This window comes from Desulfosarcina sp. BuS5, assembly GCF_028752835.1.
GTDB lineage: Bacteria > Desulfobacterota > Desulfobacteria > Desulfobacterales > BuS5 > BuS5.
This window is the reverse complement of record NZ_CP087952.1, coordinates 807,402-865,072: the sequence shown is the minus strand read 5'-3', so window position 1 is coordinate 865,072 and position 57,671 is coordinate 807,402. Positions and strand designations below refer to the sequence as shown.

At 40.7% G+C, this 57,671-nt stretch carries 58 protein-coding genes and 1 pseudogene (2 of these 59 cut by a window edge); 37 read left to right on the top strand and 22 right to left on the bottom strand.

Features of this window, described 5'->3' with window-relative positions:
• Nucleotides 1-291: the 5' portion of a recombinase family protein gene (locus tag BuS5_RS20345; protein WP_443112703.1), read on the bottom strand. It extends 45 nt beyond the left edge of the window; only the first 291 of its 336 coding nucleotides appear in the window; it begins with the start codon at nucleotides 289-291; the stop codon falls past the left edge of the window.
• A 160-nt stretch (nucleotides 292-451) separates the two neighbouring features.
• Here BuS5_RS20345 and BuS5_RS04145 point away from each other — a divergent pair, with 160 nt between their 5' ends.
• Nucleotides 452-1,006: a DUF4158 domain-containing protein gene (locus BuS5_RS04145; protein WP_274428016.1), complete on the top strand. Its 555-nt coding sequence runs from the start codon at nucleotides 452-454 to the stop codon at nucleotides 1,004-1,006.
• A 102-nt stretch (nucleotides 1,007-1,108) separates the two neighbouring features.
• Here BuS5_RS04145 and ltrA (BuS5_RS04140) read toward each other — a convergent pair whose 3' ends face one another.
• Nucleotides 1,109-2,482 (bottom strand): group II intron reverse transcriptase/maturase, encoded by a 1,374-nt coding sequence (ltrA, locus tag BuS5_RS04140; protein WP_036019348.1) that lies wholly within the window; start codon nucleotides 2,480-2,482, stop codon nucleotides 1,109-1,111.
• Between the two features lie 640 nt (nucleotides 2,483-3,122).
• On the opposite strand from ltrA (BuS5_RS04140), the gene BuS5_RS04135 reads away from it, so the two are divergent.
• The 5 genes from BuS5_RS04135 to BuS5_RS04115 are packed head-to-tail and all read left to right on the top strand — an operon-like array spanning nucleotide 3,123 to nucleotide 7,402.
• Nucleotides 3,123-5,327, top strand: a complete 2,205-nt coding sequence (locus BuS5_RS04135) for a Tn3 family transposase (RefSeq protein WP_274428015.1) — start codon at nucleotides 3,123-3,125, stop codon at nucleotides 5,325-5,327.
• A gap of 50 nt (nucleotides 5,328-5,377) precedes the next feature.
• The gene (locus BuS5_RS04130; protein ID WP_274427635.1) at nucleotides 5,378-5,764 is read left to right on the top strand and encodes a hypothetical protein; all 387 of its coding nucleotides are present in this window, start codon (nucleotides 5,378-5,380) and stop codon (nucleotides 5,762-5,764) included.
• Nucleotides 5,761-6,123, top strand: a complete 363-nt coding sequence (tnpB, locus tag BuS5_RS04125) for an IS66 family insertion sequence element accessory protein TnpB (RefSeq protein ID WP_274427634.1) — start codon at nucleotides 5,761-5,763, stop codon at nucleotides 6,121-6,123. The genes BuS5_RS04130 and tnpB (BuS5_RS04125) overlap by 4 nt, the downstream gene beginning before the upstream one ends.
• Before the next feature lie 53 nt (nucleotides 6,124-6,176).
• Nucleotides 6,177-7,049, top strand: a complete 873-nt coding sequence (locus BuS5_RS04120; protein WP_274428014.1) for a Druantia anti-phage system protein DruA — start codon at nucleotides 6,177-6,179, stop codon at nucleotides 7,047-7,049.
• Entirely contained in the window at nucleotides 7,046-7,402 is a 357-nt protein-coding gene (locus tag BuS5_RS04115; protein ID WP_274428013.1) for a hypothetical protein, read from the top strand. Before BuS5_RS04120 ends, BuS5_RS04115 begins: the two co-directional genes overlap by 4 nt.
• 129 nt (nucleotides 7,403-7,531) lie before the next feature.
• On the opposite strand, the gene BuS5_RS04110 is transcribed toward BuS5_RS04115, so the two are convergent.
• Nucleotides 7,532-8,902 (bottom strand): hypothetical protein, encoded by a 1,371-nt coding sequence (locus tag BuS5_RS04110; protein ID WP_274427705.1) that lies wholly within the window; start codon nucleotides 8,900-8,902, stop codon nucleotides 7,532-7,534.
• Between the two features lie 405 nt (nucleotides 8,903-9,307).
• Between BuS5_RS04110 and BuS5_RS04105 the strand changes: the two genes are divergently transcribed.
• From BuS5_RS04105 to BuS5_RS04090, 4 genes and pseudogenes are all read left to right on the top strand, one after another.
• A complete protein-coding gene (locus BuS5_RS04105) occupies nucleotides 9,308-9,613 on the top strand; it encodes a hypothetical protein (protein ID WP_274427721.1) in 306 nt (101 codons plus the stop codon).
• Nucleotides 9,614-9,702: 89 nt separating this feature from the next.
• Nucleotides 9,703-10,920, top strand: a pseudogene (gene tnpC / locus BuS5_RS04100) (IS66 family transposase); the annotation flags it as partial.
• Nucleotides 10,921-11,017: 97 nt separating this feature from the next.
• Nucleotides 11,018-11,521: a DUF4268 domain-containing protein gene (locus BuS5_RS04095; RefSeq protein ID WP_274428012.1), complete on the top strand. Its 504-nt coding sequence runs from the start codon at nucleotides 11,018-11,020 to the stop codon at nucleotides 11,519-11,521.
• Between the two features lie 155 nt (nucleotides 11,522-11,676).
• Nucleotides 11,677-12,093 carry a DUF262 domain-containing protein gene (locus BuS5_RS04090; protein WP_027355051.1) on the top strand — a complete coding sequence of 139 codons (417 nt, stop codon included), beginning with the start codon at nucleotides 11,677-11,679 and terminating at the stop codon, nucleotides 12,091-12,093.
• 84 nt (nucleotides 12,094-12,177) lie between these two features.
• Here BuS5_RS04090 and BuS5_RS04085 read toward each other — a convergent pair whose 3' ends face one another.
• Nucleotides 12,178-14,442 carry a Tn3 family transposase gene (locus BuS5_RS04085; protein ID WP_157487489.1) on the bottom strand — a complete coding sequence of 755 codons (2,265 nt, stop codon included), beginning with the start codon at nucleotides 14,440-14,442 and terminating at the stop codon, nucleotides 12,178-12,180.
• A 113-nt stretch (nucleotides 14,443-14,555) separates the two neighbouring features.
• Between BuS5_RS04085 and BuS5_RS04080 the strand changes: the two genes are divergently transcribed.
• The 5 genes from BuS5_RS04080 to BuS5_RS04060 all read left to right on the top strand — a co-directional run bounded on the left by BuS5_RS04080 (nucleotide 14,556) and on the right by BuS5_RS04060 (nucleotide 20,223).
• On the top strand, nucleotides 14,556-15,710 hold the full coding sequence (locus BuS5_RS04080; RefSeq protein WP_036019371.1) for an IS4 family transposase: 1,155 nt from the start codon (nucleotides 14,556-14,558) through the stop codon (nucleotides 15,708-15,710).
• Complete coding sequence (locus BuS5_RS04075; protein ID WP_051375179.1) at nucleotides 15,697-16,818, top strand: hypothetical protein; 1,122 nt, start codon at nucleotides 15,697-15,699, stop codon at nucleotides 16,816-16,818. The genes BuS5_RS04080 and BuS5_RS04075 overlap by 14 nt, the downstream gene beginning before the upstream one ends.
• A gap of 324 nt (nucleotides 16,819-17,142) precedes the next feature.
• Complete coding sequence (locus BuS5_RS04070) at nucleotides 17,143-18,234, top strand: toll/interleukin-1 receptor domain-containing protein (protein ID WP_027355011.1); 1,092 nt, start codon at nucleotides 17,143-17,145, stop codon at nucleotides 18,232-18,234.
• Between the two features lie 355 nt (nucleotides 18,235-18,589).
• Nucleotides 18,590-19,756, top strand: a complete 1,167-nt coding sequence (locus tag BuS5_RS04065; RefSeq protein ID WP_027355010.1) for a glycosyltransferase — start codon at nucleotides 18,590-18,592, stop codon at nucleotides 19,754-19,756.
• Between the two features lie 218 nt (nucleotides 19,757-19,974).
• On the top strand, nucleotides 19,975-20,223 hold the full coding sequence (locus BuS5_RS04060; RefSeq protein WP_027355009.1) for a hypothetical protein: 249 nt from the start codon (nucleotides 19,975-19,977) through the stop codon (nucleotides 20,221-20,223).
• Nucleotides 20,224-20,390: 167 nt separating this feature from the next.
• Here BuS5_RS04060 and BuS5_RS04055 read toward each other — a convergent pair whose 3' ends face one another.
• On the bottom strand, nucleotides 20,391-20,696 hold the full coding sequence (locus BuS5_RS04055; RefSeq protein ID WP_274427721.1) for a hypothetical protein: 306 nt from the start codon (nucleotides 20,694-20,696) through the stop codon (nucleotides 20,391-20,393).
• Nucleotides 20,697-21,101: 405 nt separating this feature from the next.
• Here BuS5_RS04055 and BuS5_RS04050 point away from each other — a divergent pair, with 405 nt between their 5' ends.
• Nucleotides 21,102-22,472: a hypothetical protein gene (locus tag BuS5_RS04050; protein WP_274427705.1), complete on the top strand. Its 1,371-nt coding sequence runs from the start codon at nucleotides 21,102-21,104 to the stop codon at nucleotides 22,470-22,472.
• 143 nt (nucleotides 22,473-22,615) lie between these two features.
• On the opposite strand, the gene BuS5_RS04045 is transcribed toward BuS5_RS04050, so the two are convergent.
• A complete protein-coding gene (locus BuS5_RS04045) occupies nucleotides 22,616-22,786 on the bottom strand; it encodes a hypothetical protein (RefSeq protein WP_274428011.1) in 171 nt (56 codons plus the stop codon).
• Between the two features lie 95 nt (nucleotides 22,787-22,881).
• Here BuS5_RS04045 and BuS5_RS04040 point away from each other — a divergent pair, with 95 nt between their 5' ends.
• The 4 genes from BuS5_RS04040 to BuS5_RS04025 all read left to right on the top strand — a co-directional run bounded on the left by BuS5_RS04040 (nucleotide 22,882) and on the right by BuS5_RS04025 (nucleotide 27,141).
• Nucleotides 22,882-23,235, top strand: coding sequence for a hypothetical protein (locus BuS5_RS04040; RefSeq protein WP_274428010.1), 354 nt, complete (start codon nucleotides 22,882-22,884; stop codon nucleotides 23,233-23,235).
• 146 nt (nucleotides 23,236-23,381) lie between these two features.
• A complete protein-coding gene (locus BuS5_RS04035; protein ID WP_274428009.1) occupies nucleotides 23,382-23,825 on the top strand; it encodes a hypothetical protein in 444 nt (147 codons plus the stop codon).
• Between the two features lie 727 nt (nucleotides 23,826-24,552).
• Nucleotides 24,553-25,926, top strand: a complete 1,374-nt coding sequence (gene ltrA, locus BuS5_RS04030) for a group II intron reverse transcriptase/maturase (RefSeq protein WP_036019348.1) — start codon at nucleotides 24,553-24,555, stop codon at nucleotides 25,924-25,926.
• A 411-nt stretch (nucleotides 25,927-26,337) separates the two neighbouring features.
• On the top strand, nucleotides 26,338-27,141 hold the full coding sequence (locus tag BuS5_RS04025) for a hypothetical protein (RefSeq protein ID WP_157487512.1): 804 nt from the start codon (nucleotides 26,338-26,340) through the stop codon (nucleotides 27,139-27,141).
• A 148-nt stretch (nucleotides 27,142-27,289) separates the two neighbouring features.
• Here the strand turns inward: BuS5_RS04025 and tnpC (BuS5_RS04020) are convergent, their stop codons facing one another.
• Complete coding sequence (gene tnpC / locus BuS5_RS04020; RefSeq protein WP_274427632.1) at nucleotides 27,290-28,849, bottom strand: IS66 family transposase; 1,560 nt, start codon at nucleotides 28,847-28,849, stop codon at nucleotides 27,290-27,292.
• 197 nt (nucleotides 28,850-29,046) lie between these two features.
• On the opposite strand from tnpC (BuS5_RS04020), the gene BuS5_RS04015 reads away from it, so the two are divergent.
• Nucleotides 29,047-30,201, top strand: a complete 1,155-nt coding sequence (locus BuS5_RS04015; RefSeq protein WP_036019371.1) for an IS4 family transposase — start codon at nucleotides 29,047-29,049, stop codon at nucleotides 30,199-30,201.
• 7 nt (nucleotides 30,202-30,208) lie between these two features.
• On the opposite strand, the gene BuS5_RS04010 is transcribed toward BuS5_RS04015, so the two are convergent.
• Nucleotides 30,209-31,036, bottom strand: a complete 828-nt coding sequence (locus tag BuS5_RS04010; RefSeq protein ID WP_274428008.1) for a Druantia anti-phage system protein DruA — start codon at nucleotides 31,034-31,036, stop codon at nucleotides 30,209-30,211.
• Nucleotides 31,037-31,241: 205 nt separating this feature from the next.
• Here BuS5_RS04010 and BuS5_RS04005 point away from each other — a divergent pair, with 205 nt between their 5' ends.
• The 4 genes from BuS5_RS04005 to tnpC (BuS5_RS03990) are packed head-to-tail and all read left to right on the top strand — an operon-like array spanning nucleotide 31,242 to nucleotide 34,469.
• A complete protein-coding gene (locus tag BuS5_RS04005) occupies nucleotides 31,242-31,628 on the top strand; it encodes a hypothetical protein (RefSeq protein WP_274427635.1) in 387 nt (128 codons plus the stop codon).
• Entirely contained in the window at nucleotides 31,625-31,987 is a 363-nt protein-coding gene (tnpB, locus tag BuS5_RS04000; protein ID WP_274427634.1) for an IS66 family insertion sequence element accessory protein TnpB, read from the top strand. Before BuS5_RS04005 ends, tnpB (BuS5_RS04000) begins: the two co-directional genes overlap by 4 nt.
• 53 nt (nucleotides 31,988-32,040) lie before the next feature.
• Entirely contained in the window at nucleotides 32,041-32,913 is an 873-nt protein-coding gene (locus BuS5_RS03995; RefSeq protein ID WP_274427633.1) for a DUF4338 domain-containing protein, read from the top strand.
• Nucleotides 32,910-34,469, top strand: a complete 1,560-nt coding sequence (tnpC, locus tag BuS5_RS03990; protein ID WP_274428007.1) for an IS66 family transposase — start codon at nucleotides 32,910-32,912, stop codon at nucleotides 34,467-34,469. Before BuS5_RS03995 ends, tnpC (BuS5_RS03990) begins: the two co-directional genes overlap by 4 nt.
• Before the next feature lie 102 nt (nucleotides 34,470-34,571).
• Here tnpC (BuS5_RS03990) and tnpB (BuS5_RS03985) read toward each other — a convergent pair whose 3' ends face one another.
• Together tnpB (BuS5_RS03985) and BuS5_RS03980 are read right to left on the bottom strand one after the other, a co-directional pair.
• A complete protein-coding gene (gene tnpB, locus BuS5_RS03985) occupies nucleotides 34,572-34,907 on the bottom strand; it encodes an IS66 family insertion sequence element accessory protein TnpB (RefSeq protein WP_274428006.1) in 336 nt (111 codons plus the stop codon).
• Entirely contained in the window at nucleotides 34,904-35,290 is a 387-nt protein-coding gene (locus BuS5_RS03980) for a hypothetical protein (protein WP_274427635.1), read from the bottom strand. The genes tnpB (BuS5_RS03985) and BuS5_RS03980 overlap by 4 nt, the downstream gene beginning before the upstream one ends.
• A 100-nt stretch (nucleotides 35,291-35,390) precedes the next feature.
• Between BuS5_RS03980 and BuS5_RS03975 the strand changes: the two genes are divergently transcribed.
• The 7 genes from BuS5_RS03975 (at nucleotide 35,391) to BuS5_RS03945 (ending at nucleotide 41,155) form a co-directional block, all read left to right on the top strand.
• Nucleotides 35,391-36,128, top strand: coding sequence for a hypothetical protein (locus BuS5_RS03975; protein WP_027355176.1), 738 nt, complete (start codon nucleotides 35,391-35,393; stop codon nucleotides 36,126-36,128).
• A 1,269-nt stretch (nucleotides 36,129-37,397) separates the two neighbouring features.
• Entirely contained in the window at nucleotides 37,398-37,814 is a 417-nt protein-coding gene (locus BuS5_RS03970) for a hypothetical protein (RefSeq protein ID WP_274428005.1), read from the top strand.
• A 45-nt stretch (nucleotides 37,815-37,859) separates the two neighbouring features.
• A complete protein-coding gene (locus BuS5_RS03965; protein ID WP_274427635.1) occupies nucleotides 37,860-38,246 on the top strand; it encodes a hypothetical protein in 387 nt (128 codons plus the stop codon).
• Nucleotides 38,243-38,605 (top strand): IS66 family insertion sequence element accessory protein TnpB, encoded by a 363-nt coding sequence (tnpB, locus tag BuS5_RS03960; protein WP_274427634.1) that lies wholly within the window; start codon nucleotides 38,243-38,245, stop codon nucleotides 38,603-38,605. The genes BuS5_RS03965 and tnpB (BuS5_RS03960) overlap by 4 nt, the downstream gene beginning before the upstream one ends.
• A gap of 53 nt (nucleotides 38,606-38,658) precedes the next feature.
• Nucleotides 38,659-39,558 carry a DUF4338 domain-containing protein gene (locus tag BuS5_RS03955; RefSeq protein WP_274428004.1) on the top strand — a complete coding sequence of 300 codons (900 nt, stop codon included), beginning with the start codon at nucleotides 38,659-38,661 and terminating at the stop codon, nucleotides 39,556-39,558.
• 45 nt (nucleotides 39,559-39,603) lie between these two features.
• Nucleotides 39,604-40,723 (top strand): IS3 family transposase gene (locus tag BuS5_RS03950; RefSeq protein WP_245266731.1). Its coding sequence is split into 2 segments (ribosomal slippage): nucleotides 39,604-39,876 and nucleotides 39,878-40,723, totalling 1,119 coding nucleotides; the frame shifts between segments, so codons are not numbered across the junction.
• Nucleotides 40,724-40,957: 234 nt separating this feature from the next.
• The gene (locus BuS5_RS03945) at nucleotides 40,958-41,155 is read left to right on the top strand and encodes a hypothetical protein (RefSeq protein ID WP_274427654.1); all 198 of its coding nucleotides are present in this window, start codon (nucleotides 40,958-40,960) and stop codon (nucleotides 41,153-41,155) included.
• Nucleotides 41,156-41,500: 345 nt separating this feature from the next.
• Here the strand turns inward: BuS5_RS03945 and BuS5_RS03940 are convergent, their stop codons facing one another.
• Nucleotides 41,501-42,862, bottom strand: coding sequence for a transposase (locus tag BuS5_RS03940; RefSeq protein ID WP_274427698.1), 1,362 nt, complete (start codon nucleotides 42,860-42,862; stop codon nucleotides 41,501-41,503).
• A gap of 174 nt (nucleotides 42,863-43,036) precedes the next feature.
• Here BuS5_RS03940 and tnpC (BuS5_RS03935) point away from each other — a divergent pair, with 174 nt between their 5' ends.
• Together tnpC (BuS5_RS03935) and ltrA (BuS5_RS03930) are read left to right on the top strand one after the other, a co-directional pair.
• Entirely contained in the window at nucleotides 43,037-44,419 is a 1,383-nt protein-coding gene (gene tnpC, locus BuS5_RS03935; RefSeq protein WP_274428003.1) for an IS66 family transposase, read from the top strand.
• A 111-nt stretch (nucleotides 44,420-44,530) separates the two neighbouring features.
• The gene (ltrA, locus tag BuS5_RS03930; RefSeq protein WP_274428002.1) at nucleotides 44,531-45,574 is read left to right on the top strand and encodes a group II intron reverse transcriptase/maturase; all 1,044 of its coding nucleotides are present in this window, start codon (nucleotides 44,531-44,533) and stop codon (nucleotides 45,572-45,574) included.
• A 224-nt stretch (nucleotides 45,575-45,798) separates the two neighbouring features.
• Here ltrA (BuS5_RS03930) and BuS5_RS03925 read toward each other — a convergent pair whose 3' ends face one another.
• Both BuS5_RS03925 and BuS5_RS03920 read right to left on the bottom strand, forming a co-directional pair.
• Nucleotides 45,799-47,157, bottom strand: coding sequence for a formyltransferase family protein (locus BuS5_RS03925; RefSeq protein WP_027355082.1), 1,359 nt, complete (start codon nucleotides 47,155-47,157; stop codon nucleotides 45,799-45,801).
• Entirely contained in the window at nucleotides 47,144-48,259 is a 1,116-nt protein-coding gene (locus BuS5_RS03920) for a hypothetical protein (protein ID WP_027355081.1), read from the bottom strand. Before BuS5_RS03920 ends, BuS5_RS03925 begins: the two co-directional genes overlap by 14 nt.
• 424 nt (nucleotides 48,260-48,683) lie before the next feature.
• Here BuS5_RS03920 and BuS5_RS03915 point away from each other — a divergent pair.
• From BuS5_RS03915 to BuS5_RS03905, 3 genes are all read left to right on the top strand, one after another.
• A protein-coding gene (locus tag BuS5_RS03915; protein WP_198028380.1) for an IS3 family transposase occupies nucleotides 48,684-49,803 on the top strand; the annotation gives its coding sequence in 2 pieces (ribosomal slippage) (nucleotides 48,684-48,958 and nucleotides 48,957-49,803; 1,122 coding nt in all).
• A gap of 234 nt (nucleotides 49,804-50,037) precedes the next feature.
• Entirely contained in the window at nucleotides 50,038-50,235 is a 198-nt protein-coding gene (locus tag BuS5_RS03910) for a hypothetical protein (RefSeq protein WP_274427654.1), read from the top strand.
• 363 nt (nucleotides 50,236-50,598) lie between these two features.
• On the top strand, nucleotides 50,599-51,525 hold the full coding sequence (locus BuS5_RS03905) for a hypothetical protein (protein ID WP_274428001.1): 927 nt from the start codon (nucleotides 50,599-50,601) through the stop codon (nucleotides 51,523-51,525).
• 424 nt (nucleotides 51,526-51,949) lie between these two features.
• Here BuS5_RS03905 and BuS5_RS03900 read toward each other — a convergent pair whose 3' ends face one another.
• The 9 genes from BuS5_RS03900 to BuS5_RS03860 form a co-directional block, all read right to left on the bottom strand.
• Complete coding sequence (locus BuS5_RS03900) at nucleotides 51,950-52,807, bottom strand: EamA family transporter (RefSeq protein ID WP_027354808.1); 858 nt, start codon at nucleotides 52,805-52,807, stop codon at nucleotides 51,950-51,952.
• Nucleotides 52,808-53,142: 335 nt separating this feature from the next.
• A complete protein-coding gene (locus tag BuS5_RS03895; RefSeq protein WP_157487458.1) occupies nucleotides 53,143-53,637 on the bottom strand; it encodes a hypothetical protein in 495 nt (164 codons plus the stop codon).
• A 209-nt stretch (nucleotides 53,638-53,846) separates the two neighbouring features.
• Nucleotides 53,847-54,803 carry an SDH family Clp fold serine proteinase gene (locus BuS5_RS03890; protein WP_051375108.1) on the bottom strand — a complete coding sequence of 319 codons (957 nt, stop codon included), beginning with the start codon at nucleotides 54,801-54,803 and terminating at the stop codon, nucleotides 53,847-53,849.
• Nucleotides 54,787-54,954 (bottom strand): hypothetical protein, encoded by a 168-nt coding sequence (locus tag BuS5_RS03885; protein ID WP_157487459.1) that lies wholly within the window; start codon nucleotides 54,952-54,954, stop codon nucleotides 54,787-54,789. Before BuS5_RS03885 ends, BuS5_RS03890 begins: the two co-directional genes overlap by 17 nt.
• An 805-nt stretch (nucleotides 54,955-55,759) precedes the next feature.
• Entirely contained in the window at nucleotides 55,760-56,077 is a 318-nt protein-coding gene (locus BuS5_RS03880; protein WP_035266278.1) for a helix-turn-helix domain-containing protein, read from the bottom strand.
• Nucleotides 56,074-56,433, bottom strand: a complete 360-nt coding sequence (locus BuS5_RS03875; RefSeq protein ID WP_232223113.1) for a type II toxin-antitoxin system RelE/ParE family toxin — start codon at nucleotides 56,431-56,433, stop codon at nucleotides 56,074-56,076. Before BuS5_RS03875 ends, BuS5_RS03880 begins: the two co-directional genes overlap by 4 nt.
• A 124-nt stretch (nucleotides 56,434-56,557) precedes the next feature.
• Entirely contained in the window at nucleotides 56,558-56,839 is a 282-nt protein-coding gene (locus BuS5_RS03870; RefSeq protein ID WP_198012311.1) for a hypothetical protein, read from the bottom strand.
• A gap of 507 nt (nucleotides 56,840-57,346) precedes the next feature.
• Nucleotides 57,347-57,664: a nucleotidyltransferase domain-containing protein gene (locus BuS5_RS03865; protein ID WP_051375111.1), complete on the bottom strand. Its 318-nt coding sequence runs from the start codon at nucleotides 57,662-57,664 to the stop codon at nucleotides 57,347-57,349.
• Nucleotides 57,643-57,671: the 3' portion of a HEPN domain-containing protein gene (locus BuS5_RS03860; protein ID WP_027354814.1), read on the bottom strand. Its footprint extends 358 nt past the window's final position; only the last 29 of its 387 coding nucleotides appear in the window; its start codon lies off the right edge, out of view; its stop codon occupies nucleotides 57,643-57,645. Before BuS5_RS03860 ends, BuS5_RS03865 begins: the two co-directional genes overlap by 22 nt.

Sequence of the window (57,671 nt, the reverse complement as noted above, 5' to 3'; positions counted from 1 at the left end):
CGCACTCATGATAGGGCCAAAAGTTGAGCAAAAAAAGTAGCCACAAAACTGAGTTTTTGGACACCCCACTATTAGTCCCTTTAAATTGCGCCCCAATCGATCAAGCTTCCAGATCACAAACGTATCGCTTGATCGCAGATGGGAAAGCGCATCGTCTAGCCCGGGTCTCATTTTGTGTATACCCGATAATTTGTCTGAAAACATTCTCGAACAGCCTGCTTTCTTTAAGGCATCAAATTGCAAATCCAGATTTTGATCTTCTGAAGAGACACGGGCATAACCTATCAACATGGAATTTTATCCTTTCTCAAAACTCGTTTTTATTATAGTAAATTGAGAAATATATTTCAAGAAACCTTTTTGAGAATAAAAATGGACATTTTGAAGGTGTTCTTGGCCAAAGATAAATCTTTTATCAAAAACGACCGTTTTTAAGAAAACAGGACCACCTATGGCTGATCCCGGGAAAAGGCTAAAAATACTCACCGATAGTGAGATTAAAGAGTTGTATGGCCTACCCGAATTTAATGTTGAGGAAAGGGCAAAGTATTTTGCACTCAGTCGGGCAGAAGAAAATGTATTAAGTTCTCTACGATCAATCCGGTCAAAAATTTACTTCATATTGCAGTTAGGGTATTTCAAGGCAAAGAAAATGTTTTTTGTTTTCTCTTACCGTGAGGTTGAAGAGGACATTGAGTATATCCCGCACAAATATTTCTATCGCCATGGTCATGAGTTAAGGGACATCGAAGTGTCAAAGCCCACTCGCTTGAGTCAACAGAGGCAAATTTTAGAACTGCATAGATATCGTGTTGCGACAGAAGAGACCAGAGAGAAATTGGAGGAGAAAGCCAATTTTTTTGTGTCCATTCACTCTAAACCTATCTATATTTTTCGTGAATTGCTTAGTTACTTGGAAACTCATCGTGTCGTCATTCCCGGCTACAGTGTTATTCCAGGTAGGAGCATCGGTTACCCGACGCCCCCCCTACAGACCCGTACGTGAAGATTTCCCTCATACGGTTCCTCGGTTCAAATCCTTTTTACCGGATTATCAACCAAACAGGCGACACCCCGTTTGGCGTATAACTTTGCAGCCCTTACGGCATCAAATATTATGGACTATTCTGGGTAATGGCAGTGGGTATGTTGTGCGCAAGTCCTCGAACATTACTTCGCCCTTGTGACTTCTTCGGCTTAACCATCGACGCCATGCTTTCTCAGTATATTCAAACACAACTTCCAGCACTTTGTAGTTACTTATTACTCCAAAGTACTGGTAAAAACCTCGCAGTTTACTGCAAAGAATCTCATACTGCTCGGCCATTGGCTTATGACGGTTATCCTTGCACCATATCCATATTCTCTTCATAAAACGGCTTGAACGCTTTCTTGCCGTCTTTTTCTTTATTACCATGTACCCTTTTAATGATTTTGACCAGTAAAATGTAAACCCTAAAAAATCAAACGTCCCGTTTCCCTTTCCGCTAATGCGTTTGGAAAATCGAATCAGTTTTGTCTTTTCCGGGTGAAGTGACAGCTCGAACTGTTCGAACCGCCTGGGTAATACATCCATGACACGCAATGCGTCTTTTTCATACTCGAACCCGAGGATGAAATCATCCGCCCAGCGTATGATGGAGCATCTCCCTTTCATCCGGGGGATCACTTCTTTCACGTACCAGTCATCTAAAACATAATGAAGAAAGATATTACTGAGCACAGGGGAAATTACTCCTCCCTGTGGAGTGCCCGTTTCAGAGTACGTCAGGTTGCCTTCCTCCATTACGCCTGCATTCAACCACTTCCCTATCAGGCGAATCATTCCGCCGTCACTTACTCTCCGACGTATCATGTCTTTAAGTAACTCGTGATTAATATTGTCAAATAGTCCTGTAATATCTGCGCTTACTATCCAGCTGATATTCTGCTTCAAGCATTGCTCACGTAAATCTTTGATTGCCATGTGTTGGCTCCGACCTTTTCTGAATGCATGGGAAAAATTGTAAAAATTCCTGTCAAATATGACATTCAATATGGCTGCTGCTGCTTTCTGGACAATTTTATCCTCAAGTACAGGTATGCCAATTGGACGCTTTTTCCCTCCTTCCTTGTCTATCCAGATACGCTTTACAGGAGACGCAACGTACTGTCCTCTCCGCAGTCGTTCATACAGATTATAGAGGTTTTGATCAAGATTTTCGGCATACTCCTTTGCCGTAACCTTGTCCACTCCTGCAGATTTGCTTTTCCGAATTTTACGAAAGGATTGTTTCAGTAAATCAAAGTCTATCCGATGGACTACTGATGTAAATACCAGTTCAGGATTACTTTGAGCAAGCAGCTCGATTTTGATAAGGGATGACCCACCTGTTAACACCGGTGGTTGTCCCCATTCTATCGGTCTGGAATTGCAAGCGACCGTTCTTGCAATTTCTCGGCTTTTTGTTGATATGGTTTGTGACATCTGTGTATCTCCCATAATTCCTGCCAAAAAAACGTTATACCCTGCTTCACCTTCCCTGCAGTGGGTCGCTTGGGCATCACTTCCCCACCTTTCCGATCAAGATAGTTCAATTCTTAATCATCGGTACTATGATCTGCTAAGACTTCCGAATGTTTATCTCAGGTTCGTTCGCTCTTCGCTATCCTCCCCTGATACCTTGTATCGCCCATCTTTTAATGTTTGTGTTTCTGCCAATGGCAGACTCGTTGCAAGGCGGGACATTCCTATGCAACGCCGGGATTTCGCTTGCGCTGGATTTCCTGTTACCGTTCTTTTTACCCAAGGAAACATCCGGGTCTCCCAAGTTCCCGAGCTACCCCTTTGAGTACATGCCCTGGTCTAAGACCCCGGTGGTGTCCTGAATACTTGCCTTAGCATATTCAGGACTGCTGCCTTCCGCTGTCTCCAAAGCGTCGGCTTTTTCCTGCAAGCAGGATTATCACAATGACCACAACCATACATTTTTCGGGGCTCAATACAGAGCCTGCAATCTTGCTCCGTCCAGCTCCAGACTCCCGTTACCGGGTTTACCTGTGGACTTCGCTACTGACCTGCTGGTTAGTCTTTAGTCAGGTGGGACTATCTTAACATCAATGCCAGAGCAAGCCCTGCAGAGATGAAGGAAACAAACCGTTTCCCGAGCACCCACTTGGTAACAATATCGAGTTTCAAAGACCTTGTGTCTTATCCCAACGATTCGGATTTATCTTGGCACGAGCAGAATATTGTTGGGAAAGCGCTTACGACCGAAATGACCCGCCTTGTAACGGCGATTTCTCAATATATTTCTGAAGAGAATTACGAAGCCTTTGAAAAAATTCTAAGTGCTGAGGAAGGTGGGCTTTATGAACTTACTCTATTGAAAAAAGAGCCGAAGGACTTCAGCTATAAAGAAATATCTCAAGAAATCAAGAAATTAGAAGTCCTCAAGTCTGTCTATAATCTAGCAGAAGAGTTTTTGCCTAATGTCAGGATCTCAAACGAAAACATCAAATATTATGCCTCATTGGTAGAGTATTATACCGTTCAAAAGATGAAGCGAATCAACAGGGAGACGGCTTACTTATATCTGCTCTGCTTCATATTTATCCGGTACCAGAAAATTAATGACAATTTGACCAAAACCTTCCTCTATTACGTGAGCCAATTTCTTGCCAACGCAAAGCAGATCGCCAAAAAAAAAGTATATGAATACACAGTTGAGGGGAACAAATATGTCAAAGAGGCAGGGCGGCTCATAGAATTATACATAAATGATAATATCCCGAAGGATACGACATTTGAAGACATACAGGAAATAGCCTTCTCCATTCTGGAAAAAGACAAAATACCTTTTCTTTCCAAATTCATCTCCAAAACAAAGATTGATGTCGCCGACTATGAATGGAATCATTATGTGGCCGAATCTTCGAAATTTAAGAAGAATATTAGACCACTCTTTCTAAATCTTGAATTTAAGAGCCAGATCGAAGAAGATCCACTTCTTGAAGCTGCAACTTTTCTCAAAGATTCATTTCTTAAGAAGAAAAGTTTAAGCCAGATCAAAAAGCAAAATTTTCCACAGGAGTTTATCCCCAAAAAAATAAAACGCTACATCTTCGAATCACGGGAAGTTAAAAGAAAAGGAAAGAAACGTAAGATAAAAGCGATAAATGGCGACAAGTATGAGTTTTTGGTTTATCGCCTCTTAAAAAATCGTCTTGATGCAGGAGAGATATTCATAAGGAACAGTCTGAATTTTAAGAGTTTTGAGGATGATCTCGTTGATAATGAATACTGGGAGAAGAACAAGGAACAATTGATTAAGGATCTCGATATTCCCTTTTTGCAGATGTCGATTGATGACATATTGGCTTCTTTTGAAGAAGAACTTGAGAGCTCCCTGGAAGCCGTCAACGTACGAATAAAGGAAGGGAAAAATAAGGACATCAAGATCACCGGGAAGGGGGATAATATCAAGTGGAGCCTTCCGTACAAAAAGGAAGAAGAGTCCGTAAACAATCTTATCTATGAGCAATTTCGCCAAATAGGAGTTAACGATTTGCTTTATTTTGTTGATGAGCACTGCGACTTTATATCTTCTTTCACTCATATCTTGGACAGATATGTTAAAAATGAGATCGAAGATCACAGGATTATTGCCGGCATTGTCGCCTTTGGTACCAATATTGGTCTTTCCAAAATGGCTGAAATTTCTGATATGAACTATCAAGAGATTGTGCCCACTGCTAACAACTTCATAAGGCTCGAAACTCTTAAAAAGGCCAATGACAAAATTAGTAATGTTATGGCCACGTTGCCAGTTTTTAAATATTTCAATATCAGAGAAGAAACCATTCATTCCAGCAGTGATGGACAAAAATATGAAACTCAATTTAACACCATCAACTCCCGGTACTCCCCCAAATACTTTGGCCTGAAGAAAGGAATATCAGCTTACACTATGGTAGCAAATCATATTCCCGTGAATGCCAAAATTATTGGGGCCAACGAACACGAAAGCCATTACGTTTTTGATCTACTCTTCAATAACTCATCAGAAATCATTTCCGACCGGCATTCAACAGATACCCATGGTACGAATCAAGTAAATTTTATCCTTCTCCATGTTTTCGGGCATATGTTCGCACCACGTTACGCCAAACTCGGTAGTAGGTCCAAAATGATATATGGCTTTAAGAATCCAAAGCAGTACGGAGATTATCTGCTCAAACCCATTCGTAAAATTAACGCCAAGCTCATCAAGGAAGAGTGGGAAAACATTTTGAAAATCTTTGTCGTGTCCTTTCGGCAAGCGTGCATGAAAAACAAATTCAAATAAGGTAGTATCGGTCATTCAAATCACGTAATATTATATAAGGAGGATGACCGATGAATCTTATGCAGCCTTCAGGCGAGTACAGTCTGGATGAAGTACGGGAAAAATTTAAACAATGGCGTAACAGCCGGGATAGAGGTAAAGCCATTCCGGAAGCATTATGGGAAGCCGCTGCCTCGTTATACCCTGCCTATTCTCTGCACCGTATATCAAAAGCCTTGAGCCTCAACCATACCAAGCTAAAGCATTACGTCCAGAATATATCACCAAATCCGTCCGTGCCGACGGCATCTTTCATCGAACTTGATGTAGCCCAAGCCCCTTTGCCTTTCAAGGGCATTATCGAGATGCAACATCAGAACGGTGCCAGGATGACAATGCAAATTGCGGACAGTTCTGACTTGATCAATATAACCCAACAGTTTTGGAGTCAGCCATGATTCAGATAACTCCGCAAATGCGTATCCTGCTGGCCATAGACCCGGTGGATTTCAGAAAAGGTATCGACGGTCTAAATGCTGTTTGTCGGCAGGTGCTGCGCTCCGATCCATTTTCAGGGTATGTTTTTATTTTTCGTAATAAAAAGGCAACTGCCATAAAGATCATTATGTATGATGGCCAAGGATTCTGGATGTGTCAGAAAAGGCTGTCTAAGGGACGTTTCAACTGGTGGCCAAACAAATCCGGTGAGGCGGTCAGGCCTCTGGCCGTTCATGAACTGCAGCTTCTGATCTGGAACGGTAATCCTGTAAAGGCTCATGTTGCACCATTGTGGCGGCCAATTCCTGTAAAAAAATAGAAAAAAATATTTAATGACTTGCGTTCCAGTAAAAAATGTGATATTTGATGCCCATGTTTACGTATAGAGGCAGAGTCGTTACTGACAAAGATATTATTTTTATCAAGGAGCTTATTGCTCAAAATCCGGATGCCAGCCGCCGGGCGCTTTCCAGAAAACTGTGCATAGCCTGGAATTGGGTCCAGGCCAATGGGGCATTGCGTGATATGGTCTGTCGGGGTATGATGTTAGAACTGCACCGTGCAGGATTCATACGTCTGCCGGACAAAAAATGTAATCCCCATAATCCATTTGTAGAACGTAGAAAACCTAAAAAAATTCAGATCAATCAAACTTTACTGGAAACAAAATTAGCCAAAATACGGCCGCTTGAATTTTGCCAGGTACGCAGAAGCCCGCATGAAAAAATGTTCAACAGCCTGATCGAGTATTACCATTATCTGGGTTACTGCCATCCAGTGGGCGAACAGATGAAATACATCGTTTATACTGATGGGCGGCCAATAGCATGTTTTGCCTGGTCTTCTGCAGCGAGGCATATAGGCTGCAGGAACAGGTTTATCGGCTGGGATGCGAAGACGCGTAAAAAAAATCTGCACCTTTTGGCGTATAACACACGATTTTTAATTCTACCATGGGTACGCGTACCACATCTGGCCTCTCATCTTCTTGGTCACATGATAAAAATTTTAGCCCTGGATTGGCGTAAAATCTACAATCATCCCATCTGGTACCTTGAAACTTTTGTGGACAAAACCCGTTTTGCCGGTACCTGTTACAAGGCTGCGAACTGGAAGTATCTTGGAGACACCACCGGCAGGGGTAAAAATGATCATACATTTAAACCGAACCGATCTATAAAGGCTGTTTGGGAATATCCATTAGCCAAAAATTTTCGCAGCCTTTTACGGGGGGACACACAGTGAAGACCCCGGAACGTATAGACCTGGACGTCAAGCAGTTAAATGCTCTTTTAAAGCGTGTTAAAGAACTGTTGCCACCTGAGGACTATGAACTCATCAAGGCTATGGCTGACCCTATTTACCTTTTAAGTCAGAGCGTGAACAATAAAGCCGCCTCCATACGACGGCTGTTGCGCATGCTGTTTGGTGCAACTACCGAAAAAACTGGAAAAACAAAGGCTCACCCAAAAAAGAAGAATTCTGTTAAAGCTAAAAAAGGTCATGGCCGCAAACCTGCTAAAGATTATACCGGGGCAAAAAAAGTCAGAGTCTTCCATGATACTCTTAAACTGGGGTGTCTAAATCCCCATAATTAGCTTGCTCAGGATTTGGCCCCCCCTTCAGAATATAAGTTATGTATGTCAATTTGCTCCATTTATAAACAAAGCATTAACATGTTGATAATACCCATTATTTATATTTGAATGTGGTCAAACAAATGCTTATTAAGCTGCGGCACGGTTATTATATTCAGCATTATTGGGCGCATAAGGTTGTTTTGTAAACTTATTTACGGGCCCACCTAATTGTTCAAAATTTGCTGTAATATCAGTTACATCTTTTGATTTTTCATCATTTTTTGGCACCGGTAGAAGAGTTAAACCACAGTCAAACTCAGTTGACAAACTATCTGTAAGGCTTCCGGGGGTTGGTAAAATTTTTCGGCGCTGCCGAGTTAAAGACAACAACTTATTTTCAACTTCCTGTTGTTCCTTTACTGTAACGCCCATTGCCATCCGAACGGATTCTCTATTCACAGATCCGCAAAAAGCCGGTAAACGAAGTGCAATTCGGTTTGCATCTTTTACTTCTCCTGTACCATGTGTTTTACCAAGTCCAAACAGGGATTCAATATTATCAGAACAAATAGGCATTCCAGTATTGCCCATGCCCAATGATTCAGCGACTATTAATTGTTTTTCCATCCAGGTAATAAAACCGATACGTACTTGAGAGCTTTGAGGGATATTTTTTAAAAGTTCTTTGCACTCTTTGTAGGTTTTCATATTCAAGCCTTGAGCTTTAAGAATTTCCTGGCTTTTTAAAAGAGGAGATGCATCACGAAGAAATCGCTTGATAAACTGTTTATATTCAGGAAGTTTACCAAGATAATTCCTAAGTTTTGAAACTACAGAGTCCTTTGAAACTCGCCCCCGTGGTGAGTGCTTAAGAACCATTTCAGCCCATTTCACCATTCGATGAATATTCATGAATCGAGCTTTTGTCGAAACCTTTGGGGGTGCAAAAAATGCAAGTACTGTTTGCTTAAATTTTTTTGAGGCTTGTCCGCAAGCAGAGATAAAACAGTCATACGAAGGATGTTTTGTATATTCTTTTTTTAATAGATTGGCAACAACATGAGAAATATCATCAATGGAGAAACTTGAAAATCCTCTTTCATTTAGGAGTCTGACACCTTTCATGAGGTCCATTCCTCCGTCTTTCAAATATGCAGCAGGTTTTCCGGTGATGAGAATCACCTTTTGTAAAAAATTTGCAATGGATTCTCCAGTCCATGATTTCGCCACTGAAATTGCTACACAATTGATGTTTTCAAGAGTTGGAGCACCTTCATGATTTTTAAAATGATCAGTTCTAAGCTCCAAAATAGCAAGAATTTTACCAGCTCCCAATGCTATTGAGGTATCTATCATCCAAATAGCACCATTTACAATCTTATCCATATCAAAAGAAACAGAAGAAAGCCCTTTATAGTTCCAGATTTTTGATAGTGAATATCTGGTGACCCAGTTAATGATCGTTTGAGGGCACGGTATTTTGGTTATCCCAAGGTATGCTTGTAAAATGCCAAACATTCTTGATATTGCTCTGAATCCAACGTGTCCGACCAAAAATAGGCGTAAAGAAATAAAAATCAATTCCTCCTTACTATTAACCGACAATGTGTTCTTTTTACGTTCTTGTTCTAATTCTTGTCTATTTTTCCGGAGTTCAGACTTGTATTTATTTCGTTCATTTTTAGTACGTTTCAGCTCAGCTTTCTGATACTTAATTATACGAGTACGATCAACTGCTTTGTCTTTCCAGGCAGTTCTACTTTTTTTAATTTTGAAACTTTACTCATAGCAATAACCATCTTTTTGGTTAAAATATTTGAATATATAGGGAATAATAATTTTTTTCAATCAGCAATTTTGAATTATTGACGGCATTTTGTTATGGTCTACGCAAATTTTACTGAAAATATTGAAGGTGCCTGAATGACATATGATAGATTGCAAGCAAAAATAATCCCTGGCAAACATTGTAGCTTTTGTGGAAACGATTCTGTTCCTTTAATAAAAACAAAATGTTGTGACCAATGGATTTGCTGTGACACTTCTTTTGCATCTATAAAAGGTGGAGATTATTGCCAATATCATCACGAGCACGAGGGTCTCTGCCATTTTCATTACAATAACAGCCATTCAGGGATATGGCAGGAGTGCAAAGAATGCCGGGATTTGGTTGGGGAAGATAATTTTAATGCTGCATTTCATGACCCCAACAATGTGCCAAGATATTAATCGCACTCATGATAGGGCCAAAAGTTGAGCAAAAAAAGTAGCCACAAAACTGAGTTTTTGGACACCCCACTCTTAAACCTGGAGACAACTGCCCTGAATGTTTAAAGGGCAAGGTATATGAATTAAAGGAGCCGCAGCGAATCATACGCATCACCGGAAACGCTCCATTAAGTGGAACTGTCTATGAAATGCAGCGTTTACGCTGTAATCTCTGTGGAGCAATTTTCACCGCATCGACACCTGAAAATGTGGGTGAAGACAAATATGATGCAAAAGCCAAGGCCATGATTGCTCTTTTGAAATATGGTACCGGTATGCCATTTAACAGACTTAAAGATCTTCAGCAAAGTCTTGGCATACCATTGCCTGCATCGACACAGTTCGAGATTGTCGATCAAATGGCAATGGAACTTACTCCGATTTATCAGGAATTTATCCGTCAGGGCGCTCAGGGCGATATCATTCATAATGATGACACCACTATGAAGGTTTTGTCCCTGATGAAGGAAAACAAAGAAAATAACCCGGAACGTAAAGGTATATTTACCACGGGTATACTGTCAAAAACCGATGATCATAAAATTGCACTGTTTTTTACCGGCCGTCAGCATGCCGGAGAAAACTTGATGGATTTACTTAAGCGTCGTATTGGTCTGAGCCCACCCATTCAGATGTGTGATGCTCTGTCCAGAAATGTTCCCAAAGAATTCGAAACTCTGCTGGCAAATTGTCTTACACATGGACGAAGACAGTTTGTTGACGTACTGCAAAGCTTCCCGGAAGAGTGCAGTTATGTACTCGAAATCCTCGCAGAGGTATATAAAAATGATAAGATTACCAAAGAACAGAACATGGAAGCTGAAGAACGGCTACGGTTTCATCAGGACAACAGCGGTCCGCTGATGAAAAAGCTCAACACCTGGTTTCACAAACAAATAGACCAACATTTGGTGGAGCCCAACAGCGGGCTGGGCCAGGCTATTGGCTACATGCTCAAACATTGGGAGGCGTTGACCCTTTTTCTCAGGGAACCAGGTGTACCTTTGGACAACAATATTTGCGAACAGGCTTTGAAAAAGGTCGTTCTGCATCGCAAGAATGCTCTGTTTTATAAAACTGAGCATGGTGCCATGGTAGGTGATCTGTTCATGAGTCTGATTCATACCTGTAATTTATCCGGTACCAATCCTTTTGATTACCTGACAGCACTGCTGGAACATGCCTCTGAGTTGTCAGAATCCCCAGACAAATGGATGCCGTGGAATTATAAATCCGCACTGATTGAACCGGACAATCCTGAAGCATAAAATCACTTTTTAATATTTCCATCCTGATTAATCAGCCGGGTGCCTGCAAAAAAACAGGCACCTAACTGCTGACTGCTTACCTACGCTAAATTTTTTTTTGCGCTATGCACGCTTGCCGAAAGGACACAGAACACCAAGGGCATCAATATCTACAAAAGGCGAAAAGTATCGAAATTATTTTCAATTGTTGATTGATGAGCTTAGAGAAAAACATCATTTTACAGGAGCCAAAGCTGGGCAGCCGCAAAATTGGTACTCGTTCTCGTCAGGAATATCTGGCATTACCTATGGCGCTAATTTTAGCCAGGGAGGAAAAGCGAGAACAGAAGTTTATATTGACCTTGGTGACCAAGATAAAAATAAGCAAGTTTTTGATTTACTTCAACAGGAAGCGACCTTGATTGAAAACGAACTTGGACATAACGTAGCCTGGGAACGTCTCAATGATAAGAGAGCCTCAAGGCTTGCACTTTATATCAATGGAAATATCAATGATTCGGATGCTGAGTTAGAAACAGTGAAAAACTGGCATATTGATAAACTTCTTAAACTGAAGAAACATTTAGGGTCTCGATTAAAAAAGGCTGTTAAATCAGCGTAAAAGCATGTAACAAGGCGCTGGAGATGGACTGGGCAAAGCCGTGCCGTTTTTGAAAGGCAGCATTTGACCGGTAGTTTTTACCTTTATCAAAGTTTTGCGGTTATCGTTGCCCAGCCACTCAGCTTTACGTTAGCAGAAAGAAAGGAAAATAAAACATGGGCTACACAGACAGAATATTCCCAACAAACAAAGGTCTGACAACCTATCTTGATGAGCTGTTAAATAAGAACTACCAGATCCCTACTTTCCAAAGAGAAGTTGTATGGGAAAAAGGGAATGTAAAGAAGCTTTGGGACAGTATTTACAAATTTTATCCGCTAGGGAGTATTCTGATTTGGAAAACCGACTTAAAACTCCAAAACCATAGGCATATTGGCGGGCATGAGATTACAGAAACAAATTTTGCCAGAACAGAATATCAATATATTCTCGATGGTCAACAACGAACTACTTCCTTGCTCACTTCATTGTATGGAGGCAGGATAGAAAATAAGCCTGGGTTTGACCCGACTATTTATGTTGATTTAACAGTCCAAAGTGAAAACGAAACAGACGACGAAAGCTGGGTGTAATTAAACATTTGGATGAAATCTGTCATAGGATTTTATCTAATTTCAGGTACAGCAAGACTTACTTGCAATATTCCACTTCCCATTTTAAACCACCTGTAATTCCAATAATTCGGGAACATTAAATTCTATCGAATCATTCAAGACCTCCTCTGAGAAATCATACTCCCCTTGCAGGTTTATGTGTTGCCAAGCAACTACGGAACCGTTTTTAATAGTGCGAATTAAATTCGTCCTTTCTTTCTCTGAACTGGCATCATGCACCTTTTGTGAAAGATACATATAATTCCAGCAGATAATCGCATTTTCAATCAGCCTTTTGCAGCCATCGGCAATCAATTGTTCTTCTTTTGTCGAATATTGAAACTCCTGATTGTTACCATGGAAGACGGCTTTCCCGAATTTGTTCGAGCTCTCCAGTTTGTTGAGTTGTTTTTCTATCATTTGCCGGAGTTCCACATCGTTAATATATTTTAGTAGAAAAATAGTTTTGATAATGCGCCCAAATTGTTTTAAGGCGCGATAAAGCGGGTGTTGACGAGAATAAGAGCTTAATCGCTTAAACAATTGCGAGGCGGTTGTTTCTTTGAGTTTTATGGTTGTGATAAACCAAAGGATATTATCCCATTGTTCTTGGATGATTTTGGTATTAATTCTCTTTTTTGGCAAAACCTTATAACCCAAAGCGTTAAATGCCGATGGACTTTCAAAGCTGTACAACTGCTGATCCTTAAACTTCTTGATTCTGGGGGCAAAGGAGATACCAAGTAAATGTGTGACGGCAAAAATCATCTCACTGTAACCATGGGTATCGGTAGAATGAATATCACTTTGCACCACATCGTTATGCATGAGGCCATCAATCACGTAAGCAGCCTCTCTTTCCGCTGGATTTATTACAGTGGAATAAAATAGTCGATGGCTTTCATCAATAAAGCTATAAACGCTGATCCCTTGGCCTTTGCCGAAATATTTGTAGGAGTAATTGGCATTCATGGACTCTACGCCGATACTAAATTTTTGCCCATCACTGCTGGTGTGAGTAATGCTCTGGTTCCGTTTGAATAACCGGAAAGGCTGTAGTTGATCCAAAAAATCCAGGATCTTGTCGTTAGCACGAATAATGTTATCATGACTAAAATACCAATTGATCGTATTTTCTAGTTCGTGCAGGTTGATATTTCGGGAAATCTTGGCAGTCTTCCGAATTCCCAGGTTACAACCATAACCAATCGTTCCGGCAAAAAAGGTCTTGTTGGCTGGTTTATCACGGTTGTGTTTCACCTGCCAGTGCACAAAACAGTCGGTGAACCGGCAAGTTCGGTTGACGGTGGTTAGAACTTCAAAAAGAGAAATAAATTTATCTTTAGGAAAAATATCAATTTCTGTTTCCGGTAATTCCTTCTCTCGCTTTGGCGTTTTGACTTTTAACTTACCGTCTTTGCCAAACGTAACGTATTTGTTTACCCCCTGGTTGATATTCTCATTGGTGATCCTAAATTGATCCTGCAATGTTTCTCTGCATTGAGCTTCCAGTTTTGAGAAATTTTTCATCTCAAGCAACCCGGCTTTAACAAGCAGTTCTTCTTTGTTGGCTTCCCAGACTTTCGGCGCAATCAGATAATCATCGAAGGCTCTGTATTTGTAGGAATATTTGAGATTCAACGCTCCGGAGCGAATCCCATCCGCTACCTTCGAAAAAAACAGAACTTTATAAAGTGAAATTTTGAGTTTCCCGTCATCATCAAGCACTAATTCTTGTTCATCGGTTTCTAGGAAAACAGTCGGAGTATTATTGGCCAAGTTGCCATCTTTTTTGCGGTAATATTCAGTGGCTTGAATGAGGCCATTATTGGAAGTGTCGGGGTTGAATTGGATATTTTTGACTATGTCCGAAGCGCGATTTTGCAGCTTGATTGAATTAGCCTCAAGAAGATCATAGTAATCAGTATTCTTGGTAATCCGCTTAGATTCTTGACCGATCTGATTTAACTGACTTTCTATTGCTGACGAACTTTTATCAAAATTTTCAGAGAATAAGGCCGTGAGACTATTTATCTTCTCATCCGCTGATAAGGATTGATTGTGCAGAATTGTTTTGGCATCTTTAATGGTGCTCAAATAATTGGTCACCTTTTGGGAGAAAGTATTTAGAATTTGCTGCCTCTTCTGGCGTTGTTTATAAAAATTTTCCTTATGTTCCCTTTCTATTGTATTGAATTTATTCTGGACAGATTTCATCAACACTTCGATCAGAACGTCATTTAGTCGGTAATACTGGTAAGCGACAAAGGCGATTAACAATAAATATTTTCTATTTTCCCTCAGTAGTGTCCGGTTAGGTTTTTGCATGTTATATGGGATAAAAAAATTAGAAAAATGTTCATTTTTTACTTGACAAACCAAATAAAAATTTTTTATCGTTTTGTTATAAAATATAATTATAACAAGGAGTTAAGACAAAAATGGACATATTCAATATCCCAAAAAAGAATTTTAATCCCCAATCTCATGCTCGATTTCTCAAACCTTTGCAAAAGATTTTTCCTGACACGCCACAGCTTAAATCCCGAGGTCACAGGCCATTGAAAATGACTTTTGAAGATCAGCTTCACGCACTGATATTTTTCCATCTACAAGAACATGAATCAGCTCGTGATCTTATTCAACACCTTAAAGAAGACGATTTTGCCAAAGAATGTGTCGCTCCAGATGGAGGGATCAGTCGTAGCAGTTTTTCCGAAATTATCAATTCTCGAGGGCTTGAACAGCTTGAATATGTTTTTCAAGCTCTTTGCAGCCAGGCACAAAATGCTTTACCATCAAATTATTCAGATCTCGGTGAACTCGTTTCCATTGATGGATCTTTAATTGATGCAGTTCTGTCCATGTACTGGGCTGATTACAGAAAAGGCGCTAAAAAAGCAAAAGGCCATTTCGGCTTTGATGTCAATCGCAAGATTCCTATAAAAATTCATCTGACAAATGGAAATGGCGCTGAACGCCCCTTTGTCAGGTCTATCCTTACAAAAGGCCAAACAGGAATCATGGATCGGGGGTATCAATCACATAAGGATTTTGATCTTCTTCAGGATGAAAAAAAACATTTTGTTTGCCGCATCAAAGCGAAAACAACAAGAACTATTATCAAAGAGCAGCCTGTTGATCCCGACAGCTATATTTTTTATGATGCTGTGGTTCTTCTTGGCACTCCTGGGGTAAACCAGACCAGAAAGCCGGTTCGACTGGTTGGTTATAAAATTGCCGGTGTCAAATATTTTGTGGCAACTGATCGTTATGATCTTACAGCCGAGCAGGTTGCAACCGTTTATAAGCTTAGATGGGATATCGAAACTTTTTTCAAATGGTGGAAGAAACATTTAAAAGTGTACCACTTGATTGCTCACAGTAGATATGGCCTGATGGTTCAAATCCTTGCGGGGTTAATAACCTACCTGCTTATGGCCATATACTGCCATGAACAGTTTAATGAACCTGTATCAATAAAGAGGATTCGTCAGCTTAGAAATACCATCCAGAACGAATTACGTACTGACGAAAAAAACGTATGGTCTAATAATCTGATTATCAAAGAGCAAATGCTATATGCAAAAACTTAACCGGACACTACTGATAAATTATAGATGCCCGAAACGTATCGTAAAGTTCATCAACAACATTAGATCGGGTGCAGATGACCACATCCAGGAACCAGTAGATGATGCACCAGAGGGATTTGTGCGACTATTTCTTATTCAAAATGATGGTATCAACAAGACAACTGTCGAAGCAGAAATCGTCAAGAAGATGGCTGAAATCACATCTGACGACAAGTGGTCGGGAGATAATCAAGAGATAAAAACACTCACGCTTGAGCATCACATGGCTGCAAAACGAGGAGGGTTTAATGGTTTCTTTGAACCACTCTATCAAATATCAAAATTCAAAACTGGACTGCTTGACGGAACATTAAGTGGGATTCCGTTCTTTTCGCAGCAGATTCTTCCCCTAGTGAAATCGCTGCAAGCAGAGAATAAATTTGCGGTAGCACGAATAGTTAAGAAATATTCCCCGCTTGTATCCACTGACACACTTAAAACAAGTGAATCGTCATTAGATGAAATACTGAAAGCAGATGATGCCGTGAAATCGCTCTTCTCCTTATGGGACGGCGACTCAGAACCCTCATTGTTTGATTGCCTAAAGGCGGTCGCAGACAGTGGCCTATTTGCCATACCTGATGTATTTGCACCAATCGTATCTCGCGTAGATTCAGCGGAAAACGAAAGCAAACCAGACGATTCTGCTGAAGCATCCGATAGCAATCCAGACATTGACGCTTGGGACAATGCTCTTTCTGTCCCATTTAGCCAACTGGAATCCTATGTGCAGTATATTTCTGACAAATCCCCGTTCGGCACTCATCAAGGAATAAAGGGCTTGCAGTTTCCTCGCGTAATGGTGGTTTTAGATGATAATGAAGCCCGTGGATTCATGTTTAGCTATGACAAACTATTTGGAGCGAAAGCTCCTACATCAACCGATCAGAGAAATGCCCAAGAAGGCAAAGAAACATCCATCGACAGGACTCGTCGCCTGTTTTATGTCACATGCAGCCGTGCTCAAAGCAGTTTGGCCGTTGTGGTATATACAAGTGCAAAAGATAAGGTTAGAAGCCATTTGCGAAAACTCAATTGGTTTCATGACGGTGAAATCATAGATATTTAAGAGGATCAAGTGCACAAATGTAAATTGTATAACAAAAAAATGCACCTGACTTTTATTCCGCTGCGCTCCATAAAAGCAGGTGATTTTAATCGATAAGTTGACCGTGAGCTCCGCTACGCTACGCACACGGTCAACTTATCGCCGGCTGTCGAGTTCCTCGAACGTCCTTGACAGGTTCCGCTCACGCTCCACCTATCAAGGGCGTTCGAGCCGACTGCGATTCTCGACACTGAATGAAAAAAAACCGCCTTTTTCATTCAGTGCCTGCGATTCTCGCGGCTCAACAGCCGGCGTTAGCGTGCAAACAAATAGAATGACACAACCATGAATGATATCGGTGAAGTATTTATAAGTTACAGTCATGACAATGTTGAACACATTCAACGTGTTCTTGAACTGTCAAACAAACTTCGTTCAGAGGGCATTGATTGTGTTCTAGATCAGTATGAGGTTTCCCCTTCAGAAGGTTGGCCTCGGTGGATGGACAAAAAGATAAGAGATGCCCGTTTTGTATTAATGATTTGCACCGAATCTTATTACAAAAGGGTTATGGGCGAAGAAGAGCCTGGAAAAGGTCATGGAGTGAGATGGGAAGGCAACCTAATCTACCAACACATATACAACGCTGGCACAGAGAACACTAAATTTATACCGGTTATTTTTGACACACAGCACCGTGCCTATATACCAACTCCTTTGCAAGGCGCTTCTAATTACTGTGTGAATACACAAGAGGGTTATGATGATCTTTACTACAGGCTGCTAAATAAGCCTAAGGCTGAAAAACCGGAATTGGGCAAGTTAAGGCCATTGCCTGAAAAGCCTGTAAAAACAAATCCAATTATGTATTTAACCGGTCCGATTGACGTCGATTTATGGAATAAGGCTAAATGGCGGGCTACTTTCTTTATGGGTCATCCAGAGCGACCACCAATACTCGGACTAGCTTTTGAAAACGAGGAAGCTGCGAGAGAAATTTTCGAAACATGGCATGAACGGTACGGAGAAACTGATGAATATGAAGAGTTAAGGATCTCAATAATTGAAGGCGAGATTCAAGATGAAGAACCTGGTTACTCTGTTCACGTTGGATCAGACCCAGATGCTGCAATTAAAAGATTTAAAGATGCAGGGTACGAATTTGATGTGGATGACGATCTAATGATGATGGTCAGCAGGATCAATAGGATGAATCCGCCCGAAGGCTCGAAAAATTTAGAAATGTTTAAAGAGTCATATAAAACATTCAAAACATATTTCCTTGCGCCGGGAGTTATTAGTGAAGATAGGAGGCAACTTAAACCCATAATCGAACTTGGAATATATAAAGGGAAGATTCATTTTAGAAACGTTGATGATATAGGCAGAAATGATATCGACTCGGTTGTCTTGGGAACAGGAAGAATAGAACGCTAACAAGACAATTAAAGGGACGCAAAATTCTGGCGGTTTTTCGGAGTTCGTTGCACCGCTCCAAGTCTATCGGTAGTTCAAAGCTTATTGCCACGCATTTTTGCGCCCCTTATTGCAGTCGATAAGTTGACCGTGAGCTCCGCTACGCTACGCACACGGTCAACTTATCGACTGCTGTCGAGTTCCTCGAACGTCCTTGACAGGTTCCGCTCACGCTCCACCTATCAAGGGCGTTCGAGCCGACTGCGATTCTCGACACTGAATGAAAAAAAAACGCCTTTTTCATTCAGTGCCTGCGATTCTCGCGGCTCAACAGCCGGCGTTCGGCGGTAAAGCTTAAATATTCTCGGTATTATCTATGCCCAATATTTTAATTTTGACTAGCGTTGTCGGCGGTGGCCATGTTTTTAGGGATATCGCTATTGCGATAGAATTAAAAAAATTGCTACCACCTGGGTATGAATTTATTTTTGTATCCGGAGATAATGCTTTTCAGATGCTTAGCAATGAAGGTCTGAAGGTTGAAAAAATTGAAGGAGTTTCGTTCCCAACCAATTTAGGAACAATCGACTTTCTGAAATTCTATCTCATTCTGCTCCGGTCTGAGTTTATTCAATCATTTCAACTCAGAAAACTGATAAAAAAATATAAGCCAGCGCTTATTATTTTGGATGAGTTTTTCTTCCTTACCGATTATTGCAAAACCTGGAAGATCCCCGTGGTTTTCATGTGCGATTTTATCGGTGTGCCACGATCTCCTTTTTTACATAATCCGTTTCGCTCAAGTTTGGAGGCTTTTTTTGACTGGCTCTTATTTGCCCATCTCCCCAAAAAAGCAGATAAATGGATTTACATTGGTGATCCGGACCATATTTTGCGTAAAGAGTGGCGTTCACGTATTAATTCTAAAAATATCTTAGCTGTGGAACCTATCACCAAACTACAGTACACAGAACCACCTTCAAGGCAGACTGCACGCCTGGAATTAGGCTTTAAAAACGATGAAACCGTTCTGACGGTAACTGTTGGATGTTCAGGAATAGGAGAATATCTTTTTAAGGCTGTGAATGAAGCTGTACCGCAATTGCAGCAATCGATTAATAAGCTCAGAGTTGAATTTATTTGTGGGTACGGTATTGAACCGGAGGATTTAGATTTTATTCTTCAACGAGGTGTTAATGTCCACGGGTATGTAAAGAATATTGAAGCATTTTATGCGGCTAGCGATGTCTTGGTCATACAGAGCGGTATAACTACTGCAACCGAGTGCCTCATGATTGGGACTCCGATGGTAGCCGTCCCGATCACAGGACACTGGGAACAAGAACATACAGCTAAGTATCTTAAGAAAAAGGCTGGTACTCTGATTATCAATGGGGAAGATATCTCTTCGAATGTTATGGCTGATGCCATAAAAAGACTTGTAAAAACACGGTTGAAAAAAGAATCATATTTCAAGGGTAACGGACATAATATAGCTGCAAAAGCAATTGCTGACATCCTATTTCAAACCTCGGACGACTGACCTTTTTATAATTCTCTGAACATCAAAGTTAGGGATGTTCTGAGAATAAAAAGTAAAAAAGATATCAAATTAATTTAATCACCCCTCAAAAACTTAATTGGCAAGAAATCGCCGAACCAAAGCATACAGCCTGACCGCGAATAGCCGCCCGTTATTTGTTTGAGCATCACGGCGCGGCGGCTGATGCAAGGTCGTTATACGTGAAAACAGGAGGTCTTATGAGAAATTTACCAAAACTCATCTTCGTCGGAGCGGCAGGCGCCGGATTCTTAACTGGATGCGCTCCAAGTGGCCCAATGCCACCCATGTTCGGTCCAGGCGGTACTGGTATATTGTTATTTGTTATGGTCGCTGCTGTTGGCTATTTTATCTGGCATAAGCTTACTGTTATCAGTACAAGGCTTGAATCATTGGAAAAAGATGTACAAAGTCTAAAAAATAGAAGTAAAGGAGAAGATCATGAATAAATCTCGACAGATTGTAATTCTATTAGCATTGTTTTTGATAGGAGGTATAACTATGGTAAACGCACAAGATAAGCCGCCATTACTTGATAGGCCAACTGTGGGGTGTCCAAAAACTCAGTTTTGTGGCTACTTTTTTTGCTCAACTTTTGGCCCTATCATGAGTGCGATTAATATCTTGGCACATTGTTGGGGTCATGAAATGCAGCATTAAAATTATCTTCCCCAACCAAATCCCGGCATTCTTTGCACTCCTGCCATATCCCTGAATGGCTGTTATTGTAATGAAAATGGCAGAGACCCTCGTGCTCGTGATGATATTGGCAATAATCTCCACCTTTTATAGATGCAAAAGAAGTGTCACAGCAAATCCATTGGTCACAACATTTTGTTTTTATTAAAGGAACAGAATCGTTTCCACAAAAGCTACAATGTTTGCCAGGGATTATTTTTGCTTGCAATCTATCATATGTCATTCAGGCACCTTCAATATTTTCAGTAAAATTTGCGTAGACCATAACAAAATGCCGTCAATAATTCAAAATTGCTGATTGAAAAAAATTATTATTCCCTATATATTCAAATATTTTAACCAAAAAGATGGTTATTGCTATGAGTAAAGTTTCAAAATTAAAAAAAGTAGAACTGCCTGGAAAGACAAAGCAGTTGATCGTACTCGTATAATTAAGTATCAGAAAGCTGAGCTGAAACGTACTAAAAATGAACGAAATAAATACAAGTCTGAACTCCGGAAAAATAGACAAGAATTAGAACAAGAACGTAAAAAGAACACATTGTCGGTTAATAGTAAGGAGGAATTGATTTTTATTTCTTTACGCCTATTTTTGGTCGGACACGTTGGATTCAGAGCAATATCAAGAATGTTTGGCATTTTACAAGCATACCTTGGGATAACCAAAATACCGTGCCCTCAAACGATCATTAACTGGGTCACCAGATATTCACTATCAAAAATCTGGAACTATAAAGGGCTTTCTTCTGTTTCTTTTGATATGGATAAGATTGTAAATGGTGCTATTTGGATGATAGATACCTCAATAGCATTGGGAGCTGGTAAAATTCTTGCTATTTTGGAGCTTAGAACTGATCATTTTAAAAATCATGAAGGTGCTCCAACTCTTGAAAACATCAATTGTGTAGCAATTTCAGTGGCGAAATCATGGACTGGAGAATCCATTGCAAATTTTTTACAAAAGGTGATTCTCATCACCGGAAAACCTGCTGCATATTTGAAAGACGGAGGAATGGACCTCATGAAAGGTGTCAGACTCCTAAATGAAAGAGGATTTTCAAGTTTCTCCATTGATGATATTTCTCATGTTGTTGCCAATCTATTAAAAAAAGAATATACAAAACATCCTTCGTATGACTGTTTTATCTCTGCTTGCGGACAAGCCTCAAAAAAATTTAAGCAAACAGTACTTGCATTTTTTGCACCCCCAAAGGTTTCGACAAAAGCTCGATTCATGAATATTCATCGAATGGTGAAATGGGCTGAAATGGTTCTTAAGCACTCACCACGGGGGCGAGTTTCAAAGGACTCTGTAGTTTCAAAACTTAGGAATTATCTTGGTAAACTTCCTGAATATAAACAGTTTATCAAGCGATTTCTTCGTGATGCATCTCCTCTTTTAAAAAGCCAGGAAATTCTTAAAGCTCAAGGCTTGAATATGAAAACCTACAAAGAGTGCAAAGAACTTTTAAAAAATATCCCTCAAAGCTCTCAAGTACGTATCGGTTTTATTACCTGGATGGAAAAACAATTAATAGTCGCTGAATCATTGGGCATGGGCAATACTGGAATGCCTATTTGTTCTGATAATATTGAATCCCTGTTTGGACTTGGTAAAACACATGGTACAGGAGAAGTAAAAGATGCAAACCGAATTGCACTTCGTTTACCGGCTTTTTGCGGATCTGTGAATAGAGAATCCGTTCGGATGGCAATGGGCGTTACAGTAAAGGAACAACAGGAAGTTGAAAATAAGTTGTTGTCTTTAACTCGGCAGCGCCGAAAAATTTTACCAACCCCCGGAAGCCTTACAGATAGTTTGTCAACTGAGTTTGACTGTGGTTTAACTCTTCTACCGGTGCCAAAAAATGATGAAAAATCAAAAGATGTAACTGATATTACAGCAAATTTTGAACAATTAGGTGGGCCCGTAAATAAGTTTACAAAACAACCTTATGCGCCCAATAATGCTGAATATAATAACCGTGCCGCAGCTTAATAAGCATTTGTTTGACCACATTCAAATATAAATAATGGGTATTATCAACATGTTAATGCTTTGTTTATAAATGGAGCAAATTGACATACATAACTTATATTCTGAAGGGGGGGCCAAATCCTGAGCAAGCTAATTATGGGGATTTAGACACCCCAGGCCAACTGTTTCTGGATATGGCCACACGTTAGTACCTCCTCCTCCACCTCCGGGACAAGTTCCACCTCCACCACCGCAAGGAGTGGTGCAATCTCCACCACCTGCTCCCGGATTGACACCGCCTCCCCCACCACCTCCCCAACCAGGTAGTCCTTCAACTGGAGTCTATCAGGATATAATAAATAACGCTTCGCTTGCAGTTGCTACTGCCCAAAAAGCAAAGGCATATTTATCGGCTGGGAAGGTTTGGAGTATGACCGGCCTTCGGGGTGAAGTTGAAGTTAAAGCAGCTATTGTTTATGACGGAACAGCGGTAGCTGTTTTACATTTCAACCCATCTTCCGGTTCTATATTACCGCTTGGCATTCATGTTGTAGAGACAGGAGTGTCTCCACAAATTATTGAAAATATAAAGCGTAATCTAGCAACCATCGTCAGTAGCCTTAAAATTTTGAATGGTGCCGAATATAGAGCGCCGGAAAGTGCATGGTGCATTCCATTGGCTTCCAAAAACATGATTGTGGCACATTTGAAAATATATACTAATGGGATCCATATTATTCCAGACTATCCGGCAAATCAAGAAATGCAAGCATATGGAAAGTAAGGAGGCGTATAACAATCGGGTCCACTTGACCGACATTTCGCTGCGCTCATGTCGGCAAGTGACCCTTGTCGTTGTAAACCTAATCGCAGGCTTAATTTTGAGTTTTATTTTTCACTGTCTGTTTTGCTAACAGCCGTTGCCGGTATTTGCCGGTTATCGCTTTTGCCGGCGTTTCTTGTTGCTTTTTTGAACGTCAGCTTCGGCAAGCATTTTACATTTTTCACTGTTTCAGCACTCGGCGACATCTCGCCTTGCTTTTTGCGGCTTTTTTGGTAAAGTCAGCATCGCATCAACAAACATTGTTGCAGAATGCCGCAAACAGCGGTTTTCTCTTTGGCAACCGATGTTTTTATTGTCATTATTCCAGCATTCGGTTGCATCTCGTTCCGCTTTCTGTGACTATTTCTCAAGGCGTTGCTTATTGTTTTAACTGGTTATGCTGCAAGCGCCAGCAAACAGCGGTGTGTTCGCCAACTTTGCATTATTTGCAAGCGTTTAATTATGCTTTCTCAAATCCGGCTGCTTTACAAAAAGCAGGTTGTCGCAACCAGGCAGGGGTTTACAACAAAACACTACTCGTGCCAAGATAAATCCGAATCGTTGGGATAAGACACAAGGTCTTTGAAACTCGATATTGTTACCAAGTGGGTGCTCGGGAAACGGTTTGTTTCCTTCATCTCTGCAGGGCTTGCTCTGGCATTGATGTTAAGATAGTCCCACCTGACTAAAGACTAACCAGCAGGTCAGTAGCGAAGTCCACAGGTAAACCCGGTAACGGGAGTCTGGAGCTGGACGGAGCAAGATTGCAGGCTCTGTATTGAGCCCCGAAAAATGTATGGTTGTGGTCATTGTGATAATCCTGCTTGCAGGAAAAAGCCGACGCTTTGGAGACAGCGGAAGGCAGCAGTCCTGAATATGCTAAGGCAAGTATTCAGGACACCACCGGGGTCTTAGACCAGGGCATGTACTCAAAGGGGTAGCTCGGGAACTTGGGAGACCCGGATGTTTCCTTGGGTAAAAAGAACGGTAACAGGAAATCCAGCGCAAGCGAAATCCCGGCGTTGCATAGGAATGTCCCGCCTTGCAACGAGTCTGCCATTGGCAGAAACACAAACATTAAAAGATGGGCGATACAAGGTATCAGGGGAGGATAGCGAAGAGCGAACGAACCTGAGATAAACATTCGGAAGTCTTAGCAGATCATAGTACCGATGATTAAGAATTGAACTATCTTGATCGGAAAGGTGGGGAAGTGATGCCCAAGCGACCCACTGCAGGGAAGGTGAAGCAGGGTATAACGTTTTTTTGGCAGGAATTATGGGAGATACACAGATGTCACAAACCATATCAACAAAAAGCCGAGAAATTGCAAGAACGGTCGCTTGCAATTCCAGACCGATAGAATGGGGACAACCACCGGTGTTAACAGGTGGGTCATCCCTTATCAAAATCGAGCTGCTTGCTCAAAGTAATCCTGAACTGGTATTTACATCAGTAGTCCATCGGATAGACTTTGATTTACTGAAACAATCCTTTCGTAAAATTCGGAAAAGCAAATCTGCAGGAGTGGACAAGGTTACGGCAAAGGAGTATGCCGAAAATCTTGATCAAAACCTCTATAATCTGTATGAACGACTGCGGAGAGGACAGTACGTTGCGTCTCCTGTAAAGCGTATCTGGATAGACAAGGAAGGAGGGAAAAAGCGTCCAATTGGCATACCTGTACTTGAGGATAAAATTGTCCAGAAAGCAGCAGCAGCCATATTGAATGTCATATTTGACAGGAATTTTTACAATTTTTCCCATGCATTCAGAAAAGGTCGGAGCCAACACATGGCAATCAAAGATTTACGTGAGCAATGCTTGAAGCAGAATATCAGCTGGATAGTAAGCGCAGATATTACAGGACTATTTGACAATATTAATCACGAGTTACTTAAAGACATGATACGTCGGAGAGTAAGTGACGGCGGAATGATTCGCCTGATAGGGAAGTGGTTGAATGCAGGCGTAATGGAGGAAGGCAACCTGACGTACTCTGAAACGGGCACTCCACAGGGAGGAGTAATTTCCCCTGTGCTCAGTAATATCTTTCTTCATTATGTTTTAGATGACTGGTACGTGAAAGAAGTGATCCCCCGGATGAAAGGGAGATGCTCCATCATACGCTGGGCGGATGATTTCATCCTCGGGTTCGAGTATGAAAAAGACGCATTGCGTGTCATGGATGTATTACCCAGGCGGTTCGAACAGTTCGAGCTGTCACTTCACCCGGAAAAGACAAAACTGATTCGATTTTCCAAACGCATTAGCGGAAAGGGAAACGGGACGTTTGATTTTTTAGGGTTTACATTTTACTGGTCAAAATCATTAAAAGGGTACATGGTAATAAAGAAAAAGACGGCAAGAAAGCGTTCAAGCCGTTTTATGAAGAGAATATGGATATGGTGCAAGGATAACCGTCATAAGCCAATGGCCGAGCAGTATGAGATTCTTTGCAGTAAACTGCGAGGTTTTTACCAGTACTTTGGAGTAATAAGTAACTACAAAGTGCTGGAAGTTGTGTTTGAATATACTGAGAAAGCATGGCGTCGATGGTTAAGCCGAAGAAGTCACAAGGGCGAAGTAATGTTCGAGGACTTGCGCACAACATACCCACTGCCATTACCCAGAATAGTCCATAATATTTGATGCCGTAAGGGCTGCAAAGTTATACGCCAAACGGGGTGTCGCCTGTTTGGTTGATAATCCGGTAAAAAGGATTTGAACCGAGGAACCGTATGAGGGAAATCTTCACGTACGGGTCTGTAGGGGGGGCGTCGGGTAACCGATGCTCCTACCTGGAACCCGACCGCCAACCGCGGCGCTTTTTTTAAACGCTCTCTTCCGCATAAATGTTGTCGTTTGCGGAACGTATTCCCACGCATGTTGGCGGCCGGTGAGTTCATCGTTGGCAGTCAAAAGAATCGAAAATATTAAGGAATTTTGAATAGCTAAAATTAAAAAAGCAATGATTATGGAGCAATCATTGGCAAGTGGCCAAAACGACGATCAAAGGCTATAGAAATTAAGTTGTCATAGCATAAAAAGGGAATAACAAAAATGAGTTCACTAAGAATGTTTAGACTAAATGGGTATGACCCGGATGCCGATGGGCAACTGGAATTTTATTGTAAAATTGAAGATGATGACGGAGCAGTTATGTGTAATCTCTGTTTAAGTGATGATGGTCTCTTTTATTATCCAAAAGGTGCACATATTTTAACTGCGGGTGAACATGAGACGGAAAATACAGGCTATAAATATATTTCCCATGAAAACTTGAATAAATTTTTCACTGTATTAAAGGACGTTGAATGGTTCGATGGTGAATCTGAATTTGATATAACTGTTGATGAGAATCGCATTATCATTTCCATTAAAGATGAGGAGGACGAGAAAGAGGACGAAAAATGTGATGATATTGAGAAAGAGGATGACAAAGTATATAGAAACCTTTCGAGTGAGGTAATTTATCCTAAGAAAAAAGTTTTTAGCGCTATTGAAATCAATCTCGATTATCTTCAAAACAAATTAGATGAAAGCTATCGTTCCCTGATATGCAGACTGACTTCAGAATGGATAAGAGACAATGCTTTTGATAAAATGGGAACTATTTGGGAATATGGTTGCACCTCTGTAAATTTTCATTCTCAACAACCGACTTTTTCTATTTTTATTATTTCTGTTGGTTTACCTCCCAATTTTCTTGTTTTTTTGCTAACCAAGTTAAAAAACCTTTTAGATAGTAATGTACGCCAAGATTCTCTCGCGACAAATGATGAATGGATTGATATCTGTCAAATTTCAGAGTGTCAAGTATGGGAGAAAGAAGATCCTGTTACATGGAGAAGATTTGATTCTTAGTTCGAAGCTTGGAGAAAAATTGTGTCCTTTCGGCAAGCGTGCATAGCGCAAAAAAAAATTTAGCGTAGGTAAGCAGTCAGCAGTTAGGTGCCTGTTTTTTTGCAGGCACCCGGCTGATTAATCAGGATGGAAATATTAAAAAGTGATTTTATGCTTCAGGATTGTCCGGTTCAATCAGTGCGGATTTATAATTCCACGGCATCCATTTGTCTGGGGATTCTGACAACTCAGAGGCATGTTCCAGCAGTGCTGTCAGGTAATCAAAAGGATTGGTACCGGATAAATTACAGGTATGAATCAGACTCATGAACAGATCACCTACCATGGCACCATGCTCAGTTTTATAAAACAGAGCATTCTTGCGATGCAGAACGACCTTTTTCAAAGCCTGTTCGCAAATATTGTTGTCCAAAGGTACACCTGGTTCCCTGAGAAAAAGGGTCAACGCCTCCCAATGTTTGAGCATGTAGCCAATAGCCTGGCCCAGCCCGCTGTTGGGCTCCACCAAATGTTGGTCTATTTGTTTGTGAAACCAGGTGTTGAGCTTTTTCATCAGCGGACCGCTGTTGTCCTGATGAAACCGCAGCCGTTCTTCAGCTTCCATGTTCTGTTCTTTGGTAATCTTATCATTTTTATATACCTCTGCGAGGATTTCGAGTACATAACTGCACTCTTCCGGGAAGCTTTGCAGTACGTCAACAAACTGTCTTCGTCCATGTGTAAGACAATTTGCCAGCAGAGTTTCGAATTCTTTGGGAACATTTCTGGACAGAGCATCACACATCTGAATGGGTGGGCTCAGACCAATACGACGCTTAAGTAAATCCATCAAGTTTTCTCCGGCATGCTGACGGCCGGTAAAAAACAGTGCAATTTTATGATCATCGGTTTTTGACAGTATACCCGTGGTAAATATACCTTTACGTTCCGGGTTATTTTCTTTGTTTTCCTTCATCAGGGACAAAACCTTCATAGTGGTGTCATCATTATGAATGATATCGCCCTGAGCGCCCTGACGGATAAATTCCTGATAAATCGGAGTAAGTTCCATTGCCATTTGATCGACAATCTCGAACTGTGTCGATGCAGGCAATGGTATGCCAAGACTTTGCTGAAGATCTTTAAGTCTGTTAAATGGCATACCGGTACCATATTTCAAAAGAGCAATCATGGCCTTGGCTTTTGCATCATATTTGTCTTCACCCACATTTTCAGGTGTCGATGCGGTGAAAATTGCTCCACAGAGATTACAGCGTAAACGCTGCATTTCATAGACAGTTCCACTTAATGGAGCGTTTCCGGTGATGCGTATGATTCGCTGCGGCTCCTTTAATTCATATACCTTGCCCTTTAAACATTCAGGGCAGTTGTCTCCAGGTTTAAGAGTATCATGGAAGACTCTGACTTTTTTTGCCCCGGTATAATTTTTAGCAGGTTTGCGGCCATGACCTTTTTTAGCTTTAACAGAATTCTTCTTTTTTGGGTGAGCCTTTGTTTTTCCAGTTTTTTCGGTAGTTGCACCAAACAGCATGCGCAACAGCCGTCGTATGGAGGCGGCTTTATTGTCCACACACTGACTTAAAAGGTAGATAGTGTCAGCCATAGCCTTGATGAGTTCATAGTCCTCAGGTGGCAACAGTTCTTTAACACGCTTTAAAAGAGCATCTAACTGCTTGACGTCCAGGTCTATACGTTCCGGGGTCTTCACTGTGTGTCCCCCCGTAAAAGGCTGCGAAAATTTTTGGCTAATGGATATCCCCAAACCAGTAGTGTCCGGTTAGGTTTTTGCATGTTATATGGGATAAAAAAATTAGAAAAATGTTCATTTTTTACTTGACAAACCAAATAAAAATTTTTTATCGTTTTGTTATAAAATTATAATTATAACAAGGAGTTAAGACAAAAATGGACATATTCAATATCCCAAAAAAGAATTTTAATCCCCAATCTCATGCTCGATTTCTCAAACCTTTGCAAAAGATTTTTCCTGACACGCCACAGCTTAAATCCCGAGGTCACAGGCCATTGAAAATGACTTTTGAAGATCAGCTTCACGCACTGATATTTTTCCATCTACAAGAACATGAATCAGCTCGTGATCTTATTCAACACCTTAAAGAAGACGATTTTGCCAAAGAATGTGTCGCTCCAGATGGAGGGATCAGTCGTAGCAGTTTTTCCGAAATTATCAATTCTCGAGGGCTTGAACAGCTTGAATATGTTTTTCAAGCTCTTTGCAGCCAGGCACAAAATGCTTTACCATCAAATTATTCAGATCTCGGTGAACTCGTTTCCATTGATGGATCTTTAATTGATGCAGTTCTGTCCATGTACTGGGCTGATTACAGAAAAGGCGCTAAAAAAGCAAAAGGCCATTTCGGCTTTGATGTCAATCGCAAGATTCCTATAAAAATTCATCTGACAAATGGAAATGGCGCTGAACGCCCCTTTGTCAGGTCTATCCTTACAAAAGGCCAAACAGGAATCATGGATCGGGGGTATCAATCACATAAGGATTTTGATCTTCTTCAGGATGAAAAAAAACATTTTGTTTGCCGCATCAAAGCGAAAACAACAAGAACTATTATCAAAGAGCAGCCTGTTGATCCCGACAGCTATATTTTTTATGATGCTGTGGTTCTTCTTGGCACTCCTGGGGTAAACCAGACCAGAAAGCCGGTTCGACTGGTTGGTTATAAAATTGCCGGTGTCAAATATTTTGTGGCAACTGATCGTTATGACCTTACAGCCGAGCAGGTTGCAACCGTTTATAAGCTTAGATGGGATATCGAAACTTTTTTCAAATGGTGGAAGAAACATTTAAAAGTGTACCACTTGATTGCTCACAGTAGATATGGCCTGATGGTTCAAATCCTTGCGGGGTTAATAACCTACCTGCTTATGGCCATATACTGCCATGAACAGTTTAATGAACCTGTATCAATAAAGAGGATTCGTCAGCTTAGAAATACCATCCAGAACGAATTACGTACTGACGAAAAAAACGTATGGTCTAATAATCTGATTATCAAAGAGCAAATGCTATATGCAAAAACTTAACCGGACACTACTGTCCCCAAACAGCCTTTATAGATCGGTTCGGTTTAAATGTCTGATCATTTTTACCCCTGCCGGTGGTGTCTCCAAGATACTTCCAGTTCGCAGCCTTGTAACAGGTACCGGCAAAACGGGTTTTGTCCACAAAAGTTTCAAGGTACCAGATGGGATGATTGTAGATTTTACGCCAATCCAGGGCCAAGATTTTTATCATGTGACCAAGAAGATGGGAGGCCAGATGTGGTACGCGCACCCATGGTAGAATTAAAAATCGTGTATTATACGCCAAAAGGTGCAGATTTTTTTTACGCGTCTTCGCATCCCAGCCGATAAACCTGTCCCTGCAGCCTATATGCCTCGCTGCAGAAGACCAGGCAAAACATGCTATTGGCCGCCCATCAGTATAAACGATGTATTTCAGCTGTTCGCCCACTGGATGGCAGTAACCCAGATAATGGTAATACTCGATCAGGCTGTTGAACATTTTTTCATGCGGGCTTCTGCGTACCTGGCAAAATTCAAGCGGCCGTATTTTGGCTAATTTTGTTTCCAGTAAAGTTTGATTGATCTGAATTTTTTTAGGTTTTCTACGTTCTACAAATGGATTATGGGGATTACATTTTTTGTCCGGCAGACGTATGAATCCTGCACGGTGCAGTTCTAACATCATACCCCGACAGACCATATCACGCAATGCCCCATTGGCCTGGACCCAATTCCAGGCTATGCACAGTTTTCTGGAAAGCGCCCGGCGGCTGGCATCCGGATTTTGAGCAATAAGCTCCTTGATAAAAATAATATCTTTGTCAGTAACGACTCTGCCTCTATACGTAAACATGGGCATCAAATATCACATTTTTTACTGGAACGTAAGTCATTAAATATTTTTTTCTATTTTTTTACAGGAATTGGCCGCCACAATGGTGCAACATGAGCCTTTACAGGATTACCGTGTCCTTTCGGCAAGCGTGCATGAAAAACAAATTCAAATAAGGTAGTATCGGTCATTCAAATCACGTAATATTATATAAGGAGGATGACCGATGAATCTTATGCAGCCTTCAGGCGAGTACAGTCTGGATGAAGTACGGGAAAAATTTAAACAATGGCGTAACAGCCGGGATAGAGGTAAAGCCATTCCGGAAGCATTATGGGAAGCCGCTGCCTCGTTATACCCTGCCTATTCTCTGCACCGTATATCAAAAGCCTTGAGCCTCAACCATACCAAGCTAAAGCATTACGTCCAGAATATATCACCAAATCCGTCCGTGCCGACGGCATCTTTCATCGAACTTGATGTAGCCCAAGCCCCTTTGCCTTTCAAGGGCATTATCGAGATGCAACATCAGAACGGTGCCAGGATGACAATGCAAATTGCGGACAGTTCTGACTTGATCAATATAACCCAACAGTTTTGGAGTCAGCCATGATTCAGATAACTCCGCAAATGCGTATCCTGCTGGCCATAGACCCGGTGGATTTCAGAAAAGGTATCGACGGTCTAAATGCTGTTTGTCGGCAGGTGCTGCGCTCCGATCCATTTTCAGGGTATGTTTTTATTTTTCGTAATAAAAAGGCAACTGCCATAAAGATCATTATGTATGATGGCCAAGGATTCTGGATGTGTCAGAAAAGGCTGTCTAAGGGACGTTTCAACTGGTGGCCAAACAAATCCGGTGAGGCGGTCAGGCCTCTGGCCGTTCATGAACTGCAGCTTCTGATCTGGAACGGTAATCCTGTAAAGGCTCATGTTGCACCATTGTGGCGGCCAATTCCTGTAAAAAAATAAAAAAAAATATTTAATGACTTACGTTCCAGTAAAAAATGTGATATTTGATGCCCATGTTTACGTATAGAGGCAGAGTCGTTACTGACAAAGATATTATTTTTATCAAGGAGCTTATTGCTCAAAATCCGGATGCCAGCCGCCGGGCGCTTTCCAGAAAACTGTGCATAGCCTGGAATTGGGTCCAGGCCAATGGGGCATTGCGTGATATGGTCTGTCGGGGTATGATGTTAGAACTGCACCGTGCAGGATTCATACGTCTGCCGGACAAAAAATGTAATCCCCATAATCCATTTGTAGAACGTAGAAAACCTAAAAAAATTCAGATCAATCAAACTTTACTGGAAACAAAATTAGCCAAAATACGGCCGCTTGAATTTTGCCAGGTACGCAGAAGCCCGCATGAAAAAATGTTCAACAGCCTGATCGAGTATTACCATTATCTGGGTTACTGCCATCCAGTGGGCGAACAGCTGAAATACATCGTTTATACTGATGGGCGGCCAATAGCATGTTTTGCCTGGTCTTCTGCAGCGAGGCATATAGGCTGCAGGGACAGGTTTATCGGCTGGGATGCGAAGACGCGTAAAAAAAATCTGCACCTTTTGGCGTATAATACACGATTTTTAATTCTACCATGGGTGCGCGTACCACATCTGGCCTCCCATCTTCTTGGTCACATGATAAAAATCTTGGCCCTGGATTGGCGTAAAATCTACAATCATCCCATCTGGTACCTTGAAACTTTTGTGGACAAAACCCGTTTTGCCGGTACCTGTTACAAGGCTGCGAACTGGAAGTATCTTGGAGACACCACCGGCAGGGGTAAAAATGATCAAACATTTAAACCGAACCGATCTATAAAGGCTGTTTGGGGATATCCATTAGCCAAAAATTTTCGCAGCCTTTTACGGGGGGACACACAGTGAAGACCCCGGAACGTATAGACCTGGACGTCAAGCAGTTAGATGCTCTTTTAAAGCGTGTTAAAGAACTGTTGCCACCTGAGGACTATGAACTCATCAAGGCTATGGCTGACACTATCTACCTTTTAAGTCAGTGTGTGGACAATAAAGCCGCCTCCATACGACGGCTGTTGCGCATGCTGTTTGGTGCAACTACCGAAAAAACTGGAAAAACAAAGGCTCACCCAAAAAAGAAGAATTCTGTTAAAGCTAAAAAAGGTCATGGCCGCAAACCTGCTAAAGATTATACCGGGGCAAAAAAAGTCAGAGTCTTCCATGATACTCTTAAACCTGGAGACAACTGCCCTGAATGTTTAAAGGGCAAGGTATATGAATTAAAGGAGCCGCAGCGAATCATACGCATCACCGGAAACGCTCCATTAAGTGGAACTGTCTATGAAATGCAGCGTTTACGCTGTAATCTCTGTGGAGCAATTTTCACCGCATCGACACCTGAAAATGTGGGTGAAGACAAATATGATGCAAAAGCCAAGGCCATGATTGCTCTTTTGAAATATGGTACCGGTATGCCATTTAACAGACTTAAAGATCTTCAGCAAAGTCTTGGCATACCATTGCCTGCATCGACACAGTTCGAGATTGTCGATCAAATGGCAATGGAACTTACTCCGATTTATCAGGAATTTATCCGTCAGGGCGCTCAGGGCGATATCATTCATAATGATGACACCACTATGAAGGTTTTGTCCCTGATGAAGGAAAACAAAGAAAATAACCCGGAACGTAAAGGTATATTTACCACGGGTATACTGTCAAAAACCGATGATCATAAAATTGCACTGTTTTTTACCGGCCGTCAGCATGCCGGAGAAAACTTGATGGATTTACTTAAGCGTCGTATTGGTCTGAGCCCACCCATTCAGATGTGTGATGCTCTGTCCAGAAATGTTCCCAAAGAATTCGAAACTCTGCTGGCAAATTGTCTTACACATGGACGAAGACAGTTTGTTGACGTACTGCAAAGCTTCCCGGAAGAGTGCAGTTATGTACTCGAAATCCTCGCAGAGGTATATAAAAATGATAAGATTACCAAAGAACAGAACATGGAAGCTGAAGAACGGCTGCGGTTTCATCAGGACAACAGCGGTCCGCTGATGAAAAAGCTCAACACCTGGTTTCACAAACAAATAGACCAACATTTGGTGGAGCCCAACAGCGGGCTGGGCCAGGCTATTGGCTACATGCTCAAACATTGGGAGGCGTTGACCCTTTTTCTCAGGGAACCAGGTGTACCTTTGGACAACAATATTTGCGAACAGGCTTTGAAAAAGGTCGTTCTGCATCGCAAGAATGCTCTGTTTTATAAAACTGAGCATGGTGCCATGGTAGGTGATCTGTTCATGAGTCTGATTCATACCTGTAATTTATCCGGTACCAATCCTTTTGATTACCTGACAGCACTGCTGGAACATGCCTCTGAGTTGTCAGAATCCCCAGACAAATGGATGCCGTGGAATTATAAATCCGCACTGATTGAACCGGACAATCCTGAAGCATAAAATCACTTTTTAATATTTCCATCCTGATTAATCAGCCGGGTGCCTGCAAAAAAACAGGCACCTAACTGCTGACTGCTTACCTACGCTAAATTTTTTTTTGCGCTATGCACGCTTGCCGAAAGGACACGGATTACCGTTCCAGATCAGAAGCTGCAGTTCATGAACGGCCAGAGGCCTGACCGCCTCACCGGATTTGTTTGGCCACCAGTTGAAACGTCCCTTAGACAGCCTTTTCTGACACATCCAGAATCCTTGGCCATCATACATAATGATCTTTATGGCAGTTGCCTTTTTATTACGAAAAATAAAAACATACCCTGAAAATGGATCGGAGCGCAGCACCTGCCGACAAACAGCATTTAGACCGTCGATACCTTTTCTGAAATCCACCGGGTCTATGGCCAGCAGGATACGCATTTGCGGAGTTATCTGAATCATGGCTGACTCCAAAACTGTTGGGTTATATTGATCAAGTCAGAACTGTCCGCAATTTGCATTGTCATCCTGGCACCGTTCTGATGTTGCATCTCGATAATGCCCTTGAAAGGCAAAGGGGCTTGGGCTACATCAAGTTCGATGAAAGATGCCGTCGGCACGGACGGATTTGGTGATATATTCTGGACGTAATGCTTTAGCTTGGTATGGTTGAGGCTCAAGGCTTTTGATATACGGTGCAGAGAATAGGCAGGGTATAACGAGGCAGCGGCTTCCCATAATGCTTCCGGAATGGCTTTACCTCTATCCCGGCTGTTACGCCATTGTTTAAATTTTTCCCGTACTTCATCCAGACTGTACTCGCCTGAAGGCTGCATAAGATTCATCGGTCATCCTCCTTATATAATATTACGTGATTTGAATGACCGATACTACCTTATTTGAATTTGTTTTTCATGCACGCTTGCCGAAAGGACACGAAAAATTGTGAGAGTCCAACTACTGATAGATGATTGTGAATTTGATTTAGATCAAAAATCCTTAGAAGCTATAATTAAGGCATTACCTGATACCGAGGAGAACTCAATCATTTTTGAAGAATTAGCTAAATCTCCATCTGCAAGAATAAGAAGAATAATTGCCAGTAAACATAACCTTGATGATGAAACATACTACAATCTCTTGATGGACAATTCAAAAAATGTATTTAATGAATTATTAGAAAATGAATATTTTTTGACATACATATCTCAGGAGAACCTCGAATCTTTGATTGACATTTCTGATGAAAAAACATTAACAAAATTGTCAAATAGTTTAACATTCATGACAGAAGCTGTTGCTAATCATTTGCCTACCGTAATTGAAATGGGGAATAGTCTTATTTTGTCTAAAATAGAGGATTTTGTAACACACGACCTGTTTATCTCCAATTTGAATTTATCTAAGTTGGATTATCTAATTCATTTCGGAGATCCTCAGATTTTATCACAAATTGCAAGAGATATTGACGAATTTGCCTATGAATTTGATATTTGTGAAATGGACTGGCTATGTGAAAATCTTCTCGAAATGGATTGTTTCCAAGCTGATTTGGTTTTAGCTGACAATGAATGGACCCCAGTTTCATTTTTGAAAATACTTTCAGAGCATCAAAATCCATCAATTTCAATTACTGCCAAAGAAACTCTTAGAAAAAGGAATGAATCGGAGAAAGATTCATAACAACAAACAATATTGAAGAAAGGCAGTCAAGAGTAATAGATAGGCCTTAAGGTTGTGAAAAGAAATCTAATAACTGTGGGTTTCTGATAATCGATCCTTAGAAAAATTTTGCAAAGACGTTCCACCCGACTCGGGGGCCTGACGAGGTTTTCAAAAGTTTCAGTTTTTAAAAGATTAACCCTTTTAGTAATCGTGTAGGGAACACACTCAGACGGCAGTCTGCTGCCTAAGTTCCTGACGTTGCTTCTATGCGGCTGATGCGACTCGCCGCCAGACGCCTGATAGTTTCGCTGCTCCGGCAAATTTTTGGGTGTGTTCGTAAGTAACGGGAACCACCAATAAGGAAGTGGACTTTTTTAAAGAGTAGGTGTGCGAAGCCCACTGTAAATAATGGAACTATGGGAAGTTTGGGAACTTGTACATTGCCTACAAAGGAAATAATGTCTTATTTTTGAGGCACGGTACTTATATTTACCAAGTAATTCCGACCAATCAGCCCCCCCCCCAGTGCTGCCAACCAAACGCTTCTCGTGCCAAGATAAATCCGAATCGTTGGGATAAGACACAAGGTCTTTGAAACTCGATATTGTTACCAAGTGGGTGCTCGGGAAACGGTTTGTTTCCTTCATCTCTGCAGGGCTTGCTCTGGCATTGATGTTAAGATAGTCCCACCTGACTAAAGACTAACCAGCAGGTCAGTAGCGAAGTCCACAGGTAAACCCGGTAACGGGAGTCTGGAGCTGGACGGAGCAAGATTGCAGGCTCTGTATTGAGCCCCGAAAAATGTATGGTTGTGGTCATTGTGATAATCCTGCTTGCAGGAAAAAGCCGACGCTTTGGAGACAGCGGAAGGCAGCAGTCCTGAATATGCTAAGGCAAGTATTCAGGACACCACCGGGGTCTTAGACCAGGGCATGTACTCAAAGGGGTAGCTCGGGAACTTGGGAGACCCGGATGTTTCCTTGGGTAAAAAGAACGGTAACAGGAAATCCAGCGCAAGCGAAATCCCGGCGTTGCATAGGAATGTCCCGCCTTGCAACGAGTCTGCCATTGGCAGAAACACAAACATTAAAAGATGGGCGATACAAGGTATCAGGGGAGGATAGCGAAGAGCGAACGAACCTGAGATAAACATTCGGAAGTCTTAGCAGATCATAGTACCGATGATTAAGAATTGAACTATCTTGATCGGAAAGGTGGGGAAGTGATGCCCAAGCGACCCACTGCAGGGAAGGTGAAGCAGGGTATAACGTTTTTTTGGCAGGAATTATGGGAGATACACAGATGTCACAAACCATATCAACAAAAAGCCGAGAAATTGCAAGAACGGTCGCTTGCAATTCCAGACCGATAGAATGGGGACAACCACCGGTGTTAACAGGTGGGTCATCCCTTATCAAAATCGAGCTGCTTGCTCAAAGTAATCCTGAACTGGTATTTACATCAGTAGTCCATCGGATAGACTTTGATTTACTGAAACAATCCTTTCGTAAAATTCGGAAAAGCAAATCTGCAGGAGTGGACAAGGTTACGGCAAAGGAGTATGCCGAAAATCTTGATCAAAACCTCTATAATCTGTATGAACGACTGCGGAGAGGACAGTACGTTGCGTCTCCTGTAAAGCGTATCTGGATAGACAGTGTCCTTTCGGCAAGCGTGCATGAAAAACAAATTCAAATAAGGTAGTATCGGTCATTCAAATCACGTAATATTATATAAGGAGGATGACCGATGAATCTTATGCAGCCTTCAGGCGAGTACAGTCTGGATGAAGTACGGGAAAAATTTAAACAATGGCGTAACAGCCGGGATAGAGGTAAAGCCATTCCGGAAGCATTATGGGAAGCCGCTGCCTCGTTATACCCTGCCTATTCTCTGCACCGTATATCAAAAGCCTTGAGCCTCAACCATACCAAGCTAAAGCATTACGTCCAGAATATATCACCAAATCCGTCCGTGCCGACGGCATCTTTCATCGAACTTGATGTAGCCCAAGCCCCTTTGCCTTTCAAGGGCATTATCGAGATGCAACATCAGAACGGTGCCAGGATGACAATGCAAATTGCGGACAGTTCTGACTTGATCAATATAACCCAACAGTTTTGGAGTCAGCCATGATTCAGATAACTCCGCAAATGCGTATCCTGCTGGCCATAGACCCGGTGGATTTCAGAAAAGGTATCGACGGTCTAAATGCTGTTTGTCGGCAGGTGCTGCGCTCCGATCCATTTTCAGGGTATGTTTTTATTTTTCGTAATAAAAAGGCAACTGCCATAAAGATCATTATGTATGATGGCCAAGGATTCTGGATGTGTCAGAAAAGGCTGTCTAAGGGACGTTTCAACTGGTGGCCAAACAAATCCGGTGAGGCGGTCAGGCCTCTGGCCGTTCATGAACTGCAGCTTCTGATCTGGAACGGTAATCCTGTAAAGGCTCATGTTGCACCATTGTGGCGGCCAATTCCTGTAAAAAAATAAAAAAAAATATTTAATGACTTACGTTCCAGTAAAAAATGTGATATTTGATGCCCATGTTTACGTATAGAGGCAGAGTCGTTACTGACAAAGATATTATTTTTATCAAGGAGCTTATTGCTCAAAATCCGGATGCCAGCCGCCGGGCGCTTTCCAGAAAACTGTGCATAGCCTGGAATTGGGTCCAGGCCAATGGGGCATTGCGTGATATGGTCTGTCGGGGTATGATGTTAGAACTGCACCGTGCAGGATTCATACGTCTGCCGGACAAAAAATGTAATCCCCATAATCCATTTGTAGAACGTAGAAAACCTAAAAAAATTCAGATCAATCAAACTTTACTGGAAACAAAATTAGCCAAAATACGGCCGCTTGAATTTTGCCAGGTACGCAGAAGCCCGCATGAAAAAATGTTCAACAGCCTGATCGAGTATTACCATTATCTGGGTTACTGCCATCCAGTGGGCGAACAGCTGAAATACATCGTTTATACTGATGGGCGGCCAATAGCATGTTTTGCCTGGTCTTCTGCAGCGAGGCATATAGGCTGCAGGGACAGGTTTATCGGCTGGGATGCGAAGACGCGTAAAAAAAATCTGCACCTTTTGGCGTATAATACACGATTTTTAATTCTACCATGGGTGCGCGTACCACATCTGGCCTCCCATCTTCTTGGTCACATGATAAAAATCTTGGCCCTGGATTGGCGTAAAATCTACAATCATCCCATCTGGTACCTTGAAACTTTTGTGGACAAAACCCGTTTTGCCGGTACCTGTTACAAGGCTGCGAACTGGAAGTATCTTGGAGACACCACCGGCAGGGGTAAAAATGATCAGACATTTAAACCGAACCGATCTATAAAGGCTGTTTGGGGATATCCATTAGCCAAAAATTTTCGCAGCCTTTTACGGGGGGACACTATAATACTCCCCAAAAACTGGACAGTTGTTTAAGGTGTAAAATGAGTATATCCTGATCAACAAAAAGGAGGCTCATCAATGGGTAAAATTCGAAAAAATTACAGTGCATCATTCAAAGCTAAAGTAGCGCTTGAAACGGTTAAAAAGGAAAAGACGATTTCTCAACTATCTAGTGAATATGGAGTTCATTCAAATCAAATAAATCAATGGCGAAAGCGTCTATTAGAAGAATTGCCCGATATATTTTCAAAAAAGCGTCAAAAAAAAGAAAAAGACGCTGAAGAATTCCAGGCGGAGCTTTACCAGCAAATCGGCCAATTAAAGGTCGAATTGGACTGGCTAAAAAAAAAATCTAACCTTCTCAATTGATATAAAGCGTCAATACATTGAGCCGAATCATTCTTTGATACCGGTAATGCGCCAGTGTGATCTTTTGGGAATAAACAGATCAACCTATTACTATCAATCCTGCAAAGATGAGAGCTATAACCTGGCTCTCATGCGATTGATAGACGAAGAATATACCCGATATCCGTTCTACGGTGTTGAAAAAATGACGGCCGTATTAAAGCGACAAGGGCACACTGTTAATCCTAAACGAATAAGACGTTTGATGCGGCTTATGGGACTTGAAGCTATATATCCAAAACCAAATTTGAGCAAAGCATCAAAAGAGCATAAAATTTATCCATACTTGCTGCGAGGCGTTTCCATTGAGCAAGTTGACCAGGTGTGGTCAACGGATATTACCTATATCCGTTTGAATTCAGGTTTTATCTATCTTGTAGCAGTGATAGACTGGTTTAGTCGGTATGTCCTGAGCTACGAATTTTCAACCACATTGGATAAGGATTTTTGTATAAAAGCCTTACAGGGTGCCTTAAAAATTGCAAAACCTAAGATTTTTAACACGGATCAAGGCAGTCAGTTTACCAGTGATGCCTTTACCGGCGTTTTAAAAAAAGCCGATGTGAAGATCAGCATGGACGGCCGGGGCCGTGCTCTGGATAACATTTTCGTAGAGCGCCTTTGGCGTACCGTGAAATATGAACGTGTTTATCTTCACAATTATGAGACCGTCAGGGAGGCTATTCAAAACATTGGAGAATATTTTGGCTTTTACAATAATGAACGACTCCATCAATCTTTGGATTACCAGACCCCGGCAGAGATATATTTTAAAACTTTTCCAGGGTAATTTCAGAACCACTTTGTATAATTAATTAGAATACCATTAAGTCGTATTGATATTATAAAAAATGTTTCCTGCTGCAAACAAGATAAAAGCGTACTATCCAACACATAATCAGTTGGTAGTAGAGTTTGTTTGAATATTGCATAACGCTAATCAAATATATAGCGTATTTTTAGGATGATTTTTTGAATAGCGTTGCACTTAATTCAACATACTATATGTTTTGGAGGTAAAAAAATGAGAGGAGGAAAACGTGCAGGGGCTGGTCGAAAAAAGAAACCAGACCATTTGAAACGAGAGCTTGTGACAATTAGATTACCACAGTGGATGATTTCACAGCTCAAGAGGAATGGTCAAATTGGTTATTTAATTGAGAGTCAATTGGCGAAAAAAGATTTTTTGAATTTGCCGGATGATTACGAAATTGATAGTTAAGATCGGACAAATTAAAGGAAGTAACAGGCAAGATTTATCAGCAATGGTGATCAATGTGAGGTTGTAAAAATAATATATTTTGGTGAATGCCCTATTCAACGTGCGGCATAAGTTATAAACATATTAATATTGAATTTTAACAGTATGTTAATGAGATACAAAAAAGTTATAAACATTTTATCAATAAGTTATGAACATTTTAGAATGGTATTATTATTTATTAAATCAATTAGTTAAGTTGTTTATGAACATTTTTATGATAAACAGAAACATATTTTTTTTATTTACTATCTCAAGTTTTCGAAAAATAGTTCCTGTAAAAATTGACATCTGGCATATTTTTTGCTATGCGGCCTTTTTCATAGGAGCAGCAACATCCCCATTAATAACAACTAACTCTTTGTATTTCTTACGATTGCGGTTCATGTTAGCCCTGCTGAATTCAACCAGTTTGTTAACGAAATCCTCATCGGATTGTACTCGCAAGACAAACGCTTCCAAATTTTCGTTTTGCGCTCGGCGAACTATTGAAGGAATCGTTAATGGTTCCTTTGGCAGTTTTCCAACAGTGCATTGCTTGTAATTCTCCAAATGGAGGAGGAAGTCAATCCAGGACACCAGGTACAACGCTAGTGTTGCGCCTTGTTCACTCCTGATAGTGGCTCCCTCCATATCGGACAACTGCTTTGCATTCTTGAAAAACTCCTCAATAACCCAGCGGTGGCTATAAACAGAAATGATTTTGGTGGCTTCCCAGGTGAGACAATTGGTGAGGAGATACTTGATGGTTTGAGTGGCAGGGTCGTGACTTTCAACTATTCGATGTTTGCCAGGTATGGCATTCAAGCGAACTGTTGAAGCCTTGGTTATGTAAAGTGCTTTTTCCTTTTGACCTGTTTCCGGGTCGGCAGGAAATCCACAACGAACAAAGGTTGTTATTTTTTCAAAATATTTTGCTAATCCAACAAGATCGTATTGATATTTTGCTAATCGTCCCTTTGGAGTTAACTTTGGTTCTTTGCATGATTCTCTTATCTTGAGATTAGCTTTTATCTCAAGCACATAGTCAAGATTAAGCCGATTAAGCTCCTTGATAAATGGCGATATTCCAAACCAGGAGTCGGCAAGAACAATACACTTTGGAAACCCTTTTAATATGGCCCACTCCATCATTTCTACTGCAAGATCATATTTGGTTATGCAGTCACACCGTTTACCGCGTTGCCAAGGCATAAGAGTACCGGTTCCCTTGTGATATACTCGAAAAGCAATGGGGAATTTGATAAGTGCCCCATCACTATAATAGAGGAAAACAATGCAAGTTGCTTTTAAATTGGTTCCAAGTGCATGATCGAACAATATGAAAACACCATGAATCCATTTACAAAATTTGGTATGATGTTTCATGGTATCATCTATGATGAAATAGCCATGAGAAATTTTGTATGTGTTGAGTGTCTGAAGCAAATAGAGCATTTGCAATTCATCTGTACAAATTTTTGCATTCGAAAAAAGATAGGAAAGTGTGCTCACTGCTTTCTCTTTCAGCAACATACAGCTAATTTCAGTAAGATGTAGACGTGACCCTAATATTAATGCTGTAGCAACCAAGGTAAAGTCATACATCTGGGCATTCGTCAGTGCGGGTTGAAGAAAAGAGAGACCACTTACAACAAAACCAAGCCGTTTGGCACATGGAATTTTCATTTGTTCTCCTTGATGTATATGTGAGAAAAAAAATGAACCAAACTATTTTGACACGTTTTGTTAATTTTGTCTACTATTATTTTTCGAAAACTTGAGTACTATTATTTTTTTAATTTTCAGGATTATTTATAGCTCAAAAGCGCACCTTAAAAAACCTTGTTTTTTGTCTTGACAATGGGGAGTACCTTAACTACCGAAAAAACTGGAAAAACAAAGGCTCACCCAAAAAAGAAGAATTCTGTTAAAGCTAAAAAAGGTCATGGCCGCAAACCTGCTAAAAATTATACCGGGGCAAAAAAAGTCAGAGTCTTCCATGATACTCTTAAACCTGGAGACAACTGCCCTGAATGTTTAAAGGGCAAGGTATATGAATTAAAGGAGCCGCAGCGAATCATACGCATCACCGGAAACGCTCCATTAAGTGGAACTGTCTATGAAATGCAGCGTTTACGCTGTAATCTCTGTGGAGCAATTTTCACCGCATCGACACCTGAAAATGTGGGTGAAGACAAATATGATGCAAAAGCCAAGGCCATGATTGCTCTTTTGAAATATGGTACCGGTATGCCATTTAACAGACTTAAAGATCTTCAGCAAAGTCTTGGCATACCATTGCCTGCATCGACACAGTTCGAGATTGTCGATCAAATGGCAATGGAACTTACTCCGATTTATCAGGAATTTATCCGTCAGGGCGCTCAGGGCGATATCATTCATAATGATGACACCACTATGAAGGTTTTGTCCCTGATGAAGGAAAACAAAGAAAATAACCCGGAACGTAAAGGTATATTTACCACGGGTATACTGTCAAAAACCGATGATCATAAAATTGCACTGTTTTTTACCGGCCGTCAGCATGCCGGAGAAAACTTGATGGATTTACTTAAGCGTCGTATTGGTCTGAGCCCACCCATTCAGATGTGTGATGCTCTGTCCAGAAATGTTCCCAAAGAATTCGAAACTCTGCTGGCAAATTGTCTTACACATGGACGAAGACAGTTTGTTGACGTACTGCAAAGCTTCCCGGAAGAGTGCAGTTATGTACTCGAAATCCTCGCAGAGGTATATAAAAATGATAAGATTACCAAAGAACAGAACATGGAAGCTGAAGAACGGCTACGGTTTCATCAGGACAACAGCGGTCCGCTGATGAAAAAGCTCAACACCTGGTTTCACAAACAAATAGACCAACATTTGGTGGAGCCCAACAGCGGGCTGGGCCAGGCTATTGGCTACATGCTCAAACATTGGGAGGCGTTGACCCTTTTTCTCAGGGAACCAGGTGTACCTTTGGACAACAATATTTGCGAACAGGCTTTGAAAAAGGTCGTTCTGCATCGCAAGAATGCTCTGTTTTATAAAACTGAGCATGGTGCCATGGTAGGTGATCTGTTCATGAGTCTGATTCATACCTGTAATTTATCCGGTACCAATCCTTTTGATTACCTGACAGCACTGCTGGAACATGCCTCTGAGTTGTCAGAATCCCCAGATAAATGGATGCCGTGGAATTATAAATCCGCACTGATTGAACCGGACAATCCTGAAGCATAAAATCACTTTTTAATATTTCCATCCTGATTGATCAGCCGGGTGCCTGCAAAAAACAGGCACCTAACCGCTGACTGCTTACCTACGCCAAATTTTTTTTTGCGCTATGCACGCTTGCCGAAAGGACACCCTGTAAAGCGTATCTGGATAGACAAGGAAGGAGGGAAAAAGCGTCCAATTGGCATACCTGTACTTGAGGATAAAATTGTCCAGAAAGCAGCAGCAGCCATATTGAATGTCATATTTGACAGGAATTTTTACAATTTTTCCCATGCATTCAGAAAAGGTCGGAGCCAACACATGGCAATCAAAGATTTACGTGAGCAATGCTTGAAGCAGAATATCAGCTGGATAGTAAGCGCAGATATTACAGGACTATTTGACAATATTAATCACGAGTTACTTAAAGACATGATACGTCGGAGAGTAAGTGACGGCGGAATGATTCGCCTGATAGGGAAGTGGTTGAATGCAGGCGTAATGGAGGAAGGCAACCTGACGTACTCTGAAACGGGCACTCCACAGGGAGGAGTAATTTCCCCTGTGCTCAGTAATATCTTTCTTCATTATGTTTTAGATGACTGGTACGTGAAAGAAGTGATCCCCCGGATGAAAGGGAGATGCTCCATCATACGCTGGGCGGATGATTTCATCCTCGGGTTCGAGTATGAAAAAGACGCATTGCGTGTCATGGATGTATTACCCAGGCGGTTCGAACAGTTCGAGCTGTCACTTCACCCGGAAAAGACAAAACTGATTCGATTTTCCAAACGCATTAGCGGAAAGGGAAACGGGACGTTTGATTTTTTAGGGTTTACATTTTACTGGTCAAAATCATTAAAAGGGTACATGGTAATAAAGAAAAAGACGGCAAGAAAGCGTTCAAGCCGTTTTATGAAGAGAATATGGATATGGTGCAAGGATAACCGTCATAAGCCAATGGCCGAGCAGTATGAGATTCTTTGCAGTAAACTGCGAGGTTTTTACCAGTACTTTGGAGTAATAAGTAACTACAAAGTGCTGGAAGTTGTGTTTGAATATACTGAGAAAGCATGGCGTCGATGGTTAAGCCGAAGAAGTCACAAGGGCGAAGTAATGTTCGAGGACTTGCGCACAACATACCCACTGCCATTACCCAGAATAGTCCATAATATTTGATGCCGTAAGGGCTGCAAAGTTATACGCCAAACGGGGTGTCGCCTGTTTGGTTGATAATCCGGTAAAAAGGATTTGAACCGAGGAACCGTATGAGGGAAATCTTCACGTACGGGTCTGTAGGGGGGGCGTCGGGTAACCGATGCTCCTACCTGGAATAATTGCTTAAAGCAGCAACACTTTTACGCTCTGTAAGATTTGATACTAGCTTGTTAAAAACATCTATCTCATTCATTTACATCTCCGATATGCTCAAGGCAACTAACGACACGGCTCAGGGGCGGCAAACAAGCGAAGCAACCAACCTGAAAAAAACGCCAGACTTCATGCGGGGCACTGGCCTGGAAAAACCGTAGCGCTGTTTGCCGTCCCTTGCAGCCGATTGTTGGAAGGCGGTATTTGATTAAACAATTTTTTTTCAACACGTTATTTTCTATAAATTTTTTCAAAAGAGGATGCATTGAATAAAACATCAACCCTTTCTCCGGTCTGTTTTGAGCTATTGGTCCTTTATTCCTAGATAGAATCTCAATTGCATCAATTGCTCGGAATTCCATTTCACGCCGAATATGATTGCGAATTTGGCTTATTTTTGAATATTTATTTTTGACATTATCATACCTGTAAAAACTTACAATATCGCCACTGTCTACACCTTCTTCTACAATATGCGCCGTGGCAACAACTGGGATACCAAAGAGTAATGAGTATTCAATCGTTGAACGGCCGCGAATGTATGGAAGGATTGCCCAGTGGTCATTTATAATTCCGATCTTAAACTGTTCTATTATGTTCTTTTTTATAATAAAACCTAGTTTGTGAAACCCTATATCTAGTTTATCTTTTTTTAATTGCTCACCTATTCGGGGATCCTTGTAGCTAAAATCAAGCTGTAAGAATCTGAAATTTATTCTTTTAGACAAACAAAGAAGCCGGAATAAAAACCTGTTCTTCAATAGGAAATTTATTTTTCTGTTTGTATGGTATGGAATAAAGTAGCATCGGACATCAAATCCGTTGGATATTAAATGATCTCGAATTTTCTTAAAAAATGTTGGGCTCCCCAATAATCCCACTCGTAGCGATGTATCAACCTTTTTATTTCTAGACAACTCTATATTATTCTTAATCTTATGCATGAAGCTTTCAATTTCTTGATTATCGCAAAGCGGAAATGGATGGTGATTACTTTCTGTAAGATTATCAAAGAAAGTTTTTACCATCAACAACCAATACTTTTTGTTATTGTCTGTTTTTTTATAGAAATGAAGGAACTCATTAAAGTAACGAACATCCTTTGAGTTTAAATATCCAATTGATAAAAAAATCAAAATCCTCTCTCGCTGCAACTCTGAAAAATTTTTGTTCCTTTTGAAGTGAAGGTTGAAAAGCAATTTATCAAACTTCCTGAAATCTTTTTTGAATAAGTATTTAATCTCATCCCAATGTATTTGTTTCTTGTCAAGAATATCTGAAAATTTAGGGATATACTTATTACACACCTCACTAGTGACATCAGCAAGCATCCAATTCAACTCCTCTGTCTCTGCTTCAAAACCTAAAAGTTGATTTTTAGCAATTACCATTTTTGGACCTCGCAAAATGCGGGTTTTTTAGAAGTTCTTGACTGAAACTGGAAAAACAACCAAATTCTGCCTTTGGTTCATACTTTTCTGCTATGTAAGCAATGAATTTCTCTACATCTCTATAATGGTTGTGATACTGCTTTGTGTGACTTTCTATAACAATTGGTATTCTCTCAATATCATATTGTTCGAGTTTATTGATAACGGCATCAAATGATGATTTTAAGTATGAATAGGGCTGGTTCCCAATCTTTAGGTGAGTACAATAGGGGCGTGTTCCTATAGTAAATAGCTTTTTATCTTTTAAGGGATTGAGAGTCTTAATATTGCGAGGTATAGGGTGAGTATAGTAATAAGACAAATTGTTTTTGTAACGAAATTTAGTAACCACCTGATTTAAAATGTACTTTGAGAAAGTTATCAAATCGGGAGCATAAGGTTGTAAAGGGATTACTACCAAATTCCTTACATTTTCAGCTACTCTGGTAATGTCATCTGCGTCTGGATAATAAGGGAGTTGCTTCTCTTCTAAGTCTGTATAGTCAATGCCTTGAGTCAACACCTTCAATCCATCCCTTACACCCAGGATAATGTGAATACCAATTTTTTCAAATTCAGCTTGTAGGTTTGCTGAAGGCTGAAGACCCCATGCCCCAGCCTTAAACGCACAAACTTTGTATTCGGGAAACTCTTTGCATAATAATGAGGTTAAATACTCTACTGAGTCTACGATTAACTTGTGCTGTATGGCTGGATCATAACGCCCGATATTCCAATTGTCGTTTAAACAGAAATATCCACTTTCATAGGTTGCATTGATCCATTGCGGATGAAGATGGAGTTGTACATCATGGCCTCTTTCCTTCAATAGAAGAACTGTTTCATCCCATAGGGTACTCTGGACTCGAATTTCTGGAATTTCCGAATTTGCCTTGAAGGCTAATTGTTGAGCGACATCAACCATGAATGTTATTTTTGCATTATATTTATCAGCAATGTTCATTAGAGCTAATGCTGGCAAATATTGTAAATCAGCAACATTACCTAGTCCATTTCCCATTATTTCAAAATCGTCTTCAATGAGTATAAGGAATTGTTTCATTTATTATCTCCGATATTTCAGTTATAGCCTTCCAACGTCGCAAATCACCGGCGGCAAAAAACAGAGCGAGGAACGAGCGGCGCTTTTTGCCGTCCGAGTGCATTTGCCTTGTTAGGTTTCATGTGCTTGTAACGATAACTCACAGTAGATAACCATACTGGATGAATTTTGTCTGTTTAGAAGTTGTAAAATGAAAAATGGAAGCATTGTAATATCGTTAATTATATAACGAAAATATGATGGAAAGTATGTTTTATATTTTACAATCCTTACACCTGAGGATGATAAAATGGTTTGTTCTTTTTTACTTAATTCTTTTTTCCAAGATTCATTCTTATTGAGGAGTATAATACTCCCCAAAAACTGGACAGTTGTTTAAGGTGTAAAATGAGTATATCCTGATCAACAAAAAGGAGGCTCATTAATGGGTAAAATTCGAAAAAATTACAGTGCATCATTCAAAGCTAAAGTAGCGCTTGAAACGGTTAAAAAGGAAAAGACGATTTCTCAACTATCTAGTGAATATGGAGTTCATTCAAATCAAATAAATCAATGGCGAAAGCGTCTATTAGAAGAATTGCCCGATATATTTTCAAAAAAGCGTCAAAAAAAAGAAAAAGACGCTGAAGAATTCCAGGCGGAGCTTTACCAACAAATCGGCCAATTAAAGGTCGAATTGGACTGGCTAAAAAAAAAATCTAACCTTCTCAATTGATATAAAGCGTCAATACATTGAGCCGAATCATTCTTTGATACCGGTAATGCGCCAGTGTGATCTTTTGGGAATAAACAGATCAACCTATTACTATCAATCCTGCAAAGATGAGAGCTATAACCTGGCTCTCATGCGATTGATAGACGAAGAATATACCCGATATCCGTTCTACGGTGTTGAAAAAATGACGGCCGTATTAAAGCGACAAGGGCACACTGTTAATCCTAAACGAATAAGACGTTTGATGCGGCTTATGGGACTTGAAGCTATATATCCAAAACCAAATTTGAGCAAAGCATCAAAAGAGCATAAAATTTATCCATACTTGCTGCGAGGCGTTTCCATTGAGCAAGTTGACCAGGTGTGGTCAACGGATATTACCTATATCCGTTTGAATTCAGGTTTTATCTATCTTGTAGCAGTGATAGACTGGTTTAGTCGGTATGTCCTGAGCTACGAATTTTCAACCACATTGGATAAGGATTTTTGTATAAAAGCCTTACAGGGTGCCTTAAAAATTGCAAAACCTAAGATTTTTAACACGGATCAAGGCAGTCAGTTTACCAGTGATGCCTTTACCGGCGTTTTAAAAAAAGCCGATGTGAAGATCAGCATGGACGGCCGGGGCCGTGCTCTGGATAACATTTTCGTAGAGCGCCTTTGGCGTACCGTGAAATATGAACGTGTTTATCTTCACAATTATGAGACCGTCAGGGAGGCTATTCAAAACATTGGAGAATATTTTGGCTTTTACAATAATGAACGACTCCATCAATCTTTGGATTACCAGACCCCGGCAGAGATATATTTTAAAACTTTTCCAGGGTAATTTCAGAACCACTTTGTATAATTAATTAGAATACCATTAAGTCGTATTGATATTATAAAAAATGTTTCCTGCTGCAAACAAGATAAAAGCGTACTATCCAACACATAATCAGTTGGTAGTAGAGTTTGTTTGAATATTGCATAACGCTAATCAAATATATAGCGTATTTTTAGGATGATTTTTTGAATAGCGTTGCACTTAATTCAACATACTATATGTTTTGGAGGTAAAAAAATGAGAGGAGGAAAACGTGCAGGGGCTGGTCGAAAAAAGAAACCAGACCATTTGAAACGAGAGCTTGTGACAATTAGATTACCACAGTGGATGATTTCACAGCTCAAGAGGAATGGTCAAATTGGTTATTTAATTGAGAGTCAATTGGCGAAAAAAGATTTTTTGAATTTGCCGGATGATTACGAAATTGATAGTTAAGATCGGACAAATTAAAGGAAGTAACAGGCAAGATTTATCAGCAATGGTGATCAATGTGAGGTTGTAAAAATAATATATTTTGGTGAATGCCCTATTCAACGTGCGGCATAAGTTATAAACATATTAATATTGAATTTTAACAGTATGTTAATGAGATACAAAAAAGTTATAAACATTTTATCAATAAGTTATGAACATTTTAGAATGGTATTATTATTTATTAAATCAATTAGTTAAGTTGTTTATGAACATTTTTATGATAAACAGAAACATATTTTTTTTATTTACTATTATTTTTTTAATTTTCAGGATTATTTATAGCTCAAAAGCGCACCTTAAAAAACCTTGTTTTTTGTCTTGACAATGGGGAGTACCTTAGTTGTTGCCAATCTATTAAAAAAAGAATATACAAAACATCCTTCGTATGACTGTTTTATCTCTGCTTGCGGACAAGCCTCAAAAAAATTTAAGCAAACAGTACTTGCATTTTTTGCACCCCCAAAGGTTTCGACAAAAGCTCGATTCATGAATATTCATCGAATGGTGAAATGGGCTGAAATGGTTCTTAAGCACTCACCACGGGGGCGAGTTTCAAAGGACTCTGTAGTTTCAAAACTTAGGAATTATCTTGGTAAACTTCCTGAATATAAACAGTTTATCAAGCGATTTCTTCGTGATGCATCTCCTCTTTTAAAAAGCCAGGAAATTCTTAAAGCTCAAGGCTTGAATATGAAAACCTACAAAGAGTGCAAAGAACTTTTAAAAAATATCCCTCAAAGCTCTCAAGTACGTATCGGTTTTATTACCTGGATGGAAAAACAATTAATAGTCGCTGAATCATTGGGCATGGGCAATACTGGAATGCCTATTTGTTCTGATAATATTGAATCCCTGTTTGGACTTGGTAAAACACATGGTACAGGAGAAGTAAAAGATGCAAACCGAATTGCACTTCGTTTACCGGCTTTTTGCGGATCTGTGAATAGAGAATCCGTTCGGATGGCAATGGGCGTTACAGTAAAGGAACAACAGGAAGTTGAAAATAAGTTGTTGTCTTTAACTCGGCAGCGCCGAAAAATTTTACCAACCCCCGGAAGCCTTACAGATAGTTTGTCAACTGAGTTTGACTGTGGTTTAACTCTTCTACCGGTGCCAAAAAATGATGAAAAATCAAAAGATGTAACTGATATTACAGCAAATTTTGAACAATTAGGTGGGCCCGTAAATAAGTTTACAAAACAACCTTATGCGCCCAATAATGCTGAATATAATAACCGTGCCGCAGCTTAATAAGCATTTGTTTGACCACATTCAAATATAAATAATGGGTATTATCAACATGTTAATGCTTTGTTTATAAATGGAGCAAATTGACATACATAACTTATATTCTGAAGGGGGGGCCAAATCCTGAGCAAGCTAATTATGGGGATTTAGACACCCCAATTGTAAACAGCCAACCGTGCAGGCTTTAGGTCATGGTATATGGAGATATCATTTGCTTTGTTTGCAATATCACGGGATTTTCTTGCATAATTGGCAGAAATTAGAGCGATTACGCAAGAAAGAAGAGCTGTTAAGAGAGCTAATTTTTCCATATCCCTTTGTATTCAAATCGTAATATTTTTCATGTGCATAACGTTTTGCATAACTTGCCGCCCACCAAAAAAATATGCAATCAAAACCGCTTCTTGCGGTCAAGTTAATGCGATTGTTAGACACTTGAAAGCAATAATATCGAACCGACCGCAAAGGCTGTAGCGACTATTTTTTTTAAATCCATCCTTTCAGTTCCCATTAGAACAGAAAGGAGCAGAGCAATAATGAAACTCATATTTGCAATTGGCACTACAACACTAGCTTGCGCAACTTTAAGACCAAGAATTAGAAAATTCACAATGCAAAATACAAGAACACCAGATATTAAGGAATAAAGAGCCTTCTTTTTGGTTATAATAAAGCGTTTTTCTACATATTTAGCGTAGAATGCTCCGCCAACAATCCAGCAGAGTGCAGCCAACAAGATGATTGCGTTTTTATCTGCTGACGCAAGGAGACCAATTTTGGTTACAATACCGTATGCTGCTCGAAGTAACGATACAAATACTACCAACCAAAAGAATATTTTTGTTGTATGATTGGCTGTTTTGCCGTTACTGCTTTTATACAAAAGCAATACGGAAATGACGCCAAACGTAATTCCAGTTAGTTTATAGAGTTCAATGCTTTCACTTAAGAATACAAAAGATAGAATAACTACCCCAATGGTGTTCAGACGGTATACGGTGGACCCAAGACTCACGTCGATGTGAGTAAGACCCTCAATTAATGAAATGTTAGCTGCCGCCAAAATGACGCCTGCCAACACCCCATATTGGATTGTTAGAATATCAAAGCTGAATGAAATTTTGGAGAACGATGAGTATAAAATTTGCAGCATTGCCCATGTAAAACCAACGCCTAGAATATACATACCTCTAGATCGGTTTTTAACGGCATATTTTTTAAAAATTACGTCGTTAATGCCCGCAAAAAGCATGCTTAGTAAGGCAAAATTTACTCCTTTGGTCAATATCAAGTTTTCTTGCTCCTCTGTCTAACGCCGGCTGTTGAGCCGCGAGAATCGCAGGCACTGAATGAAAAAGGCGGTTTTTTTTCATTCAGTGTCGAGAATCGCAGTCGGCTCGAACGCCCTTGATAGGTGGAGCGTGAGCGGAACCTGTCAAGGACGTTCGAGGAACTCGACAGCCGGCGATAAGTTGACCGTGTGCGTAGCGTAGCGGAGCTCACGGTCAACTTATCGTCGCAAATCACCGGCGGTTAAAAGTGGGGTGGCTGTAGCGTAGCGGAAGCCGCGCCGCTTTTAACCGTCCGAGTGCATTTGCCTTGTTAAATGCCATAGATCGTTCACTTGTGTTTGGAAAGCCACCATTTTGAAATACGCGTAAAAAGGGACATAATGTTAACGCTTATACCCATGATCCCAGGCTTAACTTCAATAACATCCTGCTCGTGATGATTTGCCCAGGAAGGTTCTGATGACGAATTTTGTTTCGATAATAACTGTGAGTATACTGGACACTTAAGGTAGTGGAGAGGAATTACACTCGCCCAACTCCACCGCCAATCATTTGAGAAAGCTTCTTTAGATAAACGTCTATGGGCTGTGTCAATATCAATCTCATCCGCGTATTTATGCAAAGATATTGCGAATAGACCAAAGATATCAAAACTTATTTCTGGACAAAAATTATCGAAACCAGTCTTTTCATCGCCCGGCCCTGAAATGCCAGTGTCATGCTCAGCCACTGCGGGAATCAGGTCACTATTATGCCATAGAGACTCTAATTCTTTGATTTTCTCATGGCTCATTTTTGTTGTTATGCTTGCTTCTCCAAGCATATAAAGGCTTGCATAGTATCGGTAGCAACGATGAACATTGGCATAAGGACAGCGGGGTTGTACTCTCTTCTGTTCACTAATTCCTGTGTACCATTCTATGTCTGGATAAATGAAATCCATGAGTTATAGTTATTTCTTCCTACATTTAACGCTTGAACTCACTGGTTTTTACGGAGCGCAGCGGAGTAAAAATCCAGTGCAGTGATTTGTTAGCCAGCTGCCCCTCGCGTAGGAACAGGAATTGCTTGAATCTGAATTTGACTGTATACTCCCCTGCCATTTTGGTTCTCAACCATCTTCACACATTCAGTAACTTGAAAAGTTACAACTGTGGCATGAAATACTGATAACACTGCTTCCTGAAAATCTTGATTGTCTTCCAATTTCTCAATTTTGAGACCGTGGGAAATGGCCTGTTCGATGCCTATTGGTCTGCCATGAGTTTTGTGTTCCTTCGCATTTCCAAGCCATTGTGCTATCTTTTTAGCTGTCTGCTCTGCGTTCTCTTCACCTTTAAACATGTACTGCTTAAGCCATTCTTCAACTTTTTCCTTAGAAAGCTTCAATGTCGTTTGACACATTTGTAAGAAACCATGAGGATATGCTTGTATTTTCGATGCCCAAAGCGGAATTGTGCTTTGGTCGTTTTTTATTTCTGATTTTGCTTGGTCGAACTCATCTAAAATGGCTTGAGCAGGGGAAGTAAATATTCCCGTTGCAGTAGGAAACGAGACCTGTGGATCGATTGGACCAAGAGCAGAATGTTTGCCCATTACTATTGAATCACATGCACAAGAAATCATAGTTGCAGCTGACATCGCATTCTGTGGGATAATAGCGCGTATGTGATTATATTTACGACGTAGATATTGCACAATTTGGTCTGCTGCCTCCATAGAGCCACCTGGACTATGAAGAATAATATCAAGTTTGTCTCCTTTGAGTCCATGCATGGCAGACATAAATCCTTGAATATCGTCAGACGTGATAGAAAAGGCTATTCCTGGGATTTGAGGAGATTTCGGTGAAGCGAAAGCTGATGCATATAAAATAGTATCTCGCCCTGTCAACTCCGTAAGTTTCTTAAGATAGTCACGTCGGACATCATCTTGAGCAGTTCCTTTCCGACGAAGTATTGCCTCTTGGATTTCATTTCGTGCTGGCATTTGTAGTCCCCTCCGTTGACATGACAACTGTAATTATTGGGTATGGCTTGTTTATATTAATGCTATCGAGAATCTTTCGCGCTTTTGGATCAATGGATATGTCTATCTTTTTCAAAAGATCCTTCTTTTCATTTTCAAGGTCACGATCCATGTATTCCTCCTTCTGGCTAACGCCGGCTGTTGAGCCGCGAGAATCGCAGGCACTGAATGAAAAAGGCGGTTTTTTTTCATTCAGTGTCGAGAATCGCAGTCGGCTCGAACGCCCTTGATAGGTGGAGCGTGAGCGGAACCTGTCAAGGACGTTGGAGGAACTCGACAGCCGCGATAAGTGGACCGTGTGCGTAGCGCAGCGGAGCTCACGGTCCACTTATCGACCGAGCTGAGGGGCTGGGCAGAGCAACCCGACAGCGCTGATTAAATTATAAAATCCTGTTAAAAAGTTGCCTTTCCGGAATGCCGAGCTCCTGCCCAGTCCCTTCCAGCGTATTGTTAACCCCATAAACATACATACAAAATTAGCAATCGCAAAACAACGTCGGAGACGTTTAAATTCCAATTAAATTTAAACTGCTTTACGAGAACCACCCTTTATGCTTTACAGCAACTTGCCTGTAGAAACTTTGAATTGGCGACCTCTCTTTTCCCAGGGAGGTTGGCATTAAGGCAAATTTCAATTTATCAGCAAACCAGACAACCTCTGCCGGAGACAAAAAAGCCCATTTTTTGTCTGAACTTTCAGATGTAATTCCACCAAAAAACAACGGAGCCAAGAGCGCCTGATACATCACGGGGGTTAACGCTGAGTTCACCGGCCGCCGGGAGAGAAGCACAACGGGCTGCACTGCCAAAGACTTCAACGAAGCCAAATAGCCCAAATTCGCTACGACCCAGGCGGTCGGGTGGAACGATTTGTTAGCACCATTTTAGCCATATATTTCAATTGCATAGGTTCTAGTTTATCCATGCGAAATTTTCATATTTGAGCCTTTCCGCACAAGTTTGATCTCTAAATGACAGCCCACCGCCTTGGCATATTTACGGAGTGTAGATACTGAAGGTGAATGTTTCTTGTTTCCACCACCCGCCTCTAATCTAGCTATTGCTGGTGTTTTTGTCCCCATACGGTCAGCTACCTCCGCTTGAGTAAGTCCAGCTTTTATTCTTGCCTTGAGTAGCTCATCAAATAACGAAAACTCATCATCCAAGGCATCATATTCTTTTTGAACTTCTGGATTTTGTAGAAGTTTTTTTGTGAATTCTTCATGTGTCATCATTTTTTGACCTCATTCATGCGAGAAATTGCAATTTTGAGTTCTTTTTGAGGTGTCTTTTGAGATTTTTTGATAAATGTATGCAACATTACTATCTTTTTTCCTAACAACGTACAATAAAAAATTCTTCCAATACCTTCTTTTGACTTCATCCGAAGTTCAAACAAGCCTTCTTTTAGGGCTTTAGTATGTGGCATTCCAAGATTGGCTCCATAGTGACGCATTCTTTCAGTGAGGTGAATATACCTCGCTTGAATGCCAGCAGGCAAGGTTGAAATTTCTTCTTGAAGTGCTTCACTATAATATAAAATTTTCCATGTCATAAACACAATATTAACAGATACGTTAATATCTTGCAAGAAAAAAAAGCATCTTCTATGTTTTGAAGAATTAAGAATAAAAGATGCTTTTGTAAAAATGCATTTGGCTCAGCTTATTTTCTACAAGCCAGTCAATACAAGGACTTATACTTTGAATGCTTGTTTAAGATTCACCATCTACTTTGAGCATAACTTTCTCAGCTGTAGATTTTGCATAGGTAGATTTTGCATAGAAGGCGTAAATCAGATTTCCAATTCCAAGTGTCCACCAAGCAGTCAATAAACCCCAAAGTAGATGACCACCTCCGGTACCCCAAGTTTTTTTTCTGACCATCGCATTGCGTTCGCTTTGCTCAACAATTTCATATCCTTGAGTTACGTAGTCATCAATTAAATTCTCCATCTCTTTTTTAGAAGTAACTCTTCTAAGACGCGGTGCAGCCATAAATTTTACCTCACTCAACGTTTACGGCATCTATCCTTTGAAAACCCCCATGGCTTCAAATTTAGATGCGCTAACGCCGGCTGTTGAGCCGCGAGAATCGCAGGCACTGAATGAAAAAGGCGGTTTTTTTTCATTCAGTGTCGAGAATCGCAGTCGGCTCGAACGCCCTTGATAGGTGGAGCGTGAGCGGAACCTGTCAAGGACGTTCGAGGAACTCGACAGCCGGCGATAAGTTGACCGTGTGCGTAGCGTAGCGGAGCTCACGGTCAACTTATCGCCTCGGTCACCTGCCCCAGAAGCAACGATAACTTGGCAAAAAATACGTTTTACCGTGAAATGATAAAGGTGAAAAATGCCATAGCTTCTGGGGTCAGGTGTACTGAATGGTTCGGCATTTTTCCCTGATTATGGTTGCAAATGCTGAGATTCGATTGAAATTATCACCATTTCTGCTTTTATATACGCTTTTTGCCGTGGTAGTAATTCGTTTCCGATCATAAGAAAGACTCAAATGATTGCTAATCCTTCATCTTTTATTTGTCGTACGAAAGGATCATCATCACTGAAACTATCAAGATTGAATGGCAGTGGTTCAAGCCGATCATCGACAGATATTGCCAGTTCGGTCAATCTTATACGTTCTTCAAAACGGTCGTTGCTTATTTGAGGAGAAACAATTGCCACATCTATATCACTCCATTTATCCACCTGCCCCCTGACATAGGAGCCAAAAATATAGGCTTTGGAAATATGAAATCCAGCCAGGCGGAGTTTGTCGAGAAATAATTGGACATTTTTTAAAACTATAGATTCGATTTCAGCCATGTAAAAA

What these genes read in the sequence shown, in the direction of transcription:
- BuS5_RS03980 (WP_274427635.1), bottom strand. Translation starts at nt 35,290, where the DNA reads ATGAATCTTATGCAGCCTTCAGGCGAGTACAGTCTGGATGAAGTACGG.
- BuS5_RS04130 (WP_274427635.1), top strand. Translation starts at nt 5,378, where the DNA reads ATGAATCTTATGCAGCCTTCAGGCGAGTACAGTCTGGATGAAGTACGG.
- BuS5_RS04005 (WP_274427635.1), top strand. Translation starts at nt 31,242, where the DNA reads ATGAATCTTATGCAGCCTTCAGGCGAGTACAGTCTGGATGAAGTACGG.
- BuS5_RS04015 (WP_036019371.1), top strand. Translation starts at nt 29,047, where the DNA reads ATGGACATATTCAATATCCCAAAAAAGAATTTTAATCCCCAATCTCAT.
- BuS5_RS03970 (WP_274428005.1), top strand. Translation starts at nt 37,398, where the DNA reads ATGGGAGATACACAGATGTCACAAACCATATCAACAAAAAGCCGAGAA.
- tnpC (WP_274428003.1), top strand. Translation starts at nt 43,037, where the DNA reads ATGGGGAGTACCTTAACTACCGAAAAAACTGGAAAAACAAAGGCTCAC.
- tnpB (WP_274427634.1), top strand. Translation starts at nt 38,243, where the DNA reads ATGATTCAGATAACTCCGCAAATGCGTATCCTGCTGGCCATAGACCCG.
- BuS5_RS03895 (WP_157487458.1), bottom strand. Translation starts at nt 53,637, where the DNA reads ATGCTTGGAGAAGCAAGCATAACAACAAAAATGAGCCATGAGAAAATC.
- BuS5_RS04145 (WP_274428016.1), top strand. Translation starts at nt 452, where the DNA reads ATGGCTGATCCCGGGAAAAGGCTAAAAATACTCACCGATAGTGAGATT.
- BuS5_RS04065 (WP_027355010.1), top strand. Translation starts at nt 18,590, where the DNA reads ATGCCCAATATTTTAATTTTGACTAGCGTTGTCGGCGGTGGCCATGTT.
- BuS5_RS04105 (WP_274427721.1), top strand. Translation starts at nt 9,308, where the DNA reads ATGACATATGATAGATTGCAAGCAAAAATAATCCCTGGCAAACATTGT.
- BuS5_RS04110 (WP_274427705.1), bottom strand. Translation starts at nt 8,902, where the DNA reads ATGTTTGGCATTTTACAAGCATACCTTGGGATAACCAAAATACCGTGC.
- BuS5_RS03945 (WP_274427654.1), top strand. Translation starts at nt 40,958, where the DNA reads ATGAGAGGAGGAAAACGTGCAGGGGCTGGTCGAAAAAAGAAACCAGAC.
- BuS5_RS03870 (WP_198012311.1), bottom strand. Translation starts at nt 56,839, where the DNA reads ATGGCTGCACCGCGTCTTAGAAGAGTTACTTCTAAAAAAGAGATGGAG.
- BuS5_RS03925 (WP_027355082.1), bottom strand. Translation starts at nt 47,157, where the DNA reads ATGGTAATTGCTAAAAATCAACTTTTAGGTTTTGAAGCAGAGACAGAG.
- BuS5_RS04060 (WP_027355009.1), top strand. Translation starts at nt 19,975, where the DNA reads ATGAGAAATTTACCAAAACTCATCTTCGTCGGAGCGGCAGGCGCCGGA.
- BuS5_RS04135 (WP_274428015.1), top strand. Translation starts at nt 3,123, where the DNA reads ATGAAGGAAACAAACCGTTTCCCGAGCACCCACTTGGTAACAATATCG.
- BuS5_RS03955 (WP_274428004.1), top strand. Translation starts at nt 38,659, where the DNA reads ATGTTTACGTATAGAGGCAGAGTCGTTACTGACAAAGATATTATTTTT.
- BuS5_RS04085 (WP_157487489.1), bottom strand. Translation starts at nt 14,442, where the DNA reads ATGCAAAAACCTAACCGGACACTACTGAGGGAAAATAGAAAATATTTA.
- tnpB (WP_274428006.1), bottom strand. Translation starts at nt 34,907, where the DNA reads ATGATTCAGATAACTCCGCAAATGCGTATCCTGCTGGCCATAGACCCG.
- BuS5_RS04050 (WP_274427705.1), top strand. Translation starts at nt 21,102, where the DNA reads ATGTTTGGCATTTTACAAGCATACCTTGGGATAACCAAAATACCGTGC.
- BuS5_RS03885 (WP_157487459.1), bottom strand. Translation starts at nt 54,954, where the DNA reads ATGGATCGTGACCTTGAAAATGAAAAGAAGGATCTTTTGAAAAAGATA.
- BuS5_RS04090 (WP_027355051.1), top strand. Translation starts at nt 11,677, where the DNA reads ATGGGCTACACAGACAGAATATTCCCAACAAACAAAGGTCTGACAACC.
- BuS5_RS04120 (WP_274428014.1), top strand. Translation starts at nt 6,177, where the DNA reads ATGTTTACGTATAGAGGCAGAGTCGTTACTGACAAAGATATTATTTTT.
- BuS5_RS04055 (WP_274427721.1), bottom strand. Translation starts at nt 20,696, where the DNA reads ATGACATATGATAGATTGCAAGCAAAAATAATCCCTGGCAAACATTGT.
- BuS5_RS04010 (WP_274428008.1), bottom strand. Translation starts at nt 31,036, where the DNA reads ATGTTTACGTATAGAGGCAGAGTCGTTACTGACAAAGATATTATTTTT.
- ltrA (WP_036019348.1), top strand. Translation starts at nt 24,553, where the DNA reads ATGGGAGATACACAGATGTCACAAACCATATCAACAAAAAGCCGAGAA.
- BuS5_RS03965 (WP_274427635.1), top strand. Translation starts at nt 37,860, where the DNA reads ATGAATCTTATGCAGCCTTCAGGCGAGTACAGTCTGGATGAAGTACGG.
- BuS5_RS03890 (WP_051375108.1), bottom strand. Translation starts at nt 54,803, where the DNA reads ATGCCAGCACGAAATGAAATCCAAGAGGCAATACTTCGTCGGAAAGGA.
- BuS5_RS04025 (WP_157487512.1), top strand. Translation starts at nt 26,338, where the DNA reads ATGAGTTCACTAAGAATGTTTAGACTAAATGGGTATGACCCGGATGCC.
- BuS5_RS04080 (WP_036019371.1), top strand. Translation starts at nt 14,556, where the DNA reads ATGGACATATTCAATATCCCAAAAAAGAATTTTAATCCCCAATCTCAT.
- tnpB (WP_274427634.1), top strand. Translation starts at nt 31,625, where the DNA reads ATGATTCAGATAACTCCGCAAATGCGTATCCTGCTGGCCATAGACCCG.
- BuS5_RS04040 (WP_274428010.1), top strand. Translation starts at nt 22,882, where the DNA reads ATGACCGGCCTTCGGGGTGAAGTTGAAGTTAAAGCAGCTATTGTTTAT.
- BuS5_RS04075 (WP_051375179.1), top strand. Translation starts at nt 15,697, where the DNA reads ATGCAAAAACTTAACCGGACACTACTGATAAATTATAGATGCCCGAAA.
- BuS5_RS03920 (WP_027355081.1), bottom strand. Translation starts at nt 48,259, where the DNA reads ATGAAACAATTCCTTATACTCATTGAAGACGATTTTGAAATAATGGGA.
- BuS5_RS03940 (WP_274427698.1), bottom strand. Translation starts at nt 42,862, where the DNA reads ATGAAAATTCCATGTGCCAAACGGCTTGGTTTTGTTGTAAGTGGTCTC.
- BuS5_RS03905 (WP_274428001.1), top strand. Translation starts at nt 50,599, where the DNA reads ATGGGGAGTACCTTAGTTGTTGCCAATCTATTAAAAAAAGAATATACA.
- BuS5_RS03995 (WP_274427633.1), top strand. Translation starts at nt 32,041, where the DNA reads ATGTTTACGTATAGAGGCAGAGTCGTTACTGACAAAGATATTATTTTT.
- BuS5_RS03910 (WP_274427654.1), top strand. Translation starts at nt 50,038, where the DNA reads ATGAGAGGAGGAAAACGTGCAGGGGCTGGTCGAAAAAAGAAACCAGAC.
- tnpB (WP_274427634.1), top strand. Translation starts at nt 5,761, where the DNA reads ATGATTCAGATAACTCCGCAAATGCGTATCCTGCTGGCCATAGACCCG.
- ltrA (WP_036019348.1), bottom strand. Translation starts at nt 2,482, where the DNA reads ATGGGAGATACACAGATGTCACAAACCATATCAACAAAAAGCCGAGAA.
- BuS5_RS03865 (WP_051375111.1), bottom strand. Translation starts at nt 57,664, where the DNA reads ATGGCTGAAATCGAATCTATAGTTTTAAAAAATGTCCAATTATTTCTC.
- BuS5_RS03880 (WP_035266278.1), bottom strand. Translation starts at nt 56,077, where the DNA reads ATGATGACACATGAAGAATTCACAAAAAAACTTCTACAAAATCCAGAA.
- BuS5_RS04070 (WP_027355011.1), top strand. Translation starts at nt 17,143, where the DNA reads ATGAATGATATCGGTGAAGTATTTATAAGTTACAGTCATGACAATGTT.